Here is a 57,671-nt window from a genome sequence, read left to right on the forward strand (position 1 = left end):
GGCCGGGCGTGCGGGGGCGTTGTTCGACGCTTCCACCGCCGACCCCCACTGGACCGAGAAGACCATCACCCGCACCGATGACCTCCGCGAGGCCGACCGCCGTTCCTACACCGTCTTCGTCGGAGCTTCGGGGTCGCTGCACCGCAGCCTCTTCGACAGGGCCGGAGGGCTCGAACCCGCCCTCGTGCTCGGCGGCGACACCGAATTCGCTCACCGTCTCTACCAGCAGGGTGCGGTCTTCGTGCCCGACACCGAGACCAGCAGTTGGCACCTGGGGCGCACACAGATGCAGACCCGGCGCGAGGCCGGCACCCGCTACCGCCTGCCCCATCTGGCCAACCGGGTCCCCGAGTTCCACCTGCGCCGCCTCGGACGGGCACGCCGCTGGGAGGTGCCCGCCGTCGAGGCCGTCGTCGACGCCACCGAACACACCGGTGACGCCGAGGAGGCCGTGTCCGCATTGCTCGAGGGCACCACCCCCGACCTGCGTGTCCACCTGCTCGTACCGGGAGAGAGCGAGGAGGGCGCCGACCTGGCCGAGGCCTTCCGGGGCGAGGCCCGGGTGCACCTCGCCGAGAACGCCCCCGAGATCGACCCGAGGGTTCCGTACCGCCTCTTCCTCCCGGCCTGGGCCCTGCCCGCACCCGCCTGCCTGGCCGACCTCGTGGCGGAGGCCGACCACCGCCGCGCCGGGCTCCTGCACGTGCTCCTGCCGGGGGCGAGCGGACCGCGGGACACCCTGCGACTGGAGCGCACCAGCGCCTTCGCCCGGGCCCGCCACCTCGCGCCCGAGGCGTCCGGGGGCGAACTCGACCTTGTCGTGGAACACACCCACGGCATGGGATGGCTTCCGTGGGAGGGGTTGGTTCGCCCGCCGGGCACCTGCCTGGAGGATCACCCGCCGCCGGACCCGGAGGAGCTGCGCAGCCGAGTGAGCGCAGCCCTGGAAGCGGAGCGCGCCGCAGGGGAACGGGTCCGGCGCGCCGAACGCCGCCACCGGTGGTTCGCCTCCGGTTTGCGCGAACGCATCCGCCGCAAGCTCGACCACCGGTGAGGCGGGTGGGTCAGGGCACCCAGAGTCCCAGGGACTCCGCGACGAGAGCCGGGCGTTCCTGGCCCTCGATCTCCACGGTGTGGGAGACGGTGAGCAGCAGCCCCTTCTCGTTCTCCGTCACGGCGCTGAGCTCGGCCACGTCGCGCACACGGGAACCGGACGTGACCGGCTGGAGGAAGCGCACCTTGTTGAGCCCGTAGTTGATCGCCATCTTCGGCGGTTTCGTGACCTTGAGCAGCTGCGGGGAGAAGTGCGCCAGCAGTGACAACGACAGGTAACCGTGGGCGATCGTGGCTTCGAAGGGGCCTGCCGCGGCCTTCTCGTGGTCCACGTGGATCCACTGGTGGTCGCTGGTCGCGTCGGCGAAGAGGTCGATACGGTCCTGGTCGATCGTGAGCCAGTCGGTGGGTCCCAGGCGTGCGCCCTCGGCTCGGGCGACTTCCTGGACATCGGCGAATGCGCGCACCACGCCTCCGTTCGTCGGGTCCGGTTCATGGGGGGCCGGACGGGTGCGATCCACTCTACCTAACAGCGTTCGGTTATTGGTGGGTGGGAAGGGCTCAGGCGTGCGGCGGAGCCAGGACCACCGACTTCGCGGTGCGTCCGGCGAGCACCTGCCGGTCGACGCCATGGCCCAGACCGCTCTCGGTCAACGGCACCGGCACCACACCCTCGTGCGCGCGCACCGGCGGTGAGACCACGTCGCGGCCGTGGCGTCCCGCGCCCGGCATCTCCACCGGCAGTGTGGCACCCGACAACGAGGCCAGAGCCACCGTCGCCGCACGCCCCACACCCGTGGCCGCCGAGGAGCCGCACCAGACCTGCCGGCCCGCGTCCGCCGCCCGGTCCACGGCACGCCGGGCCGGGGTGAGACCGCCCAGACGCGCCGGATCCACGTTCACCGTGTTGCCCGCCCCGGCCCGGATCACCTCGTCCACGTCCTCCAGGCACGTCAACGACCGGTACAGCGCCACCGGGGTACGCAGCTCCGAGGTCAGCCGGGCGTGTGCCTCCAGGTCGTCGGAGGCGAAAGGGTCCTCGATCGCCAACAGGCCCAGCCCGTCCAGCGCGTGCAGCGCCTCCAGGTGCTCGGGGGACTCGGTGTAGCGGCCCCCGGCATCGACCTGCAGCACCAGGAACGGGAAACTCGTCTGCACCGCGTGCACCACGTCCAGGTCCCACCCGGGAGAGATCTCCAGACGGATCCGGCGGAACCCCGCACCCACCTGGCGGTTGACCTCACGCACGACCGACTCCACCGTCTTCTGCTGCGGCAGGGTCACCCCCGCCGTCAACGCCGTGCGCTGCCCGCCCAGGGCGTGGGACAACGGGGTGTGCCGCCGACGGCTCCACAGGTCCCAGCAAGCGGTGTCCATGGCGCCCGCCACCGCCGGGTCCCACGGCAGGTCGGCCCAGGCCTCACCGGCCTCGGTCGGGCGGTTCCAGACATGGTCGAGCAGTGCCGGGGCGAACTGTGTCTCCAGGGAGGTCCACTGACGGGGGGTCGCTGCGGGCACCTCGCCCCACCCGCTGACCCCCTCGGTGTCGGAGACCCGCACCAGCACCGGGGCGCCGCGCTCGCTCGAGGACGTGCGCAGCCGGAGGAGTTCGAGCTCGACGATCCGTGTCGTGGTCGCCGATCCGGTTTGTGCCACGCTGTTCCACCTTCGGAAGTGCTGCCTGCGTCGGGCCCCGGGCCCGTGCTGGTCACGGCCCGGTCACTCCTTCGACCGTACCCCCGTACAAGGAGGGCGGCCACCCCGAAGCCATCCCTGTGGACGTCTGCGTTCCTGGTCACAGCACCACCGGGCCGCGCGGGCGCGCCCGCACGGCCCGGTCGGGCACGGATCAGGGCTCGGCCAGCACCTGCTCCAGCGCGCGGTGCTTGAGGTCGTGGGCCTGGGCGACCGGTTCGTAGACCACCCGGCCGTCGTGGGTGTTGAGTCCGCCGGCCAGTACCGGGTCCTCGCGCAGGGCCCGGCGCCACCCCTTGTCCGCGAGCCCGACCACGTAGTGGAGGGTGTCCTTGGTCAGGGCATGGGTGGAGGTGTTGGGTACCGCGCCGGGCATGTTGGCCACGCAGTAGAACACGGTGTCATGCACAGCGAAGGTGGGATCGGCGTGCGTGGTGGGGCGGGAGCCCTCGAAGCAGCCGCCCTGGTCGATGGCGACGTCGACCAGAACAGCGCCCGGGCGCATGCGAGAAACCAGTTCGTTGGAGATCAGCTCGGGGGCCTTGGCGCCGGGCACGAGCACGGCCCCGATGACCATGTCCGACTCCAGCACCGACTGTTCCAGCTCCATGGAATTGGACACCACCGTCTTGACCTGGCCCCGGTAGACCTCGTCGAGGTGGCGCAGCTTGCGGGCGCTCAGCTCCAGGACGGTCACGTCGGCGCCCATGCCGACGGCGACCTGTGTGGCGTTCAGGCCCGCCACGCCCGCGCCGATGACGGTGACCTTGGCCGGGCGCACACCGGGCACCCCGCCCATGAGCACACCCCGGCCCCCGTTCGGGCGCTGGAGAGAGACCGAACCGACCTGGGTCGCCAGACGGCCGGCCACCTCCGACATCGGGGCCAGCAGAGGCAGGGCGCCGTCGGAGGCCTGCACGGTCTCGTAGGCGATACCGGTGACGCCGTGCTCCAGGAGGGCCTCGGTGCACTCGCGGTCGGCGGCCAGGTGCAAGAAGGCGAACAGGGTCTGGCCCCGGCGCATGCGGTGGTACTCCTCGGGGGCCGGCTCCTTGACCTTGAGGATCAGGTCGCCGAACTCCCAGACCTCGTCGGCGGTGTCCAGGATCAGGGCCCCGGCCTCGGCGTACTCCCGGTCGCCGATGGAGGAGCCGAGCCCGGCATCGTGTTCGATCGCGACCTCGTGGCCGCGTCCGACCAGTTCGTGTACCCCGGCGGGGGTGATGGCCACTCTGTACTCGTGGTTCTTGATCTCGCGGGGCACACCGATACGCACGGGGTCTCCTCCTCGGTATTTCGCCGACATCCCTACTGTGGTCTTCCCAAGCAACACCACGCCATAGCCAACATGCCTGCCCTTTCCGGGTTTTGCTGGAAAGGCGCAAGAATGAAGTGTGCCCTGGGGCACAGGGAAGCGGGGGTCATGCCGAGGGGATCCGCCGGCCCGCCACCCACACGCCTTCCACCCGGCCCCTGAGCCTGGTCCCCGCGTACGGTCCCGGATCGTCGGAGGGCACCCGGGTCCGCGCCTCCGGGTCGAAGGCCACCAGGTCGGCGTCCCGGCCCTGCCCGATGGAACCCTTGTCCCCCAGGCCGACCAGGGCGGCCGGGGCCTCCGCCGTCCACCGGGCCAACGTGTCCAGACCCAGTCCGCGGCGGGCCAGCGCAGTCCACAGCGCCGACCGGCTCCAGGCCAGCGTGTGCAGCCCGTGCGCCGGCAGGTGGCCCGAGGACACCGTCGTCACGGTCGGCTCCTCCGAGGAGGTGAGCGCGCTCCACAGGGCACGCCGGTTGGCGTCCGAACGCAGCGGCGGCCGGAACGCGTGCGCGGCAGAGCCGGGAACCAGGTCCTCCGAGGGCAGGCACAGGTAGTGCGGGCTCGTCTGCGCGCTCAACGGCACCCCCACCGACGCCGAGGCCGCCAACAGGGCCGCGCACTCGGCCGCCGTGAACGGGGTGATGTGCGTGCGGGTCCCCGTCACACGTGCCGCCCCGATCACCCGCTCCAGGCCCCGGCGTTCGGCCCGCGGTGGCCGCTGTTCGGCCGGGACCGGAGGTGTGCCCAGCTCGCATGCGTCCTCGGCGTGCACGAACAGGACCGCCTCCAGGGTGGCCAGCTCGGCCATGGCCTTGCGCAGGCGCGGATCGTCGACCGAGGCCATGTCCGGGGCGCCGCCGTCCGAGAGCGAGCACTGGAACGCCACCGCCCCGGCCGCATGCAGGTCGGTCAGGTCCAGCGGGCCCGACGACTGGGTCAGACCACCGGTCAGGAACACCGACACCGGCGCCCCAGCGGCCGCCCTGCGGTGCACCTGGAGCGCGTCGGCGCTGATCACCGCGGGCCGGGCCGGTGCGGGTGAGGCCACCAGTGTGGTCACCCCTCCGGCCAGCGCCGCCTCGGCCGCGGCGAGGTAGGACCACTGCAGATCGTGCCCGGGCACGTGCACCCCGGTACCCAGATCCACACCGCCCGGTAGAAGTGCGAGTTTGCCCAGGTCCACCCGATCGCGGGCCCGCAATGGAACCTCGTGGTGGGCCAGGGCCTCCACCCGGCCCTCCCGAAGTCCTACCACCGCCGGGCCGACCCCTTGCGGGGTGACCACGCGCTCGGACCGGATCACGCAGTCGAACTCGGTCATCGCTGTCCCCTCATCGTCCTCCCCTGCCCACGCTCCGTCCGGTGAGAGTGCGCACAAGGGCACCGAGAGGGCAGGCGGGGCGGACGGGCGCGCGGGAACACACGACGGTGTGCGTTGTGCTGCGGAGCACACCGAGCCTACAGCGAAAACGCGCTCCGGAAGGGGGAAACGTCACCAACCGCCGCACCGGGGGCCTTCGCACACGCGCGATGGGCCCTTACGGGGGTTCCGCCCCGGCCCTCTGTCCGACAAGGTGTAGTAGACGGTCTAAGGTCTGTTCGGCGGATGTCTTACGTTGCGAGCGGTATGCGACGCGCGCGACCAGGTGCTGCGCCCCCAGGCGTCCGACCAGCTGAACTGGCCTCTGGCCGACCTGTCCGACCGATCATCCTCGACAACGGAGTGGCGCGTGGCTCCTCCCGCACAGAACGACACCATCCCCCAGGCGGAACACCCCGACGCCCCCGGCACCAACCGGGTCCCCCTCTTCGCCGGAGCGGCCATCGTGCTCTCCCTGGCGAGCCTGGCCCTGACGCTGGTCCTGGGAGGGGCCGCCTTCCCCGAGGTCATCCCGGGGCTGCCGGACTCCGGTGAGGCCGTGCGCTGGGGCTACCCCCTGGCCAAGGTCGCCATGGACGGCTCCGCTCTCATGGCGGTCGGCCTGCTGCTGATGGCAGCGGTCTTCCTGCCCTCGGACCGCGGGCGCCTGAGCGGTCAGGCCACCGGATATGTACGGGCCGCCACCTGGGCCGCGCTCGCCTGGGCCGTGGCCGCCGTGTTCACCCTCTACTTCCAGGCCGCCGAGTTCCTGGCCCGCACCGTCGGGCAGGTCAGCGTCGACGAGGTCACCGCCTACGCCGGGTCGGTCGCGGGCGGCATCTCCCTGATGTTCGTGGTGCTGCTCACCACCGGCATCGCCCTGTTCGGACGCACCGTCGTCTCGGCCACCGGCGCCCTGTGGCTCCTGGTCCTGGCCGGGGTCGCCACCACTCCGCCGGCCCTGACCGGGCACTCCGCCTCCGCCGGCGCGCACGAGCTCGCCGTGACCGGCCTGGCGATGCACATCATCACCGTCTGCGCCTGGGTCGGCGGTCTCATCGCCGTCAGCTACCACGCCATGCGCCGCGACGCGCAGGAGCCCGTCGTGGCCGTCAACCGGTTCAGCAACCTGGCCCTGTGGCTCTACATCGGTGTGGCCATCAGCGGTGTGGCCAGCGCCCTGGCCCGCCTGTACTCCCTCGAGGACCTCTTCCTCACCGAGTACGGGCTCATCATCGTCGTCAAGGCCGCCGTCTTCGCCATCCTGGGCGTCTTCGGCTACATGCACCGCGTCTCCGCGCTCAGACGGATCGAGGGCGCACCCGCCGGGCCGGAGGGCGAGACCCTGCGCCGCGGCCTGTTCCTGCGCCTGGCCACCGTCGAGGCGCTCATCATGGCCGCCGTCGTCGGTGTGTCCGTGGGCCTGGGCCGCACCGCGCCGCCCCCGCCGCCGGAGAGCGAGGTCGACCCGGCCGCCGCGATCCTCGGGTTCCCCGTACCGCCGCCCATGGACGTGCAGAACGTCCTCACGCTGTGGCGCCCCGACCTGTTCTTCATCATGGTCGTGGTCGGCGCCGCCGCTCTCTACACCGGCGGGGTGCTGCGCCTGAGGAAGCGCGGGGACCCGTGGCCGGTCATGCGCATCGTCGCCTTCATGGCCGGGTTGCTCACCATCGTGGCCGTGCAGATCAGCGGGTTCGCGACCTACGCGATGGTCATGTTCTCCCAGCACATGATCCAGCACATGGTCATCCAGATGCTCACGCCGGTCCTGCTGGTGCTGGGAGCGCCCGCCACGCTGGCTCTGCGGGCGTTCAAGCCCGCGCGGGTGCGGGGCGACCGCGGGCCCCGCGAATGGCTGACCCTCTTCCTCAACAGCCGGTTCTCCCGGGTGGCGACGCACCCGGGTGTGGCCGCGCCGCTGTTCGTGTTCAGCCCTTACGCCCTGTACTTCACGTCGCTGTTCCCGACGCTCATGAACGACCACCTCGGCCACATGTTCATGAGCGTGCACTTCCTCATCACCGGGTTCCTCTTCTACTGGATCATCATCGGCATCGACCCCGCTCCGCGGAAGGTGCCGTACCTGCTCAGGATCCTTCTGCTGTTCGTGGTCATGGCCTTCCACGCCTTCTTCGGCATCGCGATCATGATGCAGTCGGCGCCGATCGCCATGGAGTTCTACAGCCAGTTCGACGTTCCCTGGCTCGACCAGTCCGAGGACCAGTACGCCGGCGGCGGCTTCGCTTGGGCGCTCGGTGAGGTCCCGACCATCCTGGTGACCGTCGCCCTGCTGTACCAATGGACGAAGGACGACGAGCGCACGGAACGCCGACGTGAGCGCCACGCCGCCCGGGGCGACTCCGACGACTCCGACATGGACGCCTACAACGCCTACCTGGCCGAGCTGGCGCGCCGCTCGGGCGGGGGCACGGCCGTGCGGGAGGCGCCGGAGAAGACCGGGCAGGGTTCCGACGGCACGGAACCGGAGACGCCGGAGGAGACCTCCGGGGACGACGCGCCGCGCGCCTGACCCGACCGACGACGGGCGGGGCACCCACGCCGGGTGCCCCGCCCGTTCCGTGTGCGGGGCCCGCACCGCGCGCCGACCGTCGACACACCTTCGCCCCTGGGCAGAAAGGGATGGTACGGCTCGGGGCGATGGTGTTGGCTCGGCCCATGAGACCGTTCCGCTTCGGCGTCAACGCACCACTGGACGCCCCCGCCACCTGGGCGGACACCTGTCGCACGATCGAGGGGGAGGGCTTCGACCTGCTCCTGTGCCCCGACCACTTGGGAGCCCCCTCGCCCTTCGCGTACCTGGCCGCCGCCGCGCAGGTCACCACCCGGCTGAGGTTGGGGACCTACGTACTCAACAACGAGTTCTGGAACCCGGCCCTGCTCGCCCGTGAGGCCGCGACCGTGGACCTCGTCTCGGGCGGGCGTCTCGAACTGGGCCTGGGCGCGGGCCACATGAAGAGTGAGTTCGACGACGCGGACCTTCCGTGGCGCCCGCACGCCGAGCGGGTCGCCCGGTTGGGGGAGGGCCTGGCCGAGCTGGACACACGCCTGCGCGAGGGCGGCCAGGAGCCCGGCCCGGCGCAGCGGCCGCGGCCGCCGTTCCTGGTGGGTGGGCACGGCCCGGCCACCCTGGACCTGGCCGCGCGGTGGGCCGACACGGTGGCCTTCAGTGGGCTCACCCAGCGCCCGGAGGCCGAACCCGGGCAGTTCTCCGTCGCCGACTCCGCACGGACCCTGGAACGGGTCGAGCGCGTGCGTGCGGCAACGGGCGAGCGCTCACCGGAGTTCGGTGTCCTGCTCCAGGCCGTGCGCGTCACCGACGACGTGGAGGCCACCGCCGCCGAACTCGTCGACCTCTTCGGTGCTGACGCCGTGCCCCGGGACGAACCCTTGTGGGACAACCCGTTCGTGCTCCTGGGTACAGCGGAGGAGATGGCTCGGATCCTGCGTGAGCGGCGGGAGCGGTTCGGATTCACGCACGTGGTCACACACGCGTCCTCGCGGGAGGACCTCGCACAGGTCATCCCGTTGGTGAGGGGCGAGGAGTGAAGAAGGGTACGCCGCCGGCGTGGCCGGGCCCGTGGGCGGGCCCGGCGCCTCACGCGAGGGCCAGACCCACGACCGAGCCCAGCAGCCCCATCAGTAGGCAGATACCCAGACCGGTCGCCAGGACCGGCAGCGAGGGGCGCAGCCCGGCGAGCGCCGGCTGTCCGCTGACCGCGGCCTGACGGCGCGCCACGACCGGGAGCAGGGCGATGTTGACCGCGTAGACGATCGCGACCACACACGTGGCCGTGACGAAGGCCGTCCCGAACGCGGCACCGGTCGCCAGAGCATTGGTCGCCGCCAGGCTCGGCAGTGACACCAGCAGCACGATCGATGCGCAGCCGAAGGCCAGCCGCACCCGCGGCGAGGCTCCACGTGCGCTCCCGGAGGCGACCAGGAGGAGACCGATGAGGGCGGCCATGATGATGGCGCCCCCGATTCCGAACACGGCGATGTTGACCAGCGAATTCACGTTGTTCATTGTCGCACTGGTCCCGGCGTGCCCGGTTCGGGGTTCCGCGGGGCACTGCGGAACGGGCCACCGGCCGGGCGGGCCCGGACACGGCCCGCCCGGCCGGCAACGGTCAGACCTGGGGACGTGCGCCCGGCTCACCCGTGCCGATGACGAACGTCGCGCGGTCGCGGATGGGTGCCCCCGGTTCGCTGACGTGGTCGACCACCCGGTAGTCGGCGATCCACTGCTCGGGGGTCACGGTGTTACGAACGTAACCCCGGTGGCGGTTGATGAACTTGATGTGCGGGTTGCCGCGGAGCTGGTCCTCGTCGCCGGGGTTCTGCTCCGAGCCGTCCTGACCGCTCGTGAACGAGGTGCCCACCAGCTCGGTGGCCACCGTCTCGGAATCGGGGTCGCCGAAGTCGGCCTTGACGTCCACGACGTAGTTGGCGTGCACGTCGCCGGTGAGGACCACCGGGTTGGCGGTCCGGGCGAGTTCGTCGCGCACCGCGTTCCGTTCGGCCTCGTAGTTGTCCCAGGCGTCGTCGCTGAACTCGTGCGGAGGTCCGTCGGCGAAGTCGCGCTGGGAGAAGAACACCTGCTGGGCGAGGACGTTCCAGATGGCCCGGGACGAGGACAGACCCGACGACAACCACCGGCGCTGGTCGGCGCCCAGGAGCGTGCGGTCGGGGTCCCCGCGTTCGTCCTCCTCCACCTGCGGGTCGCGGTACTGGCGGGTATCGAGCAGGTGCAGGTCGACCAGGTTGCCGTAGGAGAGCCTGCGGTACAGGTGCAGGTCCGGGCCGTCCGGACGCTGGGCCGAACGCAGCGGCATGTGTTCGTAGTAGGCCTTCAGGGCCTGCTCGCGCCGTTCCAGGAACCGCTCGGGCGGGACGTCGTCCTCGTAGGAGGTGTCGTCGGCCCAGTTGTTCTCCAGCTCGTGGTCGTCGAAGACCACGGCCCAGGGGAACGCGGCGTGGGCGGCCTGCAGACCGGTGTCGCTCTTGTACTGGGCGTGGCGCACGCGGTACTCGGCCAGGGTGCGCACTTCCGCCGGGGGAAGGTGGCCGCGGCCGATCTCGCCCTGGTCCCCGGTCTCGTAGATGTAGTCGCCGAGGAACGCCACCAGGTCCAGGTCCTCCTCGGCCAGGTGGGCCTGTGCGGTGTAGTGGCCGTGGGTGTAGCTCTGGCAGCTCGCGAACGCGAAGGCGAAGCGGTCCAGGCGCGAGCCCGGCACCGGGGCCGTCCGGGTGCGGCCGACGGGGCTGATCTCGTTGCCGACACGGAAACGGTAGAAGTAGTCGGCGCGCGGGCGCAGGCCCTCGGCCTCCACGTGGACGGAGTATGCGTGTTCGGGGCCGGTCTCGAACGTTCCGGATGTGACGACGTCGGAGAAACGTTCGTCGTGGGCGACCTGCCACTCGACCTCGACCGTGCGGTCGGGCATGCCGCCCAGGCCGTCCTCGGCCAGGGGATCGGGTGCCAGGCGGGTCCAGAGTACGACGCTGTCGTGGAAGGGGTCGCCGGAGGCGACGCCGAGAGTGAAGGGTTCGTTGATCACGGTGCCTCGGGGGGTGGGGGCGGCCGCGTGAGCGGAGGACACACCGAAAGTGTGCCCCGAGGCGGCGGCCCCCAACGTGGCCGCACCGCCCGGGAGGGCCCGGCGTCGGGTCATGGAGCCCTGGAAGGGGAAACGGCGGCCTCGGGGATCGGGGAATACCCGGCGTGCGCGGTCTCCTGGGGGCCGTGCGAAGGCACCGCCCCGATCGGCACGGCAGGGGGCGGGAAGGACCGTGGTCCTGCACCGGCGTCCTCATGATCCACCGGTGGGCCCGGTTCCGGAAAGCCGGTTCCGGGCACCCGGGCCGCGTGTCCCCGGCCCTTTCTCGCCCGCGCACAGCTCCCGCACGCGCTTTCCGCCCGGTCGGGGCGCTCGCGCGGAAGGCGCCTTCCGCGCGCCTGAGCCGGTGTGTGCCCGCCCCTGGGCGGGTATGCGCCCAGCGCAGGTGCGGTCAGCCGAGGTGCTCCACACGGGAACCGGAAGAACCCTTGCGGACACGCAGCTGCGACGTCACCCGGTCGCGCAGGTCGGCCACGTGACTGACCACCCCGACCGCACGGCCGCCGTCGCGCAGCCCGTCCAGGACCTCGAGGACCTCCTCCAAGGTGTCCTCGTCCAGGGTCCCGAACCCCTCGTCCACGAACAGGGTGTCGATGTCGGCGCCCCCGGCCTCCGCCCCGGCGACGTCGCCCAGGCCCAACGCCAGGGCGAGGGAGCTGAAGAAAGTCTCCCCGCCCGACAGCGTCGCCGGGTCGCGCTCCACACCGGTCCAGGCGTCCAGCACGCGCATACCCAGGCCACCGGCGGAACGGGCCCGCCCGTCCCCCGCCGCCTTGTCGACCGTGTACCGCAGCTCGTAGCGCCCGTCCGACATCGTCGCCAACCGGTCGTTGGCAGCGGCCACCACCTGTTCCAGGCGCGCGGCCAGAACGTAGGCCGACAACCGCACGTGGTCCTCGTTCTCTGCGGCGGTCCCCGAGGTCAGCGCACGCATGTTCTCGGCGACCGCGTACCGGTGCAGCACCGGCTCCGACCCCGCCAGGCACGCGTCCAGCTCCACCCGGAGCTCGGCCAACCGCCGCGCCCGGTCCCGCAGCCCGCCGCGCCGGGCCACCGCCTCGTCCGCGGCCCGCTCGGCACGGGCAGCAGCAGCGGCCAGCCCTTCGATGTCGGGGACGGGGCCGGCGCCGGTCAGCTCCGGGTCGTTCAACACCGCACGGACGGCGGCCACCTCGTCGTCGTGGACCCGCGCGCGCTCACGCAGGGTACGCCGTTCGGGCTCGGACAACGCCGCGGCGCGGACCTGCTCCTCGGTGGCCCCCGGCCCGCCGGTACCGGGGCCGTCGGCATCCCCGGCGTCGTCCGTCCGCGCGGCACCACCGGCGGACAGGTCCACCTCGGCCAACCGGCGCGCGACCTCCGCCTCTGCGTCGCGCAGCTCCTCCGCCGCACGGTCCCGGGACGTGGCCGCCTCGGCCGCAGCACCCAACCGGTCCGCTTCCGACCGCAGCCGCTCCGCACGGGCGTCGATCGTCGGGTCCTCGCCCCGCGCGGCGTCCAACACCCCGGTCAGGCGTTCCTGCTCGGCCACGGCACCCTCGCGCGCACCGGCCACCTCCGACTCCCGGCGCGCCGACGTGCTCTCACGCTCGCGGGCGCGCTCCAGGTCGGTTTTGGTCCGCTCCAACGCCTCCTCCAGACGCTGGACGGTGTCGGCGGCCGCACGCGCCTCCGACAGCGCCGCGGTGTGGGCCTCCACTTCTGCCTGCGCGTCCACGGTCCCGCGCCCCTCGGCCCGCTCGGCTGCGGCCGTACGGCGCTCCTGCAGCGCGGTCTCGGCATTCTCGGCCTCGCTCCGGCGAACGGCGGCGGCGTCGGCGGCGGCGTACGCGGACTTCTCCTCCTCCGCCGAGACCACCCCCTCGGCGTCGGACACGGCGGGGGAGGGGTGCTCCGTCGAACCGCACACCGTGCACGGCTCCTCCTCACGCAGATCGGCGGCGAGCTCGGCCGCCATGTGCCCGATCCGTCGTCCCCGCAGCTCCAGCGCGTGGTCGCGGGCCTCCTGCGCGGCGTCCACGGCCACGCGCCTGCGCTCCTGGGCCCCGGCCAGCTCGCCGGAGAGCCGCTCCTGCTCCCGGGCCGCGGACAACCGGGCCTGCGACGCGGCCAGCGCCGTCTCGGCCCCGTCCGCACGGGCGGAACGGTCCCGTGCCTCGGTGAGTTCGCGCGTGAGCGCCTCCACCCGGGGCGGGAGAGCGAAGACCTGCTCCCGGGCGCTCTCCAGGTCCCGGGCCAGCCGCAGCAGCTCCGCGTCGTGCCCCGCCACCGCCCGGCCCAGGTCGCGCAGCCGCTCGGCGTCACCGCGCAGCAGCTCCAGACGCGCGTGTTCGTCCCGGCGCTCCTGCTCCGCCGAACGCAACGCCTTCTGCGGACGCGGCGCCCCGGCGTCGGGCCACGTGAGACCGGCCGGCCCGTCCAGGTCGGCACGGTCCAGGCCCGGGAGCCCCTCGATCAGGGACAGCCACTCGGCCAGATCCGCCTCGGCCTTCTCCGCCGCGGTGCGCCGCTGCTCACGCGCGTTCAGGGCCGGGAGCACCGTCTCCGCCTGCTCGGCCGCCGCCAACCGTGTGTCGATCCCGCTCCGCTCGTCCGCGCGCTCACGCAGCTCCGTGTCCCGGCTCCGCGCCGTGGCCAGACGTTCGTGCCGCTCCTGCACGGCCCGCCCGCGTTCCAGGGCCGCACGCGCCTGCTCGCGGGCCTCGACGACCTGTGCCGTCACCGTGTCGGCGTCGTGTGCGGTCGCGGCCGTCACCGAAGCCGCCTCCGCGGCCCACGGCGACAGCTCGGCGGGATCCTGCGGCGCCTCGGCACGCGCCGCCTCGGCCAGACGCCCCGCGGCGTCGCGCACACGTTCCTCTGCCGACTCCACATCCCGCCGCAGCTTGGCTGCGTGACCGCGGAACCAGTCCTCCACGTCCCGGAACACCCGGGTGTTGAAGATCCGCTCCAGCGACTCCCGCCGCTCCTCCGACCGGGCCCGCAGGAACCGCGCGAAGTCCCCCTGCGGCAACATCGCAACCTGGCAGAACTGGTCCAGGGTCAGTCCCACGAGGTCGCCGACGAACTGCCCCGCCTCGTCCGGCCGTGTGGTCACACCCACCCAGGAACCCTCGACCCGCTCGGTCACCACCACCTTGGCGTTCTCCACCTTCGTGCCCCGACCGCGCTTCTTGGGCCGCTCCCACCGGGGCTTGCGGGTGATGTGCAGACGCCGGCCCCCACAGGTGAACTCCAACGTCACCTCGGGCTCGCGCTGCAACGGGGCGTGGTCGCTCTTGGGGGAGCGATCGTTCTGCCGCGCGCCCGGGACCCGCCCGTACAGGGCGAAACAGACCGCGTCCAGCACCGAGGTCTTGCCGGCGCCGGTCGGACCGTGCACCAGGAACAGGCCGCCGGCGGTGAGGCGGTCGAAGTCCACGTGCTCCTGCCCGGCGAAGGGGCCGAAGGCCCGCACGGTGAGGGTGTGCAGCCGCATCAGTGGCCCCCTTCCTGGAGACGGATCTTTTCGACGGCGGTGTCCACGAGCGCGCTTTCCTCCTCGGACACGGGTGCGCCCCGCGCCCACTCCACGAAGTCGGCGACCACCGCCCGCTCGTCGCGCCCGGCGATCTTCGTGGTGACGGGACGGCGCTCGGGCCCACCGCCCTCGGGGGCGAAGTCGAGCACGAGGGCGTGGGGGAACCGTTCGCGCAGGCGGTCCATGGGCTGTGCCGGGCGGCGCGGGTCGGTGAGAGTGATCTGCAGCCAGTGGCCGGTGAAGCGTTCCCACCCCGGTTCGTTCAGCAGATCCTCGATACGTCCCCGGATCCGGGCCAGGGCCCGGGGCACCGGCGCGCGCACGAACTCGGCGCCGGCCAGGCCGGAGGCGTCCAGGTCCACGATCCAATACCCCTTGACCTGGTCTTCCTCGGAGAAGGAGTAGGCCAGGGGGCTCCCGGAGTAGCGGACCGCCTCGCTCAGGGTCTGGCGTCCGTGCAGGTGTCCCAGCGCTGCGTAGTCCACCCCGTCGTAGAGCGAGCGGGGCACGTGGCTCGCGCCGCCCACCGAGATGTCGCGCTCGCTGTCGGAGGGTTCGCCGCCGGTCACGAACGCGTGCGAGAGCACGACCGACCGGGTTCCGGGCCGACCGGCCAGATCCTCGCGTACGAGGTCCATGGCGTGGCCCAGGGCGGCCGGGTGCCCCCGCTCGGTCAGGTGCCAGTGGTGGCGGGCGATCTCCGGTTCGAGGTAGGGGATGCCGTAGAAGGCGACGGGCCCGTGCTCGTCGTCGATGACCACGGGGGCGCCCACACCCTCCATCGAGCTGCGCATGTGCACCCCGGAGGCGTCGATGAGCTCCGTGGCGAAGGACATGCGTGCCATCGAGTCGTGGTTGCCGCTGATGAGCACCGCACGCGCCCCGGTGGCGTGGATGCGGGCCAGGGTGCGGTCGAACAGGCGGACCGCGTCGACCGGGGGCAGGGCGCGGTCGTAGAGGTCGCCGGCGACGACGACCACGTCCACGCCCTCGGTGTGGATGGTCTCGACGAGGTGGTCCAGGACGCGGCTCTGTGCGTCGAGGAGGTTCTCTCGGTGGAAGGAGCGGCCCAGGTGCCAGTCCGATGTGTGCAGCAGGCGCATGGGAGTGGACATTACCGAAGTCGGGGCCGGGGCGTGCGGGTCTCGCGGGGACCTGTGGACAACCGTGGCCGCCGCGGCCAGGGCCCGCAGCCCCGGCCGCGCCGTCAGTGCTTGCGCGCCAGCGTCAATCCGTCGCCGATCGGCAACAGCACCTGTGTGACACGGTCGTCGGCCATGAGCCGGTCGTTGAAGTCCCGGATGCCCTGCACGTGCGGCTCGGTGTTGTCGTGATCGACCACCCGGCCGTGGGAGAGGGTGTTGTCGGCCAGCAGCAGCCCGCCCGTGCGCATGCGCGGTACGAGCTCCTCCCAGTAGTCGAGGTAGCCGGTCTTGTCGGCGTCCAGGAAGGCGATGTCGAACTGCTCCTGCTCGGGCAGGGCGCGCAGCGTCTGCAGGGCCGGGCCGATGCGCAGGTCGATGCGGTCGGCGACCCCGGCCCGTTCCCAGTAGTGGCGGGCCACCGAGGTCCACTCCTCGCTGATGTCCAGCGCCAGCAGACGGCCGTCCTCGGGCAGTCCGCGGGCGAAGCAGAGGGCGGAGTAACCGGTGAAGGTCCCGACCTCCACCGCGTCGCGGGCGCCATGGATGCGGGTGAGCAGGGTGGTGAAGGCCCCCTGCTCGGCTCCGATCTGCATGCCCTTCTGGTCGGGATACAGGCGTGCGGTCTCCTCGGCGAGCTCGGCCAGAACCGGGTCGACGGGGTCGGTGTGGTCGACGATGTAGGTCTGGAGCTCAGGGGAAACGGTTTCCGTGGTTCGAGTCACGGTCGCCACCCTAGCCAATTCCCCTCCCGACAGGGGGCAGGTTTGCTCAGCCACACGGAGGGCCGAGCCTCAGCGCAGGTGTCCGAGGGCCCGGCCCTTCACACGGTTGAGCCTCTGGGTCCGGGCGCCGGTGCTCAAGTGTGGTCGGGAAGGAGCTCCGGCCAGTCGAACAAGTACACCGATCCGAGGACCACGGCCACGGTGAGCAGGGGGGTGACCACCTTCTTCTCGAAGGGGCCGTCGGTGGCGAAGCCTCCCCGGCCGACGCGCTTGCGGTAGAGGGGCCAGAAGACCGGCACACCCATCTTCGTGACCATGTCGCCGAAGAAGTGCAGGATCACACCGAAGGCGACAGCCGTACCCAGCCAGCTGTAATCGGTGCCCGTCGCGTACAGAGTCAGTGTGATCGCCGCCGTGGCCAGGGCGTTGATGATCCCCGAGGCCGCCCGGTTCTTGTCCAGACCGAAACCCAGGCCCTGGAGCGCGATACCGATGAGCAGGAACACGAAGATCTGCACCGCCAGGTCCGACCACCACGCCAGCAGTGTCACGATGGTGCCCATGAGCGCGGCGAAGAAGAACGAGTGCGTTCCCATGCGGTGCCCGCCGAACAGGAAGTTCAGTATGTCGCTGAGTACCTCGGTGACCTTGCCGTAGGTCTTGGTCACCGTGGCGCTGCGGTGGTCGACGTCGGGCAGCAGTGCTGCACCCGCGCACACCAATGAGCCGGCGATGATCTCGCCGGGCCCCAAATCCAAGGTGAGTCCGAAGAACTCCCTGTCCTGAAGGGCGGCGGCCACGGCCATTCCGCCCACCACGCCACTGAGTGCGTGCGAGTGCCCCATCATGTCCGAAAACCGTAGCGGAGTATCCCAAGGGCAGCGAATCCGGGGGGATTGCGGACGCCGAATCCTGCCCAAGGCCCACAGGCCCTCCGGTGACGCGGTCGGGACGCGAATCCGTACCGATGTCACGGCGCCCGCTGAAGATCGTTGACCCTGTTCGGTCGGCGTTGGTAAACAACCAACAACCCCCAGCGGTGGCACTGGCCACCGACCCCACGAACCTCGACAGGGGCCGCTCATGAAAAGCCAGTACCCTCCCGCCGGCACCCTTCCCAGGCGCGCCGCAGCAGCGGGAGCCGCACTGCTCCTCGTCGGCAGCACCACCGCGGCACCGGCCGCGGCCGACGACGACGGCGGTACCGACACCCTGACCGTGGCCATGGCCCAGCAGGTCGATTCCTTCAACCCCTTCACCGCCCAGCTCGCGGTGACCACCAACATCCTCCGGCACGTCTACGACTCGTTGGTCACGGTCGACCCCGAGACCAACGAGCCGGCCCCCTCCCTGGCCGAGGACTGGCAGGCCTCCGACGACGGCCTCACCTGGACCTTCAACCTGCGTGAGGACGCCTACTTCAACGACGGCGAACAGCTCACCGCCGACGACGTGGCCTGGACCCTGACCACGATCATGGAGAACGAGGACGCCGCGATCGCCTCGGGCAACTACGTGGCCGGCTTCGAGGAGGTCACCGCCGAGGACGATCGGACCGTCGTCATCGACCTGGAAGAGCCCCAGGCCACCATGACCGCCCTCAACGTGCCGATCGTGCCCCAGCACGTGTGGGAACCGATCATGGAGGAGGAGGGAGAGGCCTTCTCCGACTACGCCAACGAGGACTTCCCGACCGTCGGCAGCGGCCCGTTCATGCTCACCGAACACGAGCGCGGGCAGCAGATCCGCCTGGAGGCCAACCCGGACCACTGGCGCGGATCCCCGGGCTTCGACGAGCTGGTCTTCCGCTACTACACGGAGAAGGACGCCGCCGTGGAGGCCCTGCGCAGCGGCGAGGTCTCCTTCGTCTACGAGCTGACCGATGCCCAGGCGACCTCGTTGGAGGGCGTGGAGGACGTCGCCGTCAACATCTCCGACGGCAAACGTTTCCAGGCCTTCACCATCAATCCCGGCGCCGAGACCCAGGACGGCGAGGAGTTCGGCGACGGCCACCCGGCCCTGTCCGACCGCACCCTCAGGCAGGCCATCGTCAAGGCCATCGACAACGACGAGATCGTCGAGCAGGGCGCCAACGGACAGGCCGTGGCCGCGGGCGGCTACATCCCGCCCCGCTACGAGGACTTCCACTGGGAGCCCGAGGGGGAGGAGGCCGTCCTCGGCTTCGACCCCGACTCCGCCAACGAGATGCTCGACGACGCCGGTTACGAGAGGGGGGAGGACGGGGTGCGCACCTCGCCCGACGGCGACCGTCTCGAACTGCGCATGCACGTCCACTCCGACCGGCCCGACAACGTCCAGGCCGGCCAGGTCATGGAGGAGCGTCTCGCCGACATCGGGATCGAGATCGACAACCGGACCGTCGACCCCGGAATCCTCAGCGACGCCCTCTACGACGCCGAATACGACCTGATCTTCACCGGGTGGACGGTCAACCCCGACCCGGACTACGTGCTCAGCATCCACACCTGTGACGGGCTGCCCACCGAACCGGGCACGATGCAGGGCGACGCCTACTTCTGCAACGAGGAGTACGACGAGCTCTACGAGGCCCAGCTCGCCGAGCACGAGGACAAGGACCAACGCGCCGAGTACATCCACCGGATGCAGCAGATCCTCTACGAGGAGGCCGTGGTCAACGTCCTGACCTACCCCAACATCATGGAGGCCTACCGCACCGACCAGATCGGCGACATCCAGTTCGAGCCCGCCGAAGGCGGCAACATCTGGGGCCAGGACGGCTACTGGGCCTGGTGGTCGGCCGAGCCCGCGGACGTCCGGGCAGGTGCGGGCGGCGGACTCTCCACCGGTGTGCTCATCGGCGCGGGGGCGGTCCTACTGCTGCTCGTGGCCGGAGGCGCCTACGCCCTGATCCGCCGGCGCGCCACCGCGGAGGACCGCGAGTGACCTCGACCTCCACCGCGACCGACGGACCGGCCGGGGCGCCCACCGAGGACGCCCCGGCCGGGGGCGGCGGCCGCGCACGCAGGGTGGCCCTGTACGTCCTGGGGCGTCTGACCACCGCCGTGGTCTCCCTCGGGGCCGTCATCGTCGCCGGGTTCTTCCTGTTCCGGATCCTGCCCGGCGACCCCGTGCGCGCCATGACCGAGGGGCGCGAGGTCAGCCTCGAACAGGAAGCGGAGCTGCGTCGCCAGTTCGGCCTCGACCAGCCCCTGTGGTCCCAGTTCTTCGACTACGCCGGCGGTCTGCTGCGCCTGGACCTGGGTGTGTCCTTCCAGTACCGCGAGCCGGTCACCGAGCTCATCCTGGAACGGCTGGGGCCCACTCTGCTGCTGGCCGGGACGGGCACGATCGTGGCCGCCCTGCTCGGCCTCTTCCTCGGGGCCCGGGCCGGATGGCGCCCCGGGGGCCGCGGCGACCGCGTCAACACCGCCGTGGCACTGTTCTTCTGGTCGGTGCCCACGTTCTGGCTGGGTCTGCTGCTCATCGTCCTGCTGGCCTCCGGGCGCGGCTTCTTCCCGGGCCTGTTCCCCACCAGCGGCATGGTCGCCCCCGACGCCACCGGAATCGAAGCGGTCCTGAGCACCGCCCGCCACATGGTTTTGCCGGTGGTCACGATGGTCGCGGTGATCTACGCCCAGTACCTGATGATCATGCGTTCCTCCCTCATCGACGAGAAGGGCGCCGACTACCTCACCACCGCCCGGGCCAAGGGGCTGCGCGACGGCCTCGTGCGAAGGCGCCACGCGGTGCCCAACGCGCTGCTGCCCACGGTCACGCTCATCTTCCTCAACCTGGGCCAGGTGGTCTCCGGGGTCATCCTCGTCGAGACCGTCTTCTCCTGGCCCGGACTGGGCCACCTGTTCTACTCGGGCCTGCACGTACCCGACCTGGGCCTGGTCCAGGGGCTGTTCGTGCTGTTCGCGGCCTCGGTGATCCTCATGAACCTGCTGGCGGACCTGGTGTATCCGCTGCTCGACCCCAGGGTGCGCCCATGACCGGCCTCGATCCGCGACCCGCCCCCCGGGCCCCGGCGCCCGTGCCCTCGCCCCGTGTACTGGCCCGGCGGCGCCGACGGCGCGCCCTGGGCCGGTTCGCCCGCTCCTACGCCCACAACCGCGCCGGCATGGCCGGCCTGGTCTCGCTGCTGCTCATCGCGACCGCGGCCCTGACCGCGCCGCTCTTCATCGACCAGGCCCACCTGACCGTCACCGGCGCCCCCGGGCAGGCCTACGAACCGCCGAGCCCCGAGTATCCGCTGGGTACCGACAACTTCGGCCGTTCGGTGCTCGACCTCATCATCTGGGGCGCACGTGTGTCCCTGGCAGTGGGTCTGCTCGCCACCGTCGTCTCGGTCTCCCTGGGCACCCTCATCGGTGTCACCGCCGGACACTTCGGCTCCTCCGGGGGAACCGGCGGACGCATCACCTCCACGGTGCTCATGCGCATCACCGACTGGTTCCTGGTGCTGCCCACACTGGTGCTGGCCGTGGCCCTGGCTGCGGTCCTGCCCGGTGGCACGGGCACGATCATCGCCGCGATCGGTCTGACCGTGTGGCCGCCCACCGCACGGCTGGTGCGGGCACAGACCCTGGCGGTGGAGGCCCGCCCCTACGTCGAGCGGGCGCGTGCCCTGGGCGGCGGCCACACCCACGTCATGCTCTGGCACGTGCTGCCCAACGTCATGCCGGTGGTGCTGGCCCAGACGACACTGCTGGTGGCGACCTCGATCATCGCCGAGTCCACGCTGGCCTTCCTGGGCATGGGCGACCCCACCACGATCTCCTGGGGCGGCATCCTCGAGGCGGCACGCACCGCGGGCGCCGTCAGCGCGGGGATCTGGTGGTACATGGTCCCGCCCGGCCTGGCCATCGCCGTGGTCGCGCTGTCCTTCACCCTGTGCGGGCGCGCGCTCGAGTCCGTCATCAACCCCCGGCTCAGGGAGAACAGTTGACTTCCCTCCTCCACGTCCAGGACCTGCACGTGACCTACCGGACCGAGGGCGGGGACGTGCCCGCGGTCCGCGGCGTCGACCTTTCCCTGGACCCCGGCGACACCCTCGGGCTCGCGGGCGAGTCCGGCAGCGGCAAATCGACCGTCGCCCTGGCGCTGCTGCGGCTCCTGCCCGCCACTGCGCGTACCGAGGGCTCGATCCTGATGGAGGGCGAGGACGTCCTGGGCATGCGGTGGGGCAGGCTGAGAGCGGTGCGCTGGGTCGGGGCCTCGGTCATCTTCCAGGGCGCCATGCACTCACTCAACCCGGTGCGCCGTGTCGGCGAGCAGATCGCCGAACCCATGGAGATCCACGGAACCGCCAAGGGCCCCGCCGCAAAGGAAAGGGTGACCGACCTGCTGCGCCAGGTCGGCCTGCCGCCCTCCCGGGCCGGCGACTACCCCCACCAGCTCTCCGGCGGCCAGCGCCAGCGCGTCATGATCGCCATGGCCCTGGCCTGCGAACCCCGACTGATCATCGCCGACGAGGCCACCACCGCCCTGGACGTGATGATCCAGGCCCAGATCCTGGACCTGCTGCGCTCCCTGGTGGCCGACCACGGCATCGGGATGCTCATGATCAGCCACGACCTGTCGGTACTGGCCCAGACCTGCGACCGCGTCGGGATCATGTACGCCGGACGTGTCGTGGAAGAGGGCCCGGCCGCGCAGGTCGTGCACGAACCCGCCCACCCCTACGCCGGTGCCCTGAGCGCGGCCTTCCCCACGATCGGCGACCCGGCCTCGCGCCTGGCGCCCCGGGGACTGCCCGGCGACCCGCCCGATCCCGCCGACCCGCCCACGGGCTGTGTGTTCCGTCCGCGCTGCCCGGTCACCGAAGAAGTGTGCGCCACCCTGGACCCGCCTCTGTGGCCCGTGGGCCCCGACGAGCACGGGGACTCCGACCGCCACGCGGCGTGTGTGCGCGTGGGTCCGGAACGGCCCCTGACCACCGCGGGTGGGACCACCCCCTGACACCACGCCCCGAGGAGACACACGTGAGCTCGACCGAGACCGACCCGCCGGTGTCGTCGGAACCCGCCGACGCCGAACCGGTGTCCACACCCCTGCTCAGCGCCGAGGGGGTCCGAGTGGCCTTCTCGGCGGGTTTCGCGCCCGGCGGTGCTTCGGGCACCGCGCGCGCCGTCGACGGCGTCAACCTCCACGTGGGCCGCGGGGAGATCATCGCGCTGGTCGGTGAGTCCGGCTGCGGTAAGACCACCCTTGCGAGGGTGCTGCTGGGCCTGGAACGCCCCACCGAGGGCCGGGTGGTCTTCGAGGGCGACTCGCTCGGATACCGTTCCCGTGCCCTCAAGCGGTACCGGCGCCGTGTGCAGTTCGTGCAGCAGGACCCGACCGGGTCCCTCAACCCGCGCCGCTCCGTCTACGAGTCGGTGGCCGAAGGGTTGCGTGTGCACCGGGGGACCACCGTCGACGAGGCCGAGCGGGTGGGGGAGGCCCTGGCCCGGGCGGGGCTGCGCCCGGCCGACCGGTTCTTCGCGCGTTACCCCCACGAGCTGTCCGGCGGCCAGCGCCAGCGTGTGGTCATCGCCGGAGCGCTGGTCCTGGAACCGGAGGTCCTGGTGGCCGACGAGCCGGTGGCCTCCCTGGACGCCTCGGTGCGCGGGGAGATCCTGCGCCTGCTGCTGGAACTGCGCCAGGACTTGGGGCTGTCGGCTCTGGTGGCCACCCACGACCTCGGCCTGGCCTGGAACATCGCCGACCGGGTCGCGGTCATGTATCTGGGCCGGGTCGTGGAACTGGGCTCGGTGGAGGACGTGCTCTCCGCGCCCGCGCACCCCTACACCCGCGCCCTGCTGTCGGTCCTGCCCGACGCGGCCTCGGAGGAGGGGCCGGTCGTGCTCAGCGGAGAGCCGCCGGACCCCAAACGTGTGCCCGGCGGCTGCCGTTTCCACCCGCGCTGCCCCATCCTTGCTTCCGGTGAGGCCGAACGGGCCGGGGTCGCCGAGCGCTGCCGGACCGAGGACCCGCTGGTTCTGCCGGGCGGTGACGAGCGCCGGGTCGCCTGCCACTGGGCCGCCGCCGATCTCGAGGGCCGCCTTCCCGCCGGCAGCCCCTGACGTGACCCGCGGGGCGCTCACGGCCGTGTGCCGGGGCGCCCCGCGTGCGCGCGTCGCCCCGATCCTGCTTTGTGACCCTCATCACATGTGCGGCTGCGCAGTGTGAGTATGCACGGAAGGGCTGTTCTGGCGCGGTGTGTCGCGCCGAACATGTCCGACAAAGCATGATCCAGCATCACACTTCGTGTTGATTCCACCCATTGCGCACGTTCGCCGTGCTCGCCTCCTGGGCAGTACATGGAAGGCCACCCCCATGTGGTGATCGCGATGGGAGCGACCGATGGTCCGAACCGTGTCCACGGACGACGTCCACCAGCACATCAGCGGGGTCTGCTTCAAGACCGGCCCTCCCGGAAAGGTCGGGGCCGAGTCGGAGTGGATGGTCACCGACCCCGCCGACCCCACCGAACCCGTCGATCTCGGCCGCCTCCGCACTCTGCTGGAGGACGGCGGACCCCCGCCCGCGGGCAGCGGGCTCACCTACGAACCCGGCGGACAGCTCGAACTGAGCTCGCCCGCCCTTCCGGGCCCGGCACGAGCACACGAGGCCCTCGCCACCGACCTCGCCCACGTCGACAAGCTCCTCGCGGAAGAGGGCCTGCAGGTCCTCGACAGCGCCGTCGACCCCACACGCGCACCGGTCCGGCAACTGCGTACACCCAGGTACACCGCCATGGAGCGTTACTTCGACCACCACCGCCACGCGAGCGGACCGGTCATGATGTGCAGCACCGCCTCGATCCAGGTGTGCCTGGACACCGGAGCCGACCACGACGACCTCACCGCCCGCTGGCAGTTCCTGCACCGCCTCGGTCCCGTGCTGGTCGCCGCCTTCGCCAACTCCCCCGTCTGGCGCGGCCGCCGTACCGGCTGGGNACCCGCCCGGTGTCCGAGGGCGCCGCCGCCGACCCCGTCACCGCCTGGACCGAGTACGCCCTGGCCGCGAACGTCATGGCCCTGACCGCCGAACCCGGCGGTCAGGACGAGTGGATCACCGCACCCGGCTTCACCCTCGCCGAGTGGATCGACGGCGCCGGGCCGCGTCCTCTCACCCTCGGCGACCTCGACTTCCACCTGAGCACCCTCTTCCCGCCCGTGCGCCCCCGCGGCTGGTGGGAACTGCGCATGATCGACGCCGTGCCCTGGCAGTGGTGGCCCGTACCCGTCGCCCTGACGGCCGCCCTCACCGACGAACCCGGCGCACGCGCCATCGCGGAGGAAGCCACCGAACGCCTCAGCGGCGGCCCCGTGCCCGCCTCCGACCTGTGGCTGCGCTCGGCCCGCCCCGGCCTGGAGGACCCCGACCTGGCCGCCTGCGCGCGCGTGTGCTTCGACGCGGCCGCCGAAGCCCTGTCCGTCATGGGATCGGCCGCCCTGGCGGGGCTGGGCGACGACTACGCCGACCAGTACGTCCGGCGCGGGCTCAGCCCCGCCGACACTTGGCCGCACGTGCCCCGGACGCGAACGGCGCCCGCCGGAGGGCGACCGCAGAGCCGCTCCGCAGTGAGGGGAGGAACAGGGTGAACCAGGAACAGGAACGCGCCAAGGAGCGCATCGCCACCGAACTGGACCGCAGCCGCAACCGCAGCAACGGACTCACGCTCGACGCCCTGGACGACGAGGGCCTGCACACCCAGCACTCACCGCTGATGTCACCACTGGTCTGGGACCTGGCGCACGTCGGAAACTACGAGGAACAGTGGCTGCTGCGTGCCGCCGGCGGCAAGGAGGCCCTGCGCCCCGACATCGACGGGCTCTACGACGCCTTCGAGAACCCGCGTTCCGAACGGGTCTCCCTGCCCCTGCTCGACCCCGTCGAAGCCTACGAGTACAACGCCCGCGTACGCCGCGAGGTCCTCGACGTGCTCTCCGGCACCGACCTGGGGCCCGCCGAGGACAACGGGAACGAACGCTCCCTGCTCGATGCCGGGTTCGTCTTCCACATGGTCATCCAGCACGAGCACATGCACGACGAGACCATGCTCGCCACCCACCAGCTCCGGCGTGGTGCACCGGTGCTGCTCGAGCCGGCCCGGGGCGTGCGCTCACTCAAACCACCCGTGCACGAAGAGGTCTACGTCCCGCCGGGCACCTTCACCATGGGCACCGACGAGGACCCGTGGTCCTTCGACAACGAACGCCCGGCCCGAGAGATCCACCTGGACGGTTACTGGATCGACACCCGGCCCGTCACCAACGCCGCCTACATGGACTTCATCGACGACGGCGGCTACGAGAACCGCCGCTGGTGGAGCAAGGAGGGCTGGAAGTGGCGTACCAAGAAGAAGGCGTTCGCACCCGGGTTCTGGAAACGGGAGGCCCAGGGATGGTCGCGGCGCCGCTTCGGACGCCAGGAGGTCGTCCCGCCCGACGAACCCGTCCAGCACGTGTCCTTCTACGAGGCCCAGGCCTACGCCGCCTGGGCGGGCAAGCGCCTGCCCAGCGAGGCCGAGTGGGAGAAGGCCGCCCGCTGGGACCCGGCCGCCGGCACCTCCCACCGCTACCCGTGGGGCGATGAGGAACCCGGTTCCCGCCACGCCAACCTCGGCCAGCGCACCCTCGGACCGGCACCCGCCGGACGCCACCCCGAGGGGACCTCGCCACTGGGGGTGCAGCAGCTCATCGGCGACGTGTGGGAGTGGACCTCCACGACCTTCCACGGGTACCCGGGGTTCGAGGCCTTCCCGTACCCCGAGTACTCCGAGGTCTTCTTCGACGACGGACACAAGGTCCTGCGGGGCGGTTCCTGGGCCACCCACCCCACCGCGGTGCGGTCCACGTTCCGCAACTGGGACCACCCGGTCCGGCGGCAGATCTTCAGCGGCTTCCGCTGCGCACGGAACGCCGGCGAGACCTGATGTGCCGCCACCTCGCCTACCTGGGGCCGCCGCGTACCCTGCACGAACTGCTGTACGCGGCGCCCCACTCGCTGCACGTCCAGTCGTGGGCGCCGCGTGCGCAGTGCCACGGCACCGTCAACGCCGACGGGTTCGGGGTGGGCTGGTACCCCGGATCCGCCGCGCCCGAACAGGTGGAGGAGACCGAACCGGGCCGGGAGGGCCCGCCCGAGCCGCTGCGGTACCGGCGGGCCATGCCCATGTGGGGTGACGCCTCCTTCGCCGACGCCGCCCACGCGATCACCTCCGGGTGCGTGGTCGCGGCGGTGCGGGACGCCACCATCGGGTTCGGTTCGGAGGAGTCCGGCGCCCAACCCTTCCGCGCCGACACCCTGCTGTTCAGCCACAACGGAGCGGTCAAGGACGACAGCGCGCTCGTCGACGCCTTCGCCGCGCCCCCGCCCGAGGGGGTCCTGGACGCCCGCGCGCCCGTCGACTCCGCGCCCCTGTTCGCGCACACCGTGCGCACCTGGCGCGGTTCGGGCGACCTGCCGGGCGCCCTGGCCGCCGTGGTCCGACAGGCCCGGGAACGTTCCGAGGGTCGCTACAACCTGCTCGCCTCCGACGGCCGGTCCCTGGCCGCGACCGCCGCGGGCGACACCCTGTACACCCTCGACGAGCCCGGGGGAGGGGTCTTCGTGGCCTCCGAACCCTTCGACGACACGACCGGCTGGCGTGAGGTGCCCGAGGGCTCCCTCGTCGTGGCCACCCGGGACGGGACCCGGATCCACCCCATCGGCTGATCCGACCCTCCACCACCGGCACCCGAGGAGGCGCCATGTTCCGCATCGACCGCAACCTGACCACCGACGACCTCGGCAAGGCCCTGCGCAAGGACGTGGCAGAGGGACTCACCTCCCGGCCCAAACAGCTGCCGCCCAAATGGTTCTACGACGCCCACGGCAGCGCCCTGTTCGAGGAGATCACCCGCCTGCCCGAGTACTATCCGACCCGCGCCGAGAAGGAGATCCTCGCGCGCCACGTCGACGAGATCGCCGCGGCCGCCGAGGCCTCGGCCCTCATCGAACTCGGCTCGGGATCCGGACTCAAGACCCGGTTGCTGCTGGAGGCCCTGGAACGGCACGGCGGCCTCACCCGTTTCGTCCCCGTCGACGTCAGCGGGGAATTCCTGGCCGAGTCCGCCGCCGCCCTGGCCGAGTCCCATCCCCGCACGGACGTGCACGCCGTGGTCGGCGACTTCGAGGAACACCTCGGGCTCCTGCCGGTCTCGGAGAGCGGCGGACGCCAGCTCCTGGCCGTCCTCGGGTCCACCATCGGCAACCAGGTCCCCGACCGCCGCGCGGTGTTCCTGCGTGACATCCACGGGGTGCTCGAGACCGGTGACCGGCTCCTGCTCGGCGCCGACCTGGTCAAGGACCCCGACCGCCTCGTGGCCGCCTACGACGACGCCCAGGGGGTCACCGCAGCCTTCGACCGCAACGTCCTGACCGTCATCAACCGGGAACTGGGCGCCGATTTCGACACCGGCGCGTTCGACCACGTGGCCCGGTGGAACAGCGAGCGGGAATGGATCGAGATGCGCCTGCGCTCGCGCCGCGACCAGACGGTGCGCGTGGCCGACCTCGACCTGTCCGTGCACTTCGCCGAGGGGGAGGAGATGCTCACCGAGATCTCCGCGAAATTCCGGCGCGAGGGGCTCGCCGGCGAGCTCGAAGCGGCCGGGTTCACCCCCGAACACTGGTGGACCGACCCCGACGGCGACTTCGCCCTCGTGCTCGCGATCGCGGATTGAGTTCTCTCCGGCCCGGGCCCGGACAGGGATCCCCGGGGCGGGGCGATGCTCGAGATGTGCTCTTCCGCCCACCGGTTCCTGGACGGCCCCGGCCCCCGCCTCCGTTACGGTTGGATCCGTGTTCAAGGTAGGAGTTTTCGGCGCCGACGGGCGCATGGGGTCAGAGGTCGTCGCGGCAGTCCGGGCCGCCGACGACATGGAACTCGTCGCGGGCGTGGACGCCACCGACGGCCGGGAAGCGGTGCAGGGGGCCGACTACGTCGTCGACTTCACCCACCCCGACGCGGTGATGGACAACCTGGAGTGGCTCATCGACCACGGGATCCACGCGGTCGTGGGCACCAGCGGTTTCGACGAGGCACGCCTGGAGCGGGTACGCGCGATGCAGGCCGCAAAACCCGGCGCGAAGGTGCTCATCGCCCCGAACTTCGGTATCGCCGCGGTTCTGATGATGCACTTCGCGCAGAAGGCGGCGCCCTACTTCGAGAGCACCGAGATCATCGAACTGCACCATCCCAACAAGGCCGACGCCCCCAGCGGCACCGCCTACCGCACCGCGGAACTGATCGCCGAGGCCCGCCGCGAGGCCGGCACCGACCCGATGCCCGACGCCACCACCTCCGAGATCCCCGGAGCCCGAGGTGCCGACGTGGACGGTGTGCGTGTGCACTCGCTGCGTCTGGCCGGGCTCATCGCCCACCAGGAGATCGTCTTCGGTACCTCCGGCGAGAGCTTCAAGATCCGCCACGACTCGATGAACCGGGCCTCCTTCATGCCCGGTGTGCTCCTGGGTGTGCGCCGCGTCGCGGACCTGCCCGAGCCGCTCACCCTCGGCCTGGAGTCCCTGCTCGGCCTCGAATAGGGCCGGCCCTCCACCGCGTTCGGTTCCGAGGCGGAACAGATCCCGAAGACCCGGCCCCGGGTCCGCACCGCGCGGACCCGGGGCCCTTCTCATGCGCTGCGCCTGCAGGTGAGGAAGATCTGCGTCTCGGGCGGGGCCCCCTCGGCCGGTTCGTAGGAGAGGACCCGCTCGTCCTCGACGGCCAGGCCGGCCTCCTCGACCACCGTTCGCAGCTCCTCGCGCCCGTAACCCGTGACCCGTATCCGCCGGCCCACGAAGGGGATCGGGGTGTCGTCGGCCTCCGACTCGACCATCGACAGGCACAACACCCCGCCGGGCACGAGCGCCGCGCGGATCCGCCCGAGCGCGGCGGGGATCTGTGCCTTGGGCAGGCACAGCAGCGAGAAGAACGCCACGATCGCGTCGTAGCGGTGCTCGTCCGGGGCCAGATCCATGATGTCGGCCTGCACGAACTCGGCCCCGGGCACGTTGCCGCGTGCGAGCTCGAGCATGCGCGGGGAGATCTCGAACCCCCTCACCCGCGCCCCGGCCCGGACCAGCCGGCGGGCGGTGGGCAGACCGGTGCCCGACCCCAGGTCGAGTACGCGGCCGCCCGGAGGCAGCAGGCCGACCAGCCGCCGGGTGTGTTCCTCCTGGCCTTCCTTGCGGGGGAAGGCCTCGTCGTAGCGTTTTCCGATGGCGTCGAAGGCCTCGGCCTGGAGGCGGGAACGTTCGGCCCAGGCCTCGGTCCCGGGGCAGAGGTGCGGGTCGCTGTGGTCCGTGGTCACGCTCGTGGCGTTCCTTCCCGATCGGCGTGGAGGGGACGTCAGACTAGTCCGTGTGAGGCCGTCGGGGGAGGGGCGCGGCTCAGTCGAACACCGGCCGTCCGTCTTCCAGGTAGAGCGGACCACGGCCGGGAGCGACCTCCAGGGCCGCGGCCATACGGCGGGCGGTGTGGGACGGCAGCAGGTCGTGGAGGCGTCCGGGCGCCACCCACGCCCACTCGGTCAGCTCCTCCGCGGGCAGGCGGACACCGGCTTCGTCGGGCGCGGCCACGTGGAAGAGCCACTGGACCGCGGCCGTGCGCGGGGGACGCGCCGGAACCCAGTCGACCACCGCGGGCCCCAACACGCGGGCCCGTACGCCGAGCTCCTCGTGCAGTTCGCGGCGGCACGCGGCCAACGGGGACTCGCCGGCCTCGATGATGCCGCCCGGAACACCCCAGCCACGCGCACCGTAGGCGCGCCGCACCAGCATCACCCCGCCGCGCCCCGAACGGATCACCGCGCCCGCGGCGCCCCGGGTGGCCGGCAGGGACGCGTAGAAGGCCGCAGCCTCCACGTCGTCGGAGAAGTCCTGGTCCTGTTCACCCACACGACGTGTCTATCCCAGAAGCAGGGCCACGGAGAAGAGCACACCGAAGGCCATCTGCAGCTTTCCGGTCTCCCCCAGGCCCAGGACCAGGTCGCGGCCGACTTGCCCGCCCAGGACCCGCCGCACCGGCGGCACGGCCAACGGCACCGACAGCAGCACCAGCGGTGCCCACCACGAGACGGGTGTGAGCGCCAGCGCGAACGCGTAGGAGGCCACGATCGCCCCCGCGTACAGGCGACGGGTCCCGGTCCCGCCCAGGCGCACCGCCAGCGTGATCTTGCCGGTCTCCCGGTCGGTGGGGATGTCGCGCAGGTTGTTGATGATCAGCACCGAGCAGGACAGCAGGCCGACCGGGACCGACGCCACCCACGCCTGCCAGGGCGCCGACCCCAGTTGGACGAACACCGTGCCGACCACGGCCACCGCGCCGAAGAACACGAACACCGACACCTCGCCCAGCCCCCGGTAGCCGTAGGGGGAATTCCCGCCGGTGTAGTACCAGGCGGCGGCGATCGCGGCCGCGCCGAGGAGCAGCAGCCACCACGAGGAGGTGGCCACCAGCACCAGGCCGATCACACCCGCGAACGCGAAGCTCCCCAGAGCCGCCGCCAGCACGTGATTGGGCCGGGCCAGACCGGTCGCGGTCAGGCGGGTGGGCCCGGTGCGTTCCTCGGTGTCGGTGCCCTTGACCCCGTCGCTGTAGTCGTTGGCGAAGTTCACACCGACCTGCAGGGAGAGCGAGACCAGCAGGGCCAGCAGCGCCTTCCACCAGACGAACCCGCCCAGGGAGAAGACCAGGGCGGTCCCGGCCGCCACCGGGACGACCGAGTTCGGCAGCGTGCGGGGGCGCATCCCCGAGACCCATTCTCCGACCGTGGCCACGCTCAGGACTCCTTGCACATGCGACGAGGCGCCCCGCCGCGCGACCATGCGCGTTCAGGCAGGACGTGTGGGACAACCCCCTCACGTTAGTGCGTCCGGTGAGCGGTGCCGACGCAGGCAGGGCCCGAAGGCGGGCGCGGCCGGGATGTTCCTAGACGGCGGGAACCCCGGCATGCAGCCGCACCATCGGCAGCAGTGGTCCGAGGTCGATCTCACGCCGGGCGCCGTCGGCGCGCCAGCCCGCCGACTCGAAGAAGGAGCGCAGCGGGTTGTCCTGTTCGGCCACCCACACGTGCACCGTGGTGAAGCCGTCCTCGGCCACATGGTCCACACACGCGTTGACCAGACGGCTCCCGTGCCCCTGCCGCGTCCTCTCGGGATCCACGTGCAGGGCGAAGACCTCCGCGTCCGTGGCCGGCCACAGGTCCGGGTCGCCGGCCGGGCCCAGAGCGGCGAAACCGGTGACGGTGCGCACACCGTCGACCTCGTCCGTGGCCACCACGAGCCGGTGCTTGGAGGTCGGCGGAGAGCCCAGGGCCGCCTTCCACTGCTCGGTGAAGTTCGCGCGGGCCTCGGGCGAAGCCATCTCCGCGCTCACCTCCTCGGGCAGCAGAGGGCCGTACAGGGCCTGCCAGGAGGCCACCTGCAGGTCGACGATGCGCTCGACGTCCCCGCTGCGGGCAGGCCGGACGAATTGGGCGGTGGACACGGATGGCCTCCTGGGAGGGGTGGGGCCGAAGCGGTCACAGGTACTCCGGCGCGAGTGACACGACACCGGAGTTTCCCGACCTTGCCAAGGCATGGGAACATCTATCTCGTGAGCCTCATTATCAGAGTTATCGCGAACGCACTCGCCCTTTGGGCGGCTGTATTCCTGATCAACGGCATCCATGTCGGCGCCCAGGACACGACCGGGCAGATCGTCGTCTACCTCGCGGTGGGTGCGATCTTCGGTGTGGTCAACGCGGTCATCAAACCGATCGTCAAAACGGTCGGGTGCTTGTTCTACGCGCTGACCCTCGGCCTCATCGGCCTGCTCGTGAACGCGCTCCTGTTCCTGCTCACGGAGTGGATCGCGGGGCTGTTCGACATCCCCTTCCGGATCGACACCTTCTGGGACGCCTTCCTCGGAGCGATCGTCGTCGCCGTGGTCAGCTTCCTGATCAGCATCGTCCTGCCGGACAAACAGGACGACTAGGGTGGGCGGAATCAGGAACCCAGGGCCGTCCCCGACAGAGAACCCGTAGCACCCTTCGGGGTGCGGCCCGGGCCGACGCCACGACTGGCACCGGCCCGGGTCGGGTAGGTTCACACTCCGTGGCCTCCAACCTCGACCCACGAGGACCGAGGTCCGCCGCCCGCGCTCTGCGCGGCGGCCCACATACAGATACAGGGCTCGTTCGGCAGGTGTCCGCCGCCGTTCACCGCATCTGCCGAACAGGCCCCGGCCCCGCCGAGCAGGCGAGGGCGCAGAGATCTTCCCCGTGACCGGGCCGTCAGAGCCGGTCGCGGTGGCGGTACGCGGTACCGCTCTTTCCGTACGCGAACCCATCCGTACGGCCCGACCCACCCGCAGATTCGACGCACATTGAGAGGAGGAGGGGCTCAGAGGACCCCGCCCTCGGCGGTGGTCCACGGCCTTTCACACGCGATGGTCGAAAACCAGAACCGCCCGTTCGGCAAGATGCTGACCGCCATGGTCACCCCGATGCTCGAGGACGGCGAGATCGACTACGAGGGGGCGGCCAGACTCGCCACCTACCTCGTCGACGAGCAGAGCAACGACGGACTCATCATCAGCGGCACCACCGGTGAGTCTCCCACCACCAGCGACGACGAGAAGGACCGCCTCCTTCGCTCCGTCGTCGAAGCCGTCGGCGACCGTGCCACCATCGTGGCCGGTGTCGGCACCAACGACACCCGCCACAGCCTCAAGTTGGCCCGTGCCGCCGAGGAGGCCGGCGCGCACGGCCTGCTCGCGGTGACGCCGTACTACAACAAGCCCCCGCAGGAGGGGCTGGTGCGGCACTTCACCTCCATCGCCGACGCCACAGAGCTCCCGGTGATGCTCTACGACATCCCGCACCGCACCGGCACGCCGATCGCGTCCGAGACGCTCGTGCGCCTGGCGGAGCACCCGCGGATCGTGGCCAACAAGGACGCCAAGGACAACCTCGGCGCGAGCTCCTGGGTCATGGAACGCACCGACCTGGCCTTCTACTGCGGCACCGACATCCTCAACCTGCCGACGCTGTCCGTCGGCGGCGCCGGGTTCGTCAGTGTCGTCGGCCACATCGTCGGCAGCGACCTCAAGGACATGATCGACGCGTTCGACGCTGGCGAGGTCGCCCAGGCCCTGGCCATCCACCGCCGCCTGACGCCGGTCTACACGGGCATCTTCCGCACGCAGGGCGTCATCACCGTCAAGTCCGTCCTGAACCTGTTCGGACTGCCCTCCGGCCCGGTGCGCACCCCGCTGGCCGACGCCTCCTCGGAGCTGCAGGCCCTGCTGCGCGAGGACCTGGCCGCCGCCGGTGTGAAGGGGCCCATCGGCCTCGCCCCGCACCAGGCCGTCCCGGCCAGTGCGGTCAACGTCGAGCGTCTCGCGGAGGGATCGGTATGAGTCACCCGCACCCCGAGCTGAGCTCGCCCCCGCCCCTGGGCAAGGGCGCCCTGCGCGTCGTCGCACTGGGCGGTCTCGGCGAGATCGGCCGCAACATGACCGTGTTCGAGTACGGCGGCCGCCTGCTGATCGTCGACTGCGGTGTGCTCTTCCCCGAGGAGGAGCAGCCCGGCGTCGACCTCATCCTCCCGGACTTCGACCACATCCGGGACCGTCTCGACGACATCGAGGCGATCGTGCTCACCCACGGGCACGAGGACCACATCGGCGGTGTGCCGTTCCTGCTGCGTGAGCGCCCCGACATCCCGCTCGTGGGTTCCAAGCTCACCCTGGCGCTCATCACCGCCAAGCTCGGCGAGCACCGCATCAAGCCCGAGACGGTGCTGGTCGAGGAAGGCCAGCGCCAGGACTTCGGCCCCTTCGACCTGGAGTTCTTCTCGGTCAACCACTCCATCCCGGACGCCTTGGCCGTGGGCATCCGGACGCCGGGCGGCAGCGTGCTGCACACCGGTGACTTCAAGATGGACCAGCTGCCGCTCGACGGGCGCCTGACCGACCTGGCCGGGTTCTCCCGCTTCGGCGACGAGGGCGTGGACCTGCTGCTGTCGGACTCCACCAACGCCGAGCAGCCCGGCTTCGTCGTCAGCGAGCGCGACCTCAACGAGGACATCGAGAAGGTCTTCCGCACCGCCGACAAGCGCATCGTGGTCGCCTGTTTCGCCTCGCACGTGCACCGCGTCCAGCAGGTGATCGACGCCGCCTCCCAGCACGGGCGCAAGATCGCCTTCGTGGGCCGCTCGATGGTGCGCAACATGAACATCGCCCGGGACCTGGGCTACCTCAGCATCCCCGGCGACACCATCATCGACGTCAAACAGCTCGACAAGATGCGGCCGAACGAGGCCGTGCTGATCTGCACCGGGTCGCAGGGCGAACCCATGTCGGCACTGAGCCGCATGGCCAGCCGCGACCACCAGATCCGCATCGAGGAGGGCGACACCATCCTGCTCGCCTCGTCGCTGATCCCGGGCAACGAGAACTCCGTCAACCGGGTCATCAACGGCCTCACCCGCTGGGGCGCCAACATCGTGCACAAGGGCAACGCCCTGGTGCACGTGTCGGGCCACGCCTCCGCCGGCGAGCTGCTGTACATCCTCAACATGGTGCGCCCGCGCAACTTCATGCCGGTGCACGGCGAGTGGCGCCACATGCGCGCCCATGCCGAGCTGGCCAAGAAGACCGGCGTGTCCGATGACCGCATCGTCATCGCCGAGGACGGCGTGGTCGTGGACGTGTACAAGAACCGCGCCAAGATCGTGGGCGCGGTCCAGGCCGGCTATGTCTACGTCGACGGTTCCTCGGTGGGCGACGTCACCGACGCCGCACTCAAGGACCGCCGCATCCTCGGCGAAGAGGGCTTCATCTCCGTCGTCCTGGCCGTGGACTCCAACACCGGCAAGATCCTGGGCGAGCCGGAGATCCACACCCGCGGCGCGGGGCTCAAACCCGACGCCTTCGACGACGTCATCGACAAGCTCCAGGACGCGCTGGACAAGGCCGCCTCCGACGGGGTCAACGACCCCCACCAGCTGAGGCAGCTCGTGCGGCGCAACGCGGGCCGGTGGGTCAACGAGACCTACCGCCGCCGTCCGATGATCATCCCGGTGCTGGTCGAAGTCTGAGGACCGGGTTCTTCGGACTCGCTCCGCCCCCGGCAGCCCCTCGTTCCGGAGGGCCCGCACACGGGTCCTCCGGAGCCCTGGAGGGGCGCTCCGAACCACCCCTGGTGACCCCTGGGGCCGAGCCCCCGGGGTCGGGGCAGCGCTCGCGGCTCGGACCCGCNCGGGACGACACGCCGTGCCCGTTCCGTGCGCCGGGTGGACAGCTTCAGTAGGCTTCCCGCCGTGCCGGGCCGGTGTGTCCGGTTCCCGAACCCGCCGTCCCCTGGAGGTGACCCCCGATGCCCGCGCGTGCCTCCTCCGGCGGCTCCTCACGCAAGAAGTCCGGCGGGCGTTCTTCGTCTGCGAAGAAGCGCATGCCCGAGGGGCCGATCGTCTTCGCCTTCTCCATGTTCGGCCAGTTCCTCGTGGTTCTGTGGAAGGTCATCGCGCACACCGTGGGCGGGGTCGCCCGCGCGGTCGGGCGCGGGGCACGCGACCTCGACCCCGACCTGCGCCGTGACGGCATCGGCCTGCTGCTGCTCGCCTCCGGTGTGCTCATCGCTGCCGCCGTGTGGTGGCAGAGCGAGGGGCCCCTGCTGGAGTACACCCGGCTCGTGGTCATGGGCGCGTTCGGCGCCTTCTCACCGATCCTGCCACTGCTGTTCCTGCCGATCGCCGTCAAGCTCATGCGTACCCCCGGAACCGCCAAACCCGGCGACGGCGGCCGCCTGGCGATCGGGTTCATCGCGATCATGCTGGGCCTGCTCGGGCTCATCCACATCGCCCACGGTGTTCCCCAGCCCGCCGAGGGCCCCGAGGCCCTGCAGACCTCCGGCGGGCTCATCGGTTTCATCGCCTCCGGCCCGTTGAGCATGGTCATCACCCCCACACTCACCGCCGTGCTGCTGGTGCTCGTGCTGATCTTCGGCATTCTCGTGGTGACCTCCACGCCCGTCCGGCGTGTCCCAGAGCGCCTGCAGACCCTCTTCGGCGCGCTGCTGGAACGCGATGGCGGCCCGGACTCGGGCATCGGGATCCTCGGCGCCGACGAGGAGGAACCCAAGCAGCGCAAGCGCAAGCCCAAGGCGAAACCCACCGGCTCGACCGTGGCGGGCGACCACGAACGCCCCTACGACACCCCCGTGCTCCCGGAGAGCCCCGAACCCCTCGCCCCCGCCCTGACCGATGGGCACGAGGCCAAGGACAAGCCCGCCAAGGGCAAGCGCAAGAAGAACGAGACCCCGGACCCCACCCCGGCCCCCGCCGCCACCGAGCAGCTGTCCATCCCCTCCCGTGTGGTCGAGGGCGACTACGAGCTGCCGGCCCCGCCCATGCTCAAGCCCGGCTCGCCCAGCAAGGAGCGGACCAAGGCCAACGACGACATCGTCAGTGCGCTCTCCGGGGTCATGGGCCAGTTCAAGATCGATGCCGACGTCACCGGGTTCACCCGCGGGCCCACGGTCACGCGTTACGAGATCGAGCTCGGCCCGGCCGTCAAGGTCGAGAAGGTCACCGCGCTGACGAAGAACATCTCGCTCGCGGTCAAGAGCGCCGACGTGCGTATCCAGTCGCCCATCCCCGGCAAGTCCGCGATCGGTGTGGAGATCCCCAACACCGACAAGGACATAGTGAGTCTGGGAGACGTCCTGGGCTCGTCCTCGGCCACGTCCGACGACCACCCCATGCTCGTGGGCCTGGGCAAGGACGTCGAGGGCACCAATGTCGTGGCCAACCTGGCCAAGATGCCGCACGTGCTGGTGGCGGGTGCCACCGGCGCCGGTAAGTCGACCTGCATCAACGGGCTCATCACCTCGCTCATGATGCGCTCCACCCCCGACGAGGTGCGCATGATCCTGGTCGACCCCAAGCGGGTCGAGCTGACCATGTACGAGGGCATCCCGCACCTGATCACCCCGATCATCACCAGCCCCAAGAAGGCCGCCGAAGCCCTCCAGTGGGTCGTGGGTGAGATGGACCGGCGTTACGACGACCTGGCCGCCTCCGGCTACCGCCACATCGACGACTTCAACGCCGCGGTGCGCGCCGGCGAGCTCAAGGCCCCGCCCGGCAGCGAACGCGAGTACGAGCCGTACCCGTACCTGCTGGTCATCGTCGACGAGCTCGCCGACCTGATGATGGTCGCCCCCCGCGACGTCGAGGACGCCGTCGTCCGCATCACCCAGCTCGCCCGAGCCGCCGGCATCCACCTGGTGCTGGCCACCCAGCGCCCCAGCGTCGACGTCGTCACCGGCCTGATCAAGGCCAACGTGCCCTCGCGGCTGGCCTTCGCCACCTCCAGCCTCTCCGACAGCCGGGTCATCCTCGACCAGCCCGGCGCGGAGAAACTCGTGGGCAAGGGCGACGCGCTCTTCTTGCCGATGGGCGCGGGCAAACCCATCCGTCTGCAGAACGCCTGGGTGGGGGAGAAGGAGATCCGCGGGGTCGTCGAGCACTGCAAGAAGCAGTCCGAACCCAGTTACCGCGAGGACGTGGCGGCGCCCCAGGGGCCCAAGAAGGAGATCGACGAGGAGATCGGTGACGACCTCGACCTGCTGTTGCAGGCGACCGAGCTGGTGGTGACCACCCAGTTCGGCTCCACCTCGATGCTCCAGCGCAAGCTCCGTGTGGGTTTCGCCAAGGCCGGACGCCTGATGGACCTCATGGAGAGCCGCGACGTGGTGGGCCCCAGCGAGGGCTCCAAGGCCCGCGACGTGCTCGTGCAGCCCGACGACCTGCCGCAGGTGCTCGCCGACATCCGAGGGGGCTGACCCGCGCGGCCGACCGCACTCTCCACGGTTGCTGAACCAGAAACATCCGATTTGGTGCACTCTTGGGCGCTTCATGGGCGTGGTGCCCTGCACCTTTCGGCGCTTGGTAGCAGAGTGGGATCAGGCAACCACAATGAGTCGCGGGGAGTGTGCATGGCGACGATCGGACAGAGTCTGTCCGCCGCCCGGATCGCGGCGGGCTACACGATCGCGGATCTCAGTACCCGGACGCGCATCAGGCCCAAGGTCCTCAACGGGATCGAGGAGGAGGACTTCGTCCCCTGCGGCGGGGATTTCTACGCCCGAGGCCACATCCGCAGCCTCTGCCGGGTCCTCGGCCTGGATCCCGAGCCGCTCCTGGCCGAGTTCGACCAGGAACACGCCGGTCACGGAGCACCGGTCTTCGTGCCCCTGCCGCGCCACGTGGCGGGGTCGCCCGCCACCGTCCGGATCGCGGCGGCCGCGCGGGAACAGGCCGAGGAGCTCCCGGAGGAGGGGGACGAGCCCATGGCGGGCCCGCCGCCCCGGCGCATCATCGACGACACCGAACCGGACGCCGGGGCCGCCCGGCCCAACCACTTCGAACGGGACCAGAACCCGTACCGGTCCGTTCAGGACAACCGCTCCAAGAAGAGAAGCAGACCCGAACAAGAACCGGTGCCCGCTCCGAGAGGACGGCACCGCACCCGGGGACACGCGGAGAAGGGCGCCGGCGCTGAACGGCGCTCACCGCGCCCGATCATCACCGGCACCGACGCCCCCAGCAGCAGGGGAGAGGCGGTCCGCCGCCACTGGCCCTGGGCCCTGGTCGCGGCCGTGGTCCTGGTCGGTGCCGTCGTCGGGGTCCGCGCCTGGAACGGCGAGGAGACCAACCCGCTGCGCACCGCCCTGGAAGCCATGCGGGACGACGACGGCACCGTCGACTCCTCGGCCGGCACCGGCGAGACCGGCGGGGAGGACGAGACGCACGTCGACCCGGCCGGGGACGCAGTGCCCGAGCCCCTCGGGACCAAGAACACGCACACCTCCGAGCCGGCCGAGGAGGAGGAACCCGCCGAGTTCACCGTCCGGCTGACCGCAGGCGAACGCATCTGGATCCAGGTCACCGGCGAGGGCGACGGGAACGGGGACACGGCCGAGGCCGCGGAGGAGAACGGGACCGAAGGCGAGGAGGACCTCTTCACCGGCTTCCTGGCCGAGGGCGAGTCGTGGGAGCACACCGGCGAGGACCGGCTGCGTGTCTGGACCGGCAACGCCGGCGCGGTCACCGTCGGTGTCGACGGCGAGGACATCGGCAGCCCCGGTGAACACGGAGAGGNGAAGTGGGAACAGGGTCCGCACCGCCCACCACGGCGGTGCGGGCCTTCATGTGAGTGGCATGTACCACGGCCGCCGTTCGGGAGAGTGACCCGACCACGGTAGTGTGGAGGGCCGCGGGAGGAGGCGACGCAGCCGAGGCCGCGGCCGGGCGAGACCCAAGGGACCGCACCACGTGCGCCGCGCCGCCCGCACCACTCACAGCTCTCCCACACGCTTGGAAGCCATGTCATCGCGCCGTACTGTCTCACTCGTGACCCTGGGTTGCGCGCGTAACGAGGTCGACTCCGAGGAGCTCGCCGGCCGCCTCGCCGACGGCGGCTGGGACCTTGTCGACGGCGACACCCGGGCCGAGGTGACCGTGGTCAACACCTGCGGCTTCATCGACGCCGCCAAACAGGACTCCATCCAGACCCTGCTGGAAGCGGCCGAAGGCGGTGGCAAGGTCGTCGCCGCGGGGTGCATGGCCGAACGCTACGGCTCCGAACTCGCCGATTCCCTGCCCGAAGCCCAGGTCATCGGTTTCGACGACTACGCGGCCATCACCGACCGCCTCGACGACGTGGTCGAGGGACGCACCCTGGTCCCGCACGACCCCCGCGACCGCCGCGCCCTTCTGCCCATCAGCCCCCTCGACCGTAACGGCTCCCAGGCGCACGTGCCGGGCCACGCCTCCTTCGAGGAGTCGCCGGGCGCCGAGGGCACCGACCTGCCCTACCGCACGAACGTCCCGCGCCGCCGCCTGACGGGCGGCCCCGTCGCCAACCTCAAGATCGCCTCGGGATGCGACCGGCGGTGCACCTTCTGCGCCATCCCCTCCTTCCGCGGCGCCCACGTCTCCCGCCGGCCCGAAGAGGTCGTGCGCGAGGCCCGGTGGCTGGCAGGTGAGGGAGTGCGCGAGGTCTTCCTCCTCAGTGAGGACTCCACCTCCTACGGCAAGGACCTGGGCGACACGCGCGCCCTGGAGACCCTCCTGCCGGCCCTGGCCGCCGTCCAGGGCCTGGACCGCGTCCGGGTGAGTTACCTGCAGCCCGCCGAGGTGCGTCCCGGGCTCGTGGAGACCCTCACCGGTACCCCCGGTGTCGTGCCCTACTTCGATCTGTCCTTCCAGCACGCCAGCGGTCCCCTGCTGTGCCGCATGCGCCGGTTCGGCGACCGCGAGCGTTTCCTGGAGCTGCTGCACACCGTGCGCGAGCGTGCTCCCGAGGCCGGGGCCCGTTCCGACTTCATCGTCGGTTTCCCCGGGGAGAGCGAGGAGGAGTTCGAGGAACTCGTCGCGTTCCTGACCGAGGCGCGCCTGGACGCCATCGGGGTGTTCGGCTACTCCGACGAGGACGGCACCGAGGCCGCAGGGTACGCCGACAAGGTGCCCCAGGAGGTCGTCGACGAGCGTGTGGCACGCCTGACCGACCTGGCCCAGGAACTCATGGCCCAACGCGCGGAGGAGCGTGTGGGCAGCGAGGTCGCCGTCCTGATCGAGGCGGTCCTGGAGGACGGCGCCTACGAGGGCCGTGCCGACCACCAGGCCCCCGGCGTCGACGGCAGCACCATCCTGTACGGGCACGGCCTGGCGGTGGGCGACCTCGTGCGCGCCACCGTCCTGCAGTCCGTCGGTGCCGACCTCGTGGCCGAACAGATCGAGGACGCCGAGAACGACCCCGAGACGGACGGGGAAACCGGAGACAGATGAGCAACCACGATGCCGCGGCCTCGCCCGCTCCCCGAGTGCCGTTGTGGAACATCGCGAACGTGCTCACGGTGAGCCGCCTGATCATGGTGCCGCTCTTCGTGTGGTTCATGTTCCTGGACGGCACGGGGTGGCAGCTGGCGTCCTTCGCCGTGTTCGTGCTGGCCGCCGTCACCGACCGGATCGACGGTGAGCTGGCCCGGCGGCACAACCTCGTCACCGACTTCGGCAAGATCGCCGACCCGATCGCCGACAAGGCCCTCACCGGCGCCGCCCTGGTCGTGCTGTCGGTCCAGGGCGAACTGTGGTGGTGGGTGACCATCGCGATCCTGGCCCGCGAGTGGGGCATCACCGCCCTGCGCTTCGCGGTGATCCGCTACGGCGTCATGCCGGCCGGCAAGGGCGGCAAGCTCAAGACCGTCCTGCAGATCGTCGCGATCAGCATCTACCTGTTCCCGCTGCACCTGTTGCCGCTCACCGCGGCCTTCGTCTGGCTCGCGCACCTGACCATGGGCCTCGCGTTGGCCGTGACCCTGTGGACCGGCGCGATCTACATCGTCGACGCCGTGCGCCTGGCCCGGAAGAAGGGGAGGCCTCGGGGTGAGTGAGCACGGGAGCCCGGAGCTCGCCGGAGCCGCACTGGAGACGGCCGGGGCCGCCCACCGCAGGATGCTGGCGGCCGGCCTCACGTGCGCGACAGCCGAGTCGCTGACCGGCGGGCTCATCGGCGCCCACCTCACCGCCGTTCCCGGGGCCTCGGCCACCTACCGGGGCGGGTTCGTGACCTATGCGACCGATACCAAGGCCACCCTCCTGGGGGTCCCGGAGGACCTCCTGGAGGCCGAGGGGGCCGTGCATCCCGACGTCGCCGCCCACATGGCCCGCGCGGCCCGGCGCCTGGCGGGGGCCGACCTCGGTGTGGCCGTCACCGGGGTCGCCGGACCCGAACCCCAGGGCGGGCAGCCGGTCGGCACCGTCTACGCGGCCGTGGCCGGGACGGGCCGGGAACCGCGGGTCGAACGGTTCCGTTTCACCGGAGACCGTTCGGGTATCCGTTATCGAACGGTAGAGGGTGCGCTCGCGGTCCTGGCCGCAGTGGTTCACGACGAGGTGTCGGAGACCACCCCGGACTGACCCCCGTTCGTGGTTCCTTCCGCCGGACCGAAGGGAACAAAACCACCCCAGGGTTTGGTTCCCCCTCCAGCGAACAGCAGAACGAGAGGTGCCCGAATCGGGCGTGGGACAGGTACGGTGTTGTATATGAAGGTCGCTACCGGTGGGAGGGAGCGCGAATGATGGTCCTGCTTCGTCACCTGCTGGGTGACGTGCTCAGGCGGCTCCGGCAGCGTCAGAGCCGCACCCTCCGGCAGGTCTCGGCCGAAGCCCGTGTATCCCTCGGGTATCTGTCGGAGGTCGAACGGGGACAGAAGGAGGCCTCCTCGGAGCTGCTCTCCTCGATCTGCACCGCTCTCGGTGTCCCGCTCTCCCAGGTACTCAGAGAGGTTTCCGACCAGCTCGCTCTCGCCGAGCTCCAAGAGGCCGCGCTGCTCGGCGACTCCGTCGCCACCGAGCCCGTGAACGCCCAGGACCTCGGCATCGACCCGGTGCCGGACCGTGTTCCCCAGGTCCCCGACATGGTGGGGGTCTGACACGGGGACCGAACCGTCCGTACCGCGTCACCACGAACACGACGAAGGAGCCGTCCACCCCGGGGTGGACGGCTCCTTCGTTCTCGAAGCTCACCGGTGGGTGTGGTTGACCCAGGAATCGGGGTCCTCGGCCAGCGAGCGCACCAGCGAGGGCAGCTCGTTCGTGGCCAAGTGGTGCAGGGTGACCCCCTCCAGGATGGAGCGTTCGCTGGCCCGCAGAGCGATCCACACCTGCTGCAGGCTGCGGGCCGCCCCGTCGTAGTCCACCTCCTCGGGGCGTTCCCCGCGCACATTGGCGAGGGGACCGTCGACCGCCCTGATGATGTCGGCCAGGGAGATCTCGGCGGGGTCTCGGGCCAGCCAGTAACCGCCGACCGGCCCGCGTTGGCTGCGGACCAGACCGGCGCGACGGAGCTGGGTGAGGATGTTCTCCAGGAATTTTCCGGGGATGTCCTGTGCGCGAGCGAGCTGCTCGGCCGTCACCGGTCCGTCGGGGGAAATGGCGAGTTCTGCGGCCGCGCGGAGCGCGTAGTCGACCCGGGCTGAAAGGCGCATGCTGTGATTATGCCGTGTTCGGAAGGGCGAATGGGGCACTGATCGGTCGGCGCGGTGGCCGGACCTTCGTCGAGCTGTGAGACGGGGCGTCCGCCGGGCCGAACCGAGCGCGGCCGTCGGACGCCTCCAAGGGTACTTCTCCTACCGGCTCACGTGGACATGCTCGGCCCCTCCGGTTCCGGAACGGCCCCGCACCCGCCTGGGCGTACTCGTGCGCTTTGGGCGCGCCCTGCCCGCCGCGGGGCCGCGGGTGTGCACCGGGACGCACACCCGCACACGGATCAGACCCCGGGACGGGCCTTCTGCAACGCACCCCGGGCGCCCAGCAGTTCGGCAGCGCTGCGGCTGTTGACGTGCGCGGCGCCGTAGGTGCTCACATGCGTGCCGAGGTCCGGGCGCCAGATGGGCAGGCCCATCTCGACGATGACGGCCTCGGGCCGCGCGGCGAGCAGGGCGAGCACCAGGTCACGTGCAGCGGGGTAGCGGTGCGCATCACGCACCACCACGACCAGGTCCCGGCCGGCCGCCCGGGCCAACAGGTCCGCGGTGACCGCGGGGTCGGGGGAGACCCGGACGGTGTCGGCGAACCACGGGGCCAAGCCCCAGGGGACCTCGCCCACGGCCACACCGGCAGGTGCGTCCACCTCCACCACGAACGGGTCGTGCAGGCGCGGGGGCTCGCCGTGCACCCGGGTGGCCCGGCGCGCGACGGACAACCCCACACCGTCGGGCCCGGGCACGGACGCGCGCACGGCGGCGCGGTCCCGCACCCAGGTGCGCAGGGCCGAGTTGCGGGCCGCAGCCTCCTCCAGGCGTTCACCGGAGAGCCGTCCCTGCCGGACCGCTTCCACGAGCGCGGTACGCACCGCATCGACCTGATCGGCGTAGACGAACCGGCCCAGGCACAATAGGTCGCACCCGGCCGCGACCGCCAGCACACTGGCCTCGGGGATCCCGACACGCCCGCTCACCCCCTGCATCTCCATCGCGTCGCTGACCACCGTGCCCGTGAACCCCAGTTCCTCGCGCAGCACCCGGTTGAGCACGTGGTGGTTGAGCGTGGCCGGGCCGGGCCCGCCCAGCGACGGCATCTCGATGTGGGCGGTCAGCACCGAACGCACCCCCGCTTCCACGGCCGCACGGAACGGCCGCAGTTCGCGCTCACGCAGTACCTCGGCGTCGGCCTGCACCAACGGCAGCACGTGGTGGGAGTCCTGCGAGGTCGCTCCGTGACCGGGGAAATGTTTGGCGCAGGCCACCACCCCGGCGTCGTGCAGTCCCAGCACCGACGCCTTCGCGTGCCGCGCCACGAGTGCGGGGTCGGCACCGAACGAACGGGTGCCGATGACGGGGTTGTCGTCGGCGACGTTGACGTCCACCGACGGGGCCAGGTCCATGTTGAACCCCAGATCGGCCAGGCGCCCGCCCATCTCCCGGTGGGTGGCCCGGGTGAGCTCGGTGTCGTCGACCGCGCCCAGGGCCGCGTTGCCGGGGTAGTCGCTGCCGCGTGCCTGGCCGATGCGGGTGACGTCCCCGCCCTCTTCGTCCAGGGAGATCAGCGGGGTGTCGGCGGCTTCCCCCAACTGCGTGTTCAGGGCCCGGATCTGATCCGGACCCTGGAGGTTGTTGTGGAACAGACAGACACCGGAGACGCCCTCGGCCAACCCCTCCAGCACCCATCGTGGTGCGTGATGGGACTCGAAGGGGACCATCAGTGTGGCGTTGGCCAGACGAGCCAGGGCGGGGTCGAGCGGCATCGCGAACTCCGTTCGGTGATCAGGAGGGTGCCCGGTCGGGCAGACGTGAGCGGGACGTGGCGGCGCGGTCGGGCCGGGGCGGCGCACGGCCGCCCCGGCCGGGCCCTCAACCCTTGACCGCGCCCATGGTCAGGCCGGAGACCATCCGGCGCTGGACGAGCAGGAAGAAGATCATCACGGGCACGGTCAGCAGGGTGGAGGCGGCCATGACGGAGCCCCACTCCACGGAGACCGCCCCGAAGTAGTACTGGAGAGAGATCGGCAGCGTGTAGGCCCCGGTGTTGTTCTGCAGGAACGTGAAGGCGACGAGGAACTCGTTCCACGCGGTGATGAACGCGAAGATGCTCGCCGCCCCCAGCCCGGGAGCGACCAGCGGCATGAGGATGCGCCAGAAGATCGTCCACCCGCTCGCCCCGTCGATGGCGGCGGCCTCCTCCAGGGACTTGGGCACCGCCGCCACGAAGTTGCGCACCATGAGGATCGTGATGGGCAGTGCCACCGCCACGTAGACGACGAAGACCCCGGAGAGGTTGTTGACCAGCTCCATGTCCAGGGTCCGGCCCAGGTGGAAGAAGTTGACGAACAGAGAGATGATCAGCGCCTCGACCGGCACCATCTGGATGACCATGAGCATCAGGATGAAGGCGCCGCGCAGCGAGAACCGGAAACGCGCCACGGCCACCGCCGCCAGCAGCGACACCAGCGCTGCCACGGTCACCGACCCCACGGTCACGACGAGGCTGTTGGTGAGGAAGGACCAGAACGAGGTGCCCGGGATCAGCACCCCCGACAGCACCCGTTCGAAGTGCTCCAGGGTGAGCTCGCCCGGGAACAGCGTCGGTTCCCGCGTGAAGATCTCCCCCGTCGGGCGCAGGGCCGTGGCCAGCACCCAGTACACGGGAAAGACCGCGAAGAGCAGTACCGCGAGCGCGGCCGCGTACATCCCCGCGCGTCCGAGGATCCGTCGGACCCGGTAACGGTTGTTCATCGGGCCTCCTCCTGGTGGATCATCACGCGCAGGTAGTACGCGCTGATGGCGAGCACCAGGACGGTCATGATCACCGCGATCGCCGATCCCATCCCGTAGTTGGGCGGGGTCGAGGCGAAACCGAGCTGGTAGATGTAGGTCGGGATCAGGGCCACGTCCCGGTTGGAGACGCCGCCGGCGAGGATGAACAGCTGGGTGAAGATCCGGAAGTCCCAGATGATCTGCAGGACCAACAGCAGGGCGAACAGCGGCCGCAGCATCGGGAAGGTGACGTTCCAGAAGCTCTTCCAGGCGCCGGCCCCGTCGATACGGACGGCCTCGTACAGGTCACCGGGGATCGACTTGAGCCCGGCCAGGACGCTGATCGCCACGAACGGGAACGACTGCCAGACCACGGTCACCACCAGGATGGGGAACAGGGTGACCGGTGAGTTGAACCAGTTGAAGTCCTGCCAGCCCCCGCCCACGAGCCAGTCCGGTAGCGCACCCAGTACGGCGTTGACCAGCCCGTAGCGCGTGTCGAACAGCCACCGGTGGACGATGGCGGCGCTGATGACCGGGGTGGCCCAGGCCAGCATCAGGCCCAGCCCCAGCACGGTCGAGGCCCAGTTCGGGAGCTTGTGCAGGAGGAGACCCACCAGGGTCCCCAGCAGCATCGTCAGCGCCACCATGGCCAGGCAGACCACGATGGTGTTCCGGAAGATCTCCCAGAACCGTTCGTCGGTCAGCACGTCCAGGTAATGGGCGAAGGAGTTCCACTCGGCCTGCTGTCCCTGGAGCTGCTGCAGACCGTAGCTGTGCAGCGACATCCAGAGCATTTGGAGGATCGGCCACAGCAGCACCAGCGCCAGGATCGTCAGGGCCGGCAGGATCAACAGGTAGGGGGTCAGTCGTCGGCGTCTGTGCACCGTGAGCCGGGCTGCCGCACGGCTCCGTTCCTCGGGGGGTTCGGGGACCACGGCGGGGGGTCCCTCCACTTTTGTCATGGGTGATCTCACCTGGCGTCGTTCGGGGACGGCCGGTCGGCGGCCGTCCCGTCGGGGGCGCCGCGCGGGGCGGCCGCGTGCCTACTCGTCCGTGGGGCGGTTGAGCGCCTCGGTGAGCTCTTGGTCGAGTTCGGGCAGCACGTCGTCGGCGTCCTCGCCCTCGGCCAGGCGCTCGACGGCGTTCTGGACCGTGGCCAGTTCCCACTGGACGTGGCCCCAGTTGGGGGTGTCGGGGAACAGGCGCAGCTCACCCGTGGCCTGGGTGGCGGCCCCGGCCTGCACCGGGTCCTCCTGGAAGGTGTCGCTCTCCAGCACGTCCTCGAACGTGGGGAACATCGACGCGATCTCGTTGTAGGGGACCGCGTTCTCCTTGCTGTTGAGCGTGGTGATGTAGTCGAAGGCGGCCTCCGGGTGCTCGGAGGTGCCCCACACCGCCAGGTCGGAGCCGCCGCCGAAGGCCGGGGCCATACCGTCCACCCCGGGGATGGGGGCGGTGGCCCAGTGCTCGGTGTGCTCGTCGTTGATGTCGGCGATCTGGTCCGCGGCCCAGGGGCCGTCGATGAACATGCCGACCTCGCGGTTGGCGAAGTCGGCGTGGCCGCACTCGACCTCGTCGATGCCCACGCAGGCGCTGGGGGAGTGGCCGTCGGAGATCAGGTCCGCGTAGAACTCCAGGCCCTCGGCGGTCTCGGGGGTGTCGAGCTGACCGACCCACTCACCGTCCTCCTCGACGGCGAACTCGCCGCCGGCGGCCCACACGAAGCTGCCGATGCCGTTGACGAAGTCGGTGGGCGCGGCCATGCCGGGGATGTCGTACTCCTCCTCCAGGGCCTCGGCGACCTCGATGAGCTCGTCCCACGTCTCGGGCGGCTCGTGGCCGATCTCCTCGAGCTGGTCGGTGTTGTACCAGAGGGCACGCACGCCGCTGTACCAGGGCACGGAGTACTGGGCGTCGTCGAAGGTGCCGTTGGCGTAGGCGGCGTCCAGGAGGTCCTCGCGCTCCTCCCACCCCTCGGCCAGGTCGGCGACGTCGTAGAGGGCGCCGGCGTCGGCCCAAGTCGCGACCTGGTCGTTGCCGATCTCGACCACGTCGGGGCCGCCGCTGACCATGGCGGTCTGGAAACGCTGGGAGAACTCGCCCCACGGGATCCACTGGATCTCGACCTCGGTGTCGGGGTAGAGCTCCTGGTACTGCTGGGTGACGTCGTCCATGAACGTGTTCTGGTCCCCGTCGGCATCACCCATGCGCCACACGGTGAGGGTGTCGGGGGCCTCTCCGGAACCCGTGCCGTCGTCGGAACCTCCGCCGCAAGCCGCGGCCAACAGCACCACGGTGCCCGCCGCTGCGAACCTGGTGAGTCTCATGTGTACCTCTCTCCCTTTGCCGGGCCGACTGGGGTGGGTCGGCCGGGCACGAGCCGACCTGGGACCATGGAGGCAGGTCCGGGGAGGGCTCGACGTCCGTATGGGGTGTGTGCTGGGATTTGCACGTTCTCCGTCCCGCCGGTGGGGGCCGGGAGGGTCTGAACGGCCGCCGTTGTGGGAGAAGCGCCGTGCGGACCTGCCGGGACGTGACCTCCTGTGAGGTTGTGAGTTAAATTAACAGGAAACTTTCCTAATAAAAACAGGGTGAGGTATCACGGTTATGTCTCAACGTCCGGGGACCCCCAGGCTGCTCCGCCAGCTCAACGACCGGGCGGCGCTGGAGTTGCTCCTGACGGAGGGCCCGCTGACCCGGACCCAACTGGGCACCCGCACCGGCCTGTCCAAGGTGACCGCGTCCCAGCTCCTCTCCCGCCTCGAGGAGCGCGACCTCGTCCGGGTCGTGGGCAGCCGAGCAGGAGGGCGCGGCCCCAACGCCGCCCTGTACGCGGTCGTTCCCGAGAGTGCCTACGTCGCCGCCCTCGACGTCAGCGCCCAACGGGTCACCGCCACCATCGCCGACATCACCGGCGAGGTCGTGGCCGACGTGAGCGTCGACCCCACCGCCTCCGACGACCCGGTCTCCCTCGTGCACACCGCCGTGCGCCGCCTCGTCGAGACCGCCGGCGTGCCCCTCGCCAAACTCCGCGCCTGCGTCATAGGCACACCCGGAGTCGTCGACCCGCGCACCGGGGACATCCGGTTCTCCTTCGACCTCATGTCCTGGCACGAAGGCGTCCTGGAGGCCCTGCGCACCGCACTGGAACGCTCGATCGTGATCGAGAACGACGTCAACCTCGCCGCCCTGGCCGAACACGCCGAGGGCACTGCCGAAGGGGAGGCCGAGTTCGTCCTCATCTGGCTCAGCGCCGCCGGCGGCGTCGGCATGTCCACCATGATCGACGGGCGTATCCACCGCGGGCGCTCCGGCGGCGCCGGCGAGATCGGCTACCTGCCCGTGCCCGGTGCGCCGCTGCCCACCGACGTCGGCCTCTCGGGCGGCTACGAATCCCTGAGGAACGACGGCGACCGCGAACTCCCGCACGGGTTCCAGGCCCTGGTCAAGGCCGGACAGATCGTCGAACTGGCCGCCGAACACGGCATCACCGGCGAGGACGTCACCGACGTGGTGCGCTCGGCCTCCCGGACCGACACCCCCGAGGCCGACGCGTTCCTCGGGGCCTTCGCCGAGCGCCTCGCCCGCGGGATCGCCGCCGTCAGCGTCGTCCTCGACCCCGGGCTCGTGGTCCTGGGCGGCGACGTGGCCCAGGCCGGTGGGGACAAACTCGCCGAGCGCGTCCGCGCCGCGACCGCGCGCATAGCACCGAACGGGACCGAGATCGGGCTCGGCCGGGTCGAAGGCAGCCCCGTGGTGCGCGGTGCTCTCCTGCACGCCCTCGAACACGCCCGCGACGAGGTCTTCTCCTCCACCGTCTAGGCGCCTCGGAGCCCGCGGCGCATCACGACCCGCGGCGCGACCCGGATCTGGGCTTCCTGCTCCCACACACGCCGCAGCTGCGGGCCCCACTCGGCCCCACCCACCTCCCGGAACCCGCGGCGCGCGTACCAGGGGCCGTTCCAGGGCACGTCGCGGAAGGTCGTCAGTGTCACCGCGGGAAAACCCTCCTCGAGGGCACACCCGCACACCTTCGCCAACAGCCGTGAACCCACACCCCGGCGCCCCACCGCCGGGTCCACGGCCAGCTCTTCCAGGTGGAGGGCCCCGTCGACGGTGCCGGTGGCCGCCAGGCCCACCACCCGGCCCGCCGCGGGGCCCTCGGCGACCAGGACCCGTTCGGCGCACGCGACCATCTCCGCCGGATCGTCCGGGGGCAGCACCAACCCCGCGTCGGCGAACAACGTCCCCGCCGCGCGTGCGACCGCAGCCACCGCCGCCCCGTCCCCGGCGCGCATCCCCCGCACCCGCACCTGCATCGACGACCTCCCGATTCCCGTCCGTACCGGCGACCCTTCCTACCGCCCCGCGGGCCGTTGGGCCACCCGTTTTCCACCCGCACGGGAATCCGTGCTCAACGCCGAAGGCGCAGGCCCCTGGGGCTCACGTGGAACCCCGCCGCCACCAGCGCGGAGTCCAACGCACCACCGAAGACCTCGCCCCCGTCGGCACGGTCCACCGTCACCGTGTCCGGCCCCCGCTCACGCACCGCGGCCACCAACGCCACCGCCGCACGCTCCAACAACACCGGCCCCGCACCGAACGTGGACGCCGTCCCCGAGGACAACCGCAGGAACAGCGTCGGCTCACCACCGTCCAGCACCACCAGCGCCCGCCCCGACGAGGACGGGCTCGACTCACCCGAGGACGGCCACCGCAACAGCCGCCCGTACGGATTGGCCGGATCGCTCGCTGCCAACACCACCGGCTCCGACGGGCCGCCCGGCCCCTCGCCCGAGAGCGACCGCAACCGGTCCACCGCACCCGGCACAGCGAACTGGGAACCGCCCAGACCCTCCACGAAGTACCCGCGCCGCACCCGGCCCGCCCCTTCCAAGGAACGCAGCACCTGGTACTCCTCCCGGCCCAGCGCCCCGCCCCGCTCACCCGGGGCCAACAACCCGTACGCGTCCAGCCGGGCCTCCACCCGCGCCAACACCCGACGGGTCGGGTCCGGATCCGGCCCGGCCAACAGCGACCACCGCCCCGCCGCCGTCGGCGGTCCCGAACGCGAAGGCATCACCGGGCGCGAACGCCGCCCGCCACGCGGGGACGTGCGCCGCCGCGCCGACGGGGCCCCCGACCCCGGCCGCACCCGCAGCGGGGCCATCGAGTCGTTGGTGACCCGGCCCGCCCACACCAGCGCCCACAGCGCCCGCACCAACTCACCATCGGCCACCGCCGTGCCGCTCTCCCGCGCGACCCGGTCCGAGACCTCCCGGAAGAACATGCCGCCCCCACCGGAGAGCACCGACAACACCGCCACGGCCACATCGTCCTCCTCCGGAACCGGGGCCGGATCCGGCAACAACAGCGGTGCCTCGTCGGCCGGCACCAGACACACCCGGCCCTCGCCCGACGGCAGCTCCCCGGACCCGGCCCACACCACCTCACCCGCCTGGGTGAGCTCATCCAACATCGCCGGGACATACCCCTCGACCCGCGACGGCAGCACCGAGGTCTCCAACTCCGACGCCGACAACGGCTCCCCGCGCAGAGCCTCCACCGCGGCGAACACCGCATCCGGGCCCCGCAATCGCGCACCCGGCACTGCGTTCTGCCACAGCGGGACGAAACGGGCCAGAGCCGCGGGCGCCACCGGCTCGGCCTCACCCCGCAACCGGGCGATCGACCCCCGGCGGATCCGGCGCAGGACCCCGGACCCGCACCACTCCTCACCCCGGCCATCCGGACGGAACGCACCCCGAGCGACACGCCCGTCCGCCGCCAACGACCGCAACGCCCCCTCCACCACCTCCTCCGGCAACCCCCAACGCCGCGCCGCCTCGCCCGCCGTGAACGGTCCGTGCGTGCGCGCGTACCGCGACAACAGATCCCCCCGCGGATCGGCCACCGGCTCCAGGAACGCCGCCGGGATCCCGTCAGGGAGCACCGCGCCCACCCCGTCACGCAGCCGGGCCGCATCCTCCACCGCAGCCCAGCGCTCCTCACCGGCCACCCGCACCGACAACGCCCGCCCCGCCCCGGCCAACTCCGCCAACCACGCCGGCTCCACCCCGCGTTCGGTGACCTCGCCCGCGCTCAGCGGACCCACCTCGCGCAACAGGTCCGCGGTCGCCTCCACACCCGGAACCGGTCCGTCCAGACGCTGGACCCGCGCCTGGACCTCCTCCATCACCCGGGGGTCCAACAGATCCCGCAGATCGGCCTCGCCCAACAGGTCCCGCAACAGCGAAGTGTCCAGCGTCAACGCCTGCGCGCGCGACTCCGCCGCAGGGGCGTCCCCCTCGTACAGGAACGCCGCCGTGTAATCCATCAACAGCGACCGGGCGAACGGCGACGGGTGATCGGTACGCACCTCCACCACCCGGGTCCGCCGATCCCGGATCGACCGCGCCGCCTCCACCAGCGCCGGTACGTCGAACACGTCCCGCAAGCACTCCCGCACCGTCTCCAACACGATCGGGAACGACCCGTACCGGCCCGCCACCGACAACAGGTGCTGCGAGCGCAACCGCTGCTGCCACAACGGCATCCGCCGGTCCGGGCGCTGACGCGGCAACAGCAGCGCCCTGGCCGCGCACTCACGGAACCGTGCCGCGAACAGCGCCGACCCCGTGAGCTCCTGCGCCACCAGGTCCATCACCGAGTCCGGATCCAACGACACCAGGTCCGCGAGCTCCCGCGAGAGCGCCCCCGGATCGTGCTCGACATCGGGCAGACGCAACACGATCCCGTCGTCACCGTGCACCGCCTGCGCATCCACCCCGAACCGCTCCCGCAGCCGAGCACCCAACGCCAGCGCCCACGGGGCATGCACCCGCGCGCCCAGCGGCGAGTGCACCACCACCCGCCAGTCACCCACCTGGTCACGGAAGTGCTCGACCACCACCGTGCGGTCGTCGGGCACCACCCCGGTGGCCTCACGCTGCTCCGAGAGATACTCCAACAGGTTGTCGGCCGCCCACGCGTCCAGCCCCGAACCCTCGGCCCACTCCCGCGCCTCGTCCGCAGCGGCCGCCGCCAGCTCCCGCACCGTGGCGCCCACCGCACGCCCCAGCTCAGCCGGTCGGCCCTGCGAGTCGGCCTTCCAGAACGGCATCCGCCCCGGACGCCCCGGCGCCGGCGAGACCATCACCCGATCAGCGGTGATCGCATCGATACGCCACGAACTCGACCCGAGCACGAACACGTCGCCCACCCGCGACTCGTAGACCATCTCCTCGTCCAACTCACCCACCCTCGTGGGAGCACGGCCGCCACCCGACCCGGACAGGTGCACCCCGTACAGCCCGCGGTCGGGGATGGTCCCGCCACTGATCACCGCCAGCCGCTGCGCCCCCGGCCGGGCCCGCAGCACACCGGCCTCCCGGTCCCACACCACCCGGGGACGCAGCTCGGCGAACTCGTCGGAGGGATAACGCCCCGACACCATGTCCAGCACCGACTCCAGCACGCCCTCGCTCAGCTCCGCGAAGGGGGCCGCACCCCGTACCAGCCCCGCCAGCTCGCCCACGGGCCAGTCCTCCATCGCGACCATCGCCACGACCTGCTGGGCGAGCACGTCCAACGGGTTCGAGGGCATGGACAACTCCTCGATCGCCCCCTCATGCATCCGCCCGGCCACCACCGTCGTCGCCAACAGGTCCCCGCGGAACTGCGGAAGGAACACCCCGCGCGAGGTCTCACCCACCTGGTGCCCGGCCCGCCCCACACGCTGCAGGCCACTGGCCACAGACGGCGGCGACGACACCTGCACCACGAGGTCGACCGCGCCCATGTCCACCCCCAGCTCCAGGCTCGAGGTGGCCACCACACACCGCAGGAGCCCGTCCTTGAGCTCGCCCTCGATGACTTCCCGCTCGGCCTTGGACATCGACCCGTGGTGGGCGCGTGCCACGACCGCCTCCGCGCCCCGGCTCTGCCCCGCCTGCCCGACGAGCTGTGCCGTCCTCTCCTCCTCGGGCAGCTCCACCCCCAGACGGTCGGCGTGCAGATCGTTCAGGCGCGCGCACAGGCGTTCGGCGGTACGGCGTCCGTTGGTGAACACGATCGTGGACCGGTGCTCCGAGACCAGGTCGAGCACCCGCCGCTCCAGATGCGGCCACACCGAGCCCCGGCTCATGCCCCGCTCACCCGAGCGGGCCTCACGCCCTGCGTCCGGATCGGGTGCCTGGCCCGGCTCCGCCAGGTCCGGTACCGGGGCCTGCACCCGCAGGTCCATCGACGGGGTGTCCGGGGGAGCCACGACCTGTGCCCCGCCCAGGAACCGTGCCACGACCTCGTGCGGGCGCACCGTCGCCGACAGTCCCACACGCTGGGGCGGGCGTTCGGTCAGGGCACCCAACCGCTCCAGACTCAGCGCCAGATGCGCACCGCGTTTGGTGCCGGCCAGCGCGTGCACCTCGTCGACGATGACGGTCTCGACCCCTGCCAGCCCTTCCCGGGCCTGCGAGGTCAGCACCAGGAACAGCGACTCGGGCGTGGTGATGAGTACATCCGGCGGATGCGTGGCCATGCGGCGCCGCTCCTGCGCGGGTGTGTCACCGGTGCGTACCCCCACGGTCACGGGGGAGACCTCCCGGCCGGAAGCCTGTGCCTCGGTGACGATTCCGGCCAACGGCGCGCGCAAGTTGCGTTCGATGTCCACCGCCAGCGCCTTGAGCGGGGACACGTACAACACCCGGCAGCGGCGCGCGCGGTCCTCGGGCACCGGCTCGGCAACCAAGCGGTCCAGCGACCACAGGAAGGCCGAGAGGGTCTTGCCGGAGCCGGTGGGGGCCACCACCAGTGTGTCCTCGTCGCGGGAGATGGCCTCCCATGCCTGCTCCTGGGCGGGGGTGGGGCCGTTGGGGAAGGCGTACTCGAACCAGGTCCGGGTGGCGGGCCCGAACCGCTCCAGAGGGTCGCTGCTCATCGGGCCAGTGTGACGCGCGGTTCGGACATTTCCCCGGAGGGGACGGGCGGGCGTGCCGATCCCCGATACTGGGGCCGATGCGACTCACGCTCTTCTGGAACAACATGCACGCACAGTTCGGTGAGGCCTACGCCGAGAGCCTCGCCAAGGACTACGTCCTCGAACAGCTCGGCTCGCGCACGATCGAACAGGCTCTGGACGAGGGTGCCTCGCCCAAAGAGATCTGGAGGGCGGTGTGTGAGGCGTTCGACCTTCCGGCCACGGCGCGCTGAACGGGGCCGGCGCGTGTGCCCGCTGTCCCCGGCCCGGCCGGTGTTCGCAGGCGAATCGAACACAGGTTCGGGTAGTGTGGGTTGTCCACAGGCAGGCGCTGAGCGTCGAGAATGTCGTACCGAGCGCGTAGCGTCAGGCCCATCATGAAGAAGAAGGCACCGACCCAACAGGGGAATCCCGTGGCTACTGGAGACCGAGACAAAGCTCTCGACACAGCGCTCGCGCAGATCGAGCGACAGTTCGGCAAGGGCTCCGTCATGCGCCTGGGTGACGACGACCGCCCGCCGATCGAGTCGATCCCCACGGGGGCGATCGCGCTCGACGTCGCGCTCGGTATCGGTGGTCTCCCCAGGGGCCGGGTCGTCGAGGTGTTCGGCCCCGAATCGAGCGGTAAGTGCCTGACGGCCGACACCCACGTGTGGACCGACCGGGGCATGGAGACCGTCGCCGAACTCTTCGAGCGCGCCGGGCAGCCCGCTACCTGCACCAGCCGGGTCACCGACATCCGCGACCAGGGCATCAGGGTGGTCAACGAGCGCGGGGAGCTGGAGACCGTCGCCGCCCTGACCCACAACAACCGCAAGCCCGTCCTGCGCCTGACCACAGCATCCGGGCGCCGGGTCAGCGTGACCCACAACCACCCGTTGCGCGTGATGAACGGCGAGGGATTCGTCGTCTGGCGCAAGGCAGGGGCACTGCACGAGAACGACACACTCGTCTCCGCACGGTTCGGCGCCAACGAAGCCGCCCTGGGCTCCGGCCTCAGCGAGGACGAGGCCGTCCTCCTCGGCTACCTCGTCGCCGAAGGCACCCTCGGTTCCGAGACCTCCCTGCGCTTCACCAACGGCGACGACGAGGTCGGCCGCGAGTTCACCTCCATCGCCACCTGGCTCTTCGACACCGAGGTCAAGACCTACCAGGGCAACAACTGCACCGAATACGTCCTGCCCGGCAAGAAGCTGCGCGAGCACGTCGCCGAACGCTACGGGCTCGACCTGGTGGGATCGGCCGGCAAGAGCGTCCCCTCCGTGGTCCGCACCGGCGGAGACAAGATCCAACGAGCCTTCTTGTCCGCGCTCTTCGAGGGCGACGGTTGGATCGACGCCTCTTCCACGGTCGGCCTCGCCAGCGCCTCCGAGCAGCTGGCCCGCGATGTCCAGCTCCTGCTCTACGGCCTGGGCGTCCCCGCTTCGCTCTACAGCAAGTACAACCCCGCCCACGAACGCGACTACTGGACCGTGACGGTCAACCCGTCGCTGGCCCACCGCTTCCTCGACGAGATCGGGTTCCGTTCGCAGCGCCGTGCGGCGCAGGTGGAGGAGAACTTCCGGCTTTCTTCGCGGAGCCCGCAGTTCGAGAACATCCCGAACCTCGGCGGGCTGATCCGCAGCCTGCGGGACAGCTTCGGCGGCGACCGCGACTTCGACCGCATCGCGGGCGACCTCTTCGCCGACGGGGGCGCACTGCCCTGCAGTCGCAACCGCCTGGTGGAGATCCTCGACTGGGCCGACAGCCGGGAGCAGAAGCCGTCGGCCTCGGCCGAGGTCATCCTGGCGCACTTGCGTGAGCTCCTCACCGCCCCGTACACCTACGAGGCGATCACCTCGATCGAGGACGCGGGCGAGCAGCCCACGTTCGACCTGATGCTGCCCGAGACACACAGCTTTGTGGCCAACGGAGTGCTCTCGCACAACACCACCGTCGCCCTGCACGCGGTCGCCAGCGCCCAGAAGCAGGGCGGTATCGCCGCGTTCGTCGACGCCGAGCACGCCCTCGACCCCGTCTACGCGGCCAAGATCGGCGTCAACACCGACGACCTGCTGCTCTCCCAGCCCGACACCGGTGAGCAGGCGCTGGAGATCGTCGACATGCTGATCCGCTCCGGCGCGATCTCCATCATCGTCATCGACTCGGTGGCCGCTCTGGTGCCCCGCGCCGAGATCGAGGGCGAGATGGGCGACAGTCACGTCGGTCTGCAGGCCCGCCTCATGTCGCAGGCATTGCGCAAGATCGCCGGTGCATTGAGTTCCACCGGAACGACCGCAATTTTCATCAACCAATTGCGGGAAAAAGTCGGCGTCATGTTCGGCTGCATGCATTATAATACCCGGGTGACCTTGGCCGACGGTAGTCAGGAGAAGATCGGAAAGATCGTCAACCAGGAAATGGACGTCGAA

Annotated in this window: 45 protein-coding genes and 2 pseudogenes (1 of these 47 running past the window's edge); 26 read left to right on the forward strand and 21 right to left on the reverse strand. The window is 71.1% G+C overall.

Translation table 11 applies throughout. From position 1 onward, the window contains the following. The coding region (locus D473_RS0121485) for a hypothetical protein (RefSeq protein ID WP_017611102.1) at positions 1 to 1,054 on the forward strand (1,054 nt) is incomplete at its 5' end. A gap of 10 nt (positions 1,055 to 1,064) precedes the next feature. Here the strand turns inward: D473_RS0121485 and D473_RS0121490 are convergent. The 4 genes from D473_RS0121490 to D473_RS0121505 all read right to left on the reverse strand — a co-directional run bounded on the left by D473_RS0121490 (position 1,065) and on the right by D473_RS0121505 (position 5,387). Beyond that, the gene (locus tag D473_RS0121490) at positions 1,065 to 1,523 is read right to left on the reverse strand and encodes a MaoC family dehydratase (RefSeq protein WP_017611103.1); all 459 of its coding nucleotides are present in this window, start codon (positions 1,521 to 1,523) and stop codon (positions 1,065 to 1,067) included. A 91-nt stretch (positions 1,524 to 1,614) separates the two neighbouring features. Continuing rightward, positions 1,615 to 2,709 (reverse strand): enolase C-terminal domain-like protein, encoded by a 1,095-nt coding sequence (locus tag D473_RS0121495; RefSeq protein WP_017611104.1) that lies wholly within the window; start codon positions 2,707 to 2,709, stop codon positions 1,615 to 1,617. A 193-nt stretch (positions 2,710 to 2,902) separates the two neighbouring features. Further along, positions 2,903 to 4,024, reverse strand: a complete 1,122-nt coding sequence (gene ald, locus D473_RS0121500; RefSeq protein WP_017611105.1) for an alanine dehydrogenase — start codon at positions 4,022 to 4,024, stop codon at positions 2,903 to 2,905. 145 nt (positions 4,025 to 4,169) lie between these two features. Next, positions 4,170 to 5,387 carry an amidohydrolase family protein gene (locus D473_RS0121505; RefSeq protein WP_017611106.1) on the reverse strand — a complete coding sequence of 406 codons (1,218 nt, stop codon included), beginning with the start codon at positions 5,385 to 5,387 and terminating at the stop codon, positions 4,170 to 4,172. 409 nt (positions 5,388 to 5,796) lie between these two features. Here D473_RS0121505 and D473_RS0121510 point away from each other — a divergent pair, with 409 nt between their 5' ends. Together D473_RS0121510 and D473_RS0121515 are read left to right on the forward strand one after the other, a co-directional pair. Further along, positions 5,797 to 7,959 (forward strand): cytochrome c oxidase assembly protein, encoded by a 2,163-nt coding sequence (locus D473_RS0121510; RefSeq protein WP_026127179.1) that lies wholly within the window; start codon positions 5,797 to 5,799, stop codon positions 7,957 to 7,959. Positions 7,960 to 8,105: 146 nt separating this feature from the next. Beyond that, the gene (locus tag D473_RS0121515; RefSeq protein WP_017611108.1) at positions 8,106 to 8,996 is read left to right on the forward strand and encodes a TIGR03621 family F420-dependent LLM class oxidoreductase; all 891 of its coding nucleotides are present in this window, start codon (positions 8,106 to 8,108) and stop codon (positions 8,994 to 8,996) included. A 49-nt stretch (positions 8,997 to 9,045) separates the two neighbouring features. Here D473_RS0121515 and D473_RS0121520 read toward each other — a convergent pair whose 3' ends face one another. From D473_RS0121520 to D473_RS0121545, 6 genes are all read right to left on the reverse strand, one after another. Then, the gene (locus D473_RS0121520; RefSeq protein ID WP_017611109.1) at positions 9,046 to 9,474 is read right to left on the reverse strand and encodes a hypothetical protein; all 429 of its coding nucleotides are present in this window, start codon (positions 9,472 to 9,474) and stop codon (positions 9,046 to 9,048) included. 103 nt (positions 9,475 to 9,577) lie between these two features. After that, a complete protein-coding gene (locus D473_RS25890) occupies positions 9,578 to 11,050 on the reverse strand; it encodes an alkaline phosphatase D family protein (protein ID WP_241474849.1) in 1,473 nt (490 codons plus the stop codon). A 409-nt stretch (positions 11,051 to 11,459) separates the two neighbouring features. After that, a complete protein-coding gene (locus tag D473_RS0121530) occupies positions 11,460 to 14,546 on the reverse strand; it encodes an AAA family ATPase (protein ID WP_017611111.1) in 3,087 nt (1,028 codons plus the stop codon). After that, on the reverse strand, positions 14,546 to 15,703 hold the full coding sequence (locus D473_RS0121535) for an exonuclease SbcCD subunit D (protein ID WP_026127180.1): 1,158 nt from the start codon (positions 15,701 to 15,703) through the stop codon (positions 14,546 to 14,548). The genes D473_RS0121530 and D473_RS0121535 overlap by 1 nt, the downstream gene beginning before the upstream one ends. Before the next feature lie 92 nt (positions 15,704 to 15,795). Then, a complete protein-coding gene (locus tag D473_RS0121540; protein WP_026127181.1) occupies positions 15,796 to 16,455 on the reverse strand; it encodes an O-methyltransferase in 660 nt (219 codons plus the stop codon). Positions 16,456 to 16,589: 134 nt separating this feature from the next. Further along, positions 16,590 to 17,303 carry a metal-dependent hydrolase gene (locus D473_RS0121545; protein WP_083918059.1) on the reverse strand — a complete coding sequence of 238 codons (714 nt, stop codon included), beginning with the start codon at positions 17,301 to 17,303 and terminating at the stop codon, positions 16,590 to 16,592. A gap of 235 nt (positions 17,304 to 17,538) precedes the next feature. Between D473_RS0121545 and D473_RS0121550 the strand changes: the two genes are divergently transcribed. From D473_RS0121550 to dapB, 10 genes and pseudogenes are all read left to right on the forward strand, one after another. Next, entirely contained in the window at positions 17,539 to 19,380 is a 1,842-nt protein-coding gene (locus tag D473_RS0121550; RefSeq protein WP_017611115.1) for an ABC transporter substrate-binding protein, read from the forward strand. Next, positions 19,377 to 20,432 carry an ABC transporter permease gene (locus tag D473_RS0121555; RefSeq protein WP_017611116.1) on the forward strand — a complete coding sequence of 352 codons (1,056 nt, stop codon included), beginning with the start codon at positions 19,377 to 19,379 and terminating at the stop codon, positions 20,430 to 20,432. Before D473_RS0121550 ends, D473_RS0121555 begins: the two co-directional genes overlap by 4 nt. Then, positions 20,429 to 21,388, forward strand: coding sequence for an ABC transporter permease (locus tag D473_RS0121560; protein ID WP_017611117.1), 960 nt, complete (start codon positions 20,429 to 20,431; stop codon positions 21,386 to 21,388). The genes D473_RS0121555 and D473_RS0121560 overlap by 4 nt, the downstream gene beginning before the upstream one ends. Continuing rightward, on the forward strand, positions 21,385 to 22,401 hold the full coding sequence (locus tag D473_RS0121565) for an ABC transporter ATP-binding protein (RefSeq protein WP_017611118.1): 1,017 nt from the start codon (positions 21,385 to 21,387) through the stop codon (positions 22,399 to 22,401). The genes D473_RS0121560 and D473_RS0121565 overlap by 4 nt, the downstream gene beginning before the upstream one ends. A 23-nt stretch (positions 22,402 to 22,424) precedes the next feature. Further along, a complete protein-coding gene (locus D473_RS0121570) occupies positions 22,425 to 23,507 on the forward strand; it encodes an ABC transporter ATP-binding protein (RefSeq protein WP_017611119.1) in 1,083 nt (360 codons plus the stop codon). 280 nt (positions 23,508 to 23,787) lie between these two features. Continuing rightward, positions 23,788 to 25,031 (forward strand): annotated as a pseudogene (locus tag D473_RS25895) (glutamate-cysteine ligase family protein). After that, entirely contained in the window at positions 25,028 to 26,365 is a 1,338-nt protein-coding gene (egtB, locus tag D473_RS0121580) for an ergothioneine biosynthesis protein EgtB (protein WP_017611120.1), read from the forward strand. Before D473_RS25895 ends, egtB begins: the two are co-directional and overlap by 4 nt. Then, a complete protein-coding gene (gene egtC / locus D473_RS0121585; protein ID WP_017611121.1) occupies positions 26,365 to 27,147 on the forward strand; it encodes an ergothioneine biosynthesis protein EgtC in 783 nt (260 codons plus the stop codon). The genes egtB and egtC overlap by 1 nt, the downstream gene beginning before the upstream one ends. Before the next feature lie 35 nt (positions 27,148 to 27,182). Further along, positions 27,183 to 28,157, forward strand: a complete 975-nt coding sequence (gene egtD, locus D473_RS0121590) for an L-histidine N(alpha)-methyltransferase (RefSeq protein WP_017611122.1) — start codon at positions 27,183 to 27,185, stop codon at positions 28,155 to 28,157. A 118-nt stretch (positions 28,158 to 28,275) separates the two neighbouring features. After that, entirely contained in the window at positions 28,276 to 29,019 is a 744-nt protein-coding gene (gene dapB, locus D473_RS0121595; protein WP_083918060.1) for a 4-hydroxy-tetrahydrodipicolinate reductase, read from the forward strand. An 89-nt stretch (positions 29,020 to 29,108) separates the two neighbouring features. On the opposite strand, the gene D473_RS0121600 is transcribed toward dapB, so the two are convergent. The 4 genes from D473_RS0121600 to D473_RS0121615 form a co-directional block, all read right to left on the reverse strand. Continuing rightward, complete coding sequence (locus tag D473_RS0121600) at positions 29,109 to 29,786, reverse strand: class I SAM-dependent DNA methyltransferase (protein WP_017611124.1); 678 nt, start codon at positions 29,784 to 29,786, stop codon at positions 29,109 to 29,111. Positions 29,787 to 29,865: 79 nt separating this feature from the next. Beyond that, on the reverse strand, positions 29,866 to 30,372 hold the full coding sequence (locus D473_RS0121605; protein WP_017611125.1) for an NUDIX domain-containing protein: 507 nt from the start codon (positions 30,370 to 30,372) through the stop codon (positions 29,866 to 29,868). Between the two features lie 9 nt (positions 30,373 to 30,381). Then, positions 30,382 to 31,254: a 1,4-dihydroxy-2-naphthoate polyprenyltransferase gene (locus tag D473_RS0121610; RefSeq protein WP_026127182.1), complete on the reverse strand. Its 873-nt coding sequence runs from the start codon at positions 31,252 to 31,254 to the stop codon at positions 30,382 to 30,384. 151 nt (positions 31,255 to 31,405) lie between these two features. Continuing rightward, on the reverse strand, positions 31,406 to 31,963 hold the full coding sequence (locus D473_RS0121615) for a GNAT family N-acetyltransferase (protein ID WP_017611127.1): 558 nt from the start codon (positions 31,961 to 31,963) through the stop codon (positions 31,406 to 31,408). A 108-nt stretch (positions 31,964 to 32,071) separates the two neighbouring features. Between D473_RS0121615 and D473_RS0121620 the strand changes: the two genes are divergently transcribed. The 9 genes from D473_RS0121620 to D473_RS0121660 all read left to right on the forward strand — a co-directional run bounded on the left by D473_RS0121620 (position 32,072) and on the right by D473_RS0121660 (position 42,959). Beyond that, complete coding sequence (locus tag D473_RS0121620; RefSeq protein ID WP_017611128.1) at positions 32,072 to 32,452, forward strand: phage holin family protein; 381 nt, start codon at positions 32,072 to 32,074, stop codon at positions 32,450 to 32,452. A 453-nt stretch (positions 32,453 to 32,905) separates the two neighbouring features. Then, positions 32,906 to 33,877, forward strand: coding sequence for a 4-hydroxy-tetrahydrodipicolinate synthase (dapA, locus tag D473_RS0121625; RefSeq protein WP_026127183.1), 972 nt, complete (start codon positions 32,906 to 32,908; stop codon positions 33,875 to 33,877). Then, the gene (locus D473_RS0121630) at positions 33,874 to 35,559 is read left to right on the forward strand and encodes a ribonuclease J (RefSeq protein WP_017611130.1); all 1,686 of its coding nucleotides are present in this window, start codon (positions 33,874 to 33,876) and stop codon (positions 35,557 to 35,559) included. Before dapA ends, D473_RS0121630 begins: the two co-directional genes overlap by 4 nt. Before the next feature lie 278 nt (positions 35,560 to 35,837). Further along, positions 35,838 to 38,306, forward strand: coding sequence for a DNA translocase FtsK (locus D473_RS0121635; protein WP_026127184.1), 2,469 nt, complete (start codon positions 35,838 to 35,840; stop codon positions 38,304 to 38,306). A gap of 153 nt (positions 38,307 to 38,459) precedes the next feature. Next, a complete protein-coding gene (locus D473_RS28470) occupies positions 38,460 to 39,728 on the forward strand; it encodes a helix-turn-helix domain-containing protein (RefSeq protein ID WP_017611133.1) in 1,269 nt (422 codons plus the stop codon). A 121-nt stretch (positions 39,729 to 39,849) separates the two neighbouring features. Beyond that, positions 39,850 to 41,313, forward strand: a complete 1,464-nt coding sequence (gene rimO, locus D473_RS0121645) for a 30S ribosomal protein S12 methylthiotransferase RimO (RefSeq protein ID WP_026127185.1) — start codon at positions 39,850 to 39,852, stop codon at positions 41,311 to 41,313. Next, positions 41,310 to 41,918 (forward strand): CDP-diacylglycerol--glycerol-3-phosphate 3-phosphatidyltransferase, encoded by a 609-nt coding sequence (gene pgsA / locus D473_RS0121650; RefSeq protein WP_017611135.1) that lies wholly within the window; start codon positions 41,310 to 41,312, stop codon positions 41,916 to 41,918. Before rimO ends, pgsA begins: the two co-directional genes overlap by 4 nt. Beyond that, the gene (locus tag D473_RS0121655) at positions 41,911 to 42,444 is read left to right on the forward strand and encodes a CinA family protein (RefSeq protein ID WP_017611136.1); all 534 of its coding nucleotides are present in this window, start codon (positions 41,911 to 41,913) and stop codon (positions 42,442 to 42,444) included. The genes pgsA and D473_RS0121655 overlap by 8 nt, the downstream gene beginning before the upstream one ends. A 158-nt stretch (positions 42,445 to 42,602) precedes the next feature. After that, complete coding sequence (locus D473_RS0121660; protein WP_017578479.1) at positions 42,603 to 42,959, forward strand: helix-turn-helix domain-containing protein; 357 nt, start codon at positions 42,603 to 42,605, stop codon at positions 42,957 to 42,959. Positions 42,960 to 43,049: 90 nt separating this feature from the next. Here the strand turns inward: D473_RS0121660 and D473_RS0121665 are convergent, their stop codons facing one another. The 5 genes from D473_RS0121665 to D473_RS0121685 all read right to left on the reverse strand — a co-directional run bounded on the left by D473_RS0121665 (position 43,050) and on the right by D473_RS0121685 (position 48,610). Beyond that, positions 43,050 to 43,514: an RrF2 family transcriptional regulator gene (locus D473_RS0121665; protein WP_017611137.1), complete on the reverse strand. Its 465-nt coding sequence runs from the start codon at positions 43,512 to 43,514 to the stop codon at positions 43,050 to 43,052. A 281-nt stretch (positions 43,515 to 43,795) separates the two neighbouring features. Further along, a complete protein-coding gene (locus tag D473_RS0121670) occupies positions 43,796 to 45,271 on the reverse strand; it encodes a glycoside hydrolase family 3 protein (protein ID WP_017611138.1) in 1,476 nt (491 codons plus the stop codon). Between the two features lie 106 nt (positions 45,272 to 45,377). Continuing rightward, on the reverse strand, positions 45,378 to 46,259 hold the full coding sequence (locus D473_RS0121675) for a carbohydrate ABC transporter permease (RefSeq protein ID WP_017611139.1): 882 nt from the start codon (positions 46,257 to 46,259) through the stop codon (positions 45,378 to 45,380). Then, positions 46,256 to 47,245 (reverse strand): carbohydrate ABC transporter permease, encoded by a 990-nt coding sequence (locus D473_RS0121680; protein WP_033353795.1) that lies wholly within the window; start codon positions 47,243 to 47,245, stop codon positions 46,256 to 46,258. Before D473_RS0121680 ends, D473_RS0121675 begins: the two co-directional genes overlap by 4 nt. A gap of 81 nt (positions 47,246 to 47,326) precedes the next feature. Beyond that, positions 47,327 to 48,610 carry an extracellular solute-binding protein gene (locus D473_RS0121685; protein ID WP_017611141.1) on the reverse strand — a complete coding sequence of 428 codons (1,284 nt, stop codon included), beginning with the start codon at positions 48,608 to 48,610 and terminating at the stop codon, positions 47,327 to 47,329. A 280-nt stretch (positions 48,611 to 48,890) separates the two neighbouring features. Here D473_RS0121685 and D473_RS0121690 point away from each other — a divergent pair, with 280 nt between their 5' ends. Then, positions 48,891 to 50,105, forward strand: a complete 1,215-nt coding sequence (locus D473_RS0121690; protein ID WP_017611142.1) for an ROK family transcriptional regulator — start codon at positions 48,891 to 48,893, stop codon at positions 50,103 to 50,105. Here the strand turns inward: D473_RS0121690 and D473_RS0121695 are convergent. Both D473_RS0121695 and D473_RS0121700 read right to left on the reverse strand, forming a co-directional pair. Then, positions 50,102 to 50,602 carry a GNAT family N-acetyltransferase gene (locus D473_RS0121695; protein WP_017611143.1) on the reverse strand — a complete coding sequence of 167 codons (501 nt, stop codon included), beginning with the start codon at positions 50,600 to 50,602 and terminating at the stop codon, positions 50,102 to 50,104. The two genes, D473_RS0121690 and D473_RS0121695, sit on opposite strands and share 4 nt — an antisense overlap. 95 nt (positions 50,603 to 50,697) lie before the next feature. Further along, positions 50,698 to 55,221: a DEAD/DEAH box helicase gene (locus tag D473_RS0121700; protein WP_017611144.1), complete on the reverse strand. Its 4,524-nt coding sequence runs from the start codon at positions 55,219 to 55,221 to the stop codon at positions 50,698 to 50,700. Positions 55,222 to 55,298: 77 nt separating this feature from the next. On the opposite strand from D473_RS0121700, the gene D473_RS0121705 reads away from it, so the two are divergent. The 3 genes and pseudogenes from D473_RS0121705 to recA all read left to right on the forward strand — a co-directional run. Beyond that, positions 55,299 to 55,493, forward strand: coding sequence for a DUF3046 domain-containing protein (locus tag D473_RS0121705; RefSeq protein ID WP_017611145.1), 195 nt, complete (start codon positions 55,299 to 55,301; stop codon positions 55,491 to 55,493). 144 nt (positions 55,494 to 55,637) lie between these two features. Then, positions 55,638 to 55,901: pseudogene (locus D473_RS28475) on the forward strand (recombinase RecA); the annotation flags it as partial. Continuing rightward, on the forward strand, positions 55,893 to 57,671 hold the 5' portion of the coding sequence (recA, locus tag D473_RS28795; protein WP_449406458.1) for an intein-containing recombinase RecA. The gene runs 1,524 nt beyond the window's last position; only the first 1,779 of its 3,303 coding nucleotides appear in the window; it begins with the start codon at positions 55,893 to 55,895; the stop codon falls past the right edge of the window. The pseudogene D473_RS28475 and the gene recA, both read left to right, overlap by 9 nt.

Origin of the sequence: Nocardiopsis xinjiangensis YIM 90004 (assembly GCF_000341145.1) — a bacterium.
GTDB classification, from domain to species: domain Bacteria; phylum Actinomycetota; class Actinomycetes; order Streptosporangiales; family Streptosporangiaceae; genus Nocardiopsis; species Nocardiopsis xinjiangensis.

Excerpts from the sequence above, each read along its gene's own strand:
- D473_RS0121515 (WP_017611108.1), top strand. The coding sequence starts at position 8,106 with ATGAGACCGTTCCGCTTCGGCGTCAACGCACCACTGGACGCCCCCGCC.
- D473_RS0121660 (WP_017578479.1), top strand. The coding sequence starts at position 42,603 with ATGATGGTCCTGCTTCGTCACCTGCTGGGTGACGTGCTCAGGCGGCTC.
- D473_RS0121635 (WP_026127184.1), top strand. The coding sequence starts at position 35,838 with ATGCCCGCGCGTGCCTCCTCCGGCGGCTCCTCACGCAAGAAGTCCGGC.
- rimO (WP_026127185.1), top strand. The coding sequence starts at position 39,850 with ATGTCATCGCGCCGTACTGTCTCACTCGTGACCCTGGGTTGCGCGCGT.
- D473_RS0121505 (WP_017611106.1), bottom strand. The coding sequence starts at position 5,387 with ATGACCGAGTTCGACTGCGTGATCCGGTCCGAGCGCGTGGTCACCCCG.
- D473_RS0121535 (WP_026127180.1), bottom strand. The coding sequence starts at position 15,703 with ATGTCCACTCCCATGCGCCTGCTGCACACATCGGACTGGCACCTGGGC.
- dapA (WP_026127183.1), top strand. The coding sequence starts at position 32,906 with ATGGTCGAAAACCAGAACCGCCCGTTCGGCAAGATGCTGACCGCCATG.
- D473_RS0121630 (WP_017611130.1), top strand. The coding sequence starts at position 33,874 with ATGAGTCACCCGCACCCCGAGCTGAGCTCGCCCCCGCCCCTGGGCAAG.
- D473_RS0121705 (WP_017611145.1), top strand. The coding sequence starts at position 55,299 with ATGCGACTCACGCTCTTCTGGAACAACATGCACGCACAGTTCGGTGAG.
- D473_RS0121550 (WP_017611115.1), top strand. The coding sequence starts at position 17,539 with ATGAAAAGCCAGTACCCTCCCGCCGGCACCCTTCCCAGGCGCGCCGCA.
- egtD (WP_017611122.1), top strand. The coding sequence starts at position 27,183 with ATGTTCCGCATCGACCGCAACCTGACCACCGACGACCTCGGCAAGGCC.
- D473_RS0121665 (WP_017611137.1), bottom strand. The coding sequence starts at position 43,514 with ATGCGCCTTTCAGCCCGGGTCGACTACGCGCTCCGCGCGGCCGCAGAA.
- D473_RS0121680 (WP_033353795.1), bottom strand. The coding sequence starts at position 47,245 with ATGACAAAAGTGGAGGGACCCCCCGCCGTGGTCCCCGAACCCCCCGAG.
- D473_RS0121685 (WP_017611141.1), bottom strand. The coding sequence starts at position 48,610 with ATGAGACTCACCAGGTTCGCAGCGGCGGGCACCGTGGTGCTGTTGGCC.
- D473_RS0121675 (WP_017611139.1), bottom strand. The coding sequence starts at position 46,259 with ATGAACAACCGTTACCGGGTCCGACGGATCCTCGGACGCGCGGGGATG.
- D473_RS0121690 (WP_017611142.1), top strand. The coding sequence starts at position 48,891 with ATGTCTCAACGTCCGGGGACCCCCAGGCTGCTCCGCCAGCTCAACGAC.
- D473_RS0121530 (WP_017611111.1), bottom strand. The coding sequence starts at position 14,546 with ATGCGGCTGCACACCCTCACCGTGCGGGCCTTCGGCCCCTTCGCCGGG.
- D473_RS0121695 (WP_017611143.1), bottom strand. The coding sequence starts at position 50,602 with ATGCAGGTGCGGGTGCGGGGGATGCGCGCCGGGGACGGGGCGGCGGTG.
- egtC (WP_017611121.1), top strand. The coding sequence starts at position 26,365 with ATGTGCCGCCACCTCGCCTACCTGGGGCCGCCGCGTACCCTGCACGAA.
- D473_RS0121700 (WP_017611144.1), bottom strand. The coding sequence starts at position 55,221 with ATGAGCAGCGACCCTCTGGAGCGGTTCGGGCCCGCCACCCGGACCTGG.
- D473_RS0121520 (WP_017611109.1), bottom strand. The coding sequence starts at position 9,474 with ATGAACAACGTGAATTCGCTGGTCAACATCGCCGTGTTCGGAATCGGG.
- D473_RS0121545 (WP_083918059.1), bottom strand. The coding sequence starts at position 17,303 with ATGATGGGGCACTCGCACGCACTCAGTGGCGTGGTGGGCGGAATGGCC.
- D473_RS0121670 (WP_017611138.1), bottom strand. The coding sequence starts at position 45,271 with ATGCCGCTCGACCCCGCCCTGGCTCGTCTGGCCAACGCCACACTGATG.
- D473_RS0121560 (WP_017611117.1), top strand. The coding sequence starts at position 20,429 with ATGACCGGCCTCGATCCGCGACCCGCCCCCCGGGCCCCGGCGCCCGTG.
- pgsA (WP_017611135.1), top strand. The coding sequence starts at position 41,310 with ATGAGCAACCACGATGCCGCGGCCTCGCCCGCTCCCCGAGTGCCGTTG.